The organism is Pseudomonas sp. SBT1-2 (assembly GCF_028640875.1).
Lineage (GTDB): Bacteria > Pseudomonadota > Gammaproteobacteria > Pseudomonadales > Pseudomonadaceae > Aquipseudomonas > Aquipseudomonas chlororaphis_I.
Genome location: NZ_JAQZAA010000083.1, coordinates 1 through 57671, shown reverse-complemented (window position 1 = coordinate 57671; position 57671 = coordinate 1). Strand labels below are relative to the sequence as shown.

Sequence of the window (57671 nt, the reverse complement as noted above, 5' to 3'; positions counted from 1 at the left end):
TCCTTCGCCCATTCCTCGCTGCCCAACAGCACCAGGGACGCGCCATCGGTCAACGGCGTGGAGTTGCCCGCGGTCAGGGTGGCTTTGTCGCCGCGCTCGAACACCGGCTTCAACGACACCAGCTTTTCCAGGGTCAGGTCCGGGCGCAGATTGTTGTCGCGGGTCAGGCCGAGGAAGGGGGTCATCAGATCGTCGTGCCAGCCCTCGGCATAGGCGGCGGCCATTTTCTGATGGCTCTCCAGCGCCAGTTGATCCTGCTCGTCGCGGGGGATGTTCCAGGTTTGCGCCATCAGCTCGCAGTGCTGGCCCATGGACAAGCCGGTACGCGGCTCGCCGTTGCGCGGCAGCTCCGGCTTGAGATGCCGGGGGCGCAGTTGCAGGAAGGTCTTGAGTTTGTCGCCCAGGGTCTTGCCGCGGTTGGCCTGCAGCAAGATCTTGCGCAGCCCTTCGTTGACCCCGATCGGCGCGTCCGAAGTGGTATCGACGCCGCCGGCGATACCGCAGTCGATCTGCCCCAGGGCGATCTTGTTGGCCACCAGCAACGCCGCTTCCAGGCCGGTGCCGCAGGCTTGCTGGATATCGTAGGCCGGGGTGGTCGGCGACAGCCGCGAGCCGAGCACGCATTCGCGGGTCAGGTTGAAATCCCGGGAATGCTTGAGCACCGCGCCAGCGGCCACCTCGCCCAGGCGCAGGCCGTGCAGGTTGTAGCGTTCGATCAGGCCTTCCAGGGCCGCGGTCAGCATGGCCTGGTTGCTCGCAGTGGCGTAAGGACCATTGGAACGGGCAAAGGGGATGCGGTTGCCGCCGATAATCGCAACACGACGCAGCTGAGTCATGGAAAGCTCCCTATTCTGTGAGTGGCACAACCGACAAGCGTAGGTTGTATATCGAACGACCGAAGGCCCTTCGTGGTCCACACCTTTGAACCCCAGCAATCAGGCTGTTTGAAAACGTAGCGAGCGAAGGCAAGACAAGGCAAAAACAGGCGAGGAACGGCCGGGGTCGCGGACGACTTTAGGGGCCTAAATGAGCATTCCGAGCCTGTTTTTAACGCAGGATTGCGCGCGAAGCCCGCAGTAGTTTTCAGACAGCCTGAACGGAGAGTGTTCCATGTCAGATCGCTACATCGACTTCGCCAACTCGTCCATCGGCCACCGCCTGGTCGGGGCCCTTGGCCTGCCGTCGCCGGTGCGTCTGGAGCGCTGGCAGGCCGGCCGCATGCGTCCGGTCGAGGGGGCGCTGCTGATCGGCGGCGGCCCGCTCACCCAGCAGGTCGGCGTCATCGCCCCGCGGCTGACCGAGAGCATCTACAGCTACGGCACCGATCCGACCCTCGCCACGGCCTGGATTCCCGGCCACGGCCCCAGGCTCAAGGCCGTGGTATTCGACGCCAGCGATATCCTGCAGACCGACCAGCTCAAGCAGTTGCGCGAATTTTTCCAGCCGCTGATGAAGAACCTCGAGCCCAGCGCGCACCTGGTGATTCTCGGCCGCGCCCCGGAAACCCTCGGCGATCCGTTCGCCGCCAGCGCCCAGCGCGCCCTGGAGGGCTTCAGCCGTTCGCTGGCCAAGGAGCTGCGCAGCGGCGCCACCCTGCAATTGCTGTACGTCGGTGAGGGCGCCGAAAGCCAGCTGGAAGGCGCGCTGCGGTTCTTTCTCTCGCCGAAAAGCGCTTACATCTCCGGCCAGGCGATCCGCCTGAACCCCTGCGCGCCCCAGGTCCAGGACTGGACCCGGCCCCTGGCCGGCGCGCGGGCCCTGGTCACCGGCGCGGCGCGCGGCATTGGCGCGGCGATCGCCGAGACCCTGGCCCGGGATGGCGCCCAGGTGGTGCTGCTGGACGTGCCCGCCGCCAAGACCGACCTCGAAGCCCTGGCCGCGCGCCTGGGCGGCCACGCGATCACCCTGGATATCTGCGCCGAAGACGCCGCGACCCGGCTGGTGGAACAGTTGCCGGACGGCATCGATATCGTGGTGCACAACGCCGGCATCACCCGCGACAAGACCCTGGCCAACATGACCCCGGAGTTCTGGGACGCGGTACTGGCGGTCAACCTCAACGCCCCGCAAGTGCTGACCCAGGCACTACTGGACAGCGGCACCCTGCGCGACAACGGCCGGGTGATTCTGCTGGCGTCCATCAGCGGCATCGCCGGCAATCGCGGGCAGACCAACTATGCGGCGAGCAAGGCCGGGCTGATCGGCCTGGCCCAGGCCTGGGCTCCGCTGCTGCAGGAGCGCGGCATCAGCATCAACGCCGTGGCCCCGGGTTTTATCGAAACCCAGATGACAGCGCACATTCCGTTCGCCCTGCGCGAAGCCGGGCGGCGCATGAGTTCGCTGGGGCAAGGCGGGCTGCCGCAGGACGTCGCCGAAGCCGTGGCCTGGCTCGGCCAGCCGGGTACCGGCGCGGTCACCGGGCAAGCGCTGCGCGTCTGTGGGCAAAGCGTATTGGGAGCGTGAACATGAGCCTGCAATGGAATGAGCTGGATACCCCGCCGAACCTGCCCGAGCTGTACTGGAAGGCCGCGACCCGCCGCAAGATCACCGGCACCGAGCTGCCTGAATATGGCCTGCGCCACCCGGTGAGCGTGCAGCCGGCGAAGCTTGCGGCCTATCGCCAGGTCTGCGGTTTTACCGAGAACGGCCTGCTGCCGCCGACCTATCCCCATGTGCTGGCGTTCGCCCTGCAGATGCAACTACTGACCGCCAAGGACTTTCCCTTTCCGCTGCTGGGGTTGATCCACCTGGCCAACCGCATTCGTGTGCTGCGGCCCATGGGCGGGGTCGGCAACTTGAGCATCGGCGTGCGTGTGGACAACTTGCAGCCCCATGCCAAAGGCGCGGTGTTCGATCTGTTGACCAGCGTCGACGACGCACTCGGACCTCTATGGGAAGCGCAAAGCCGGATGCTCTGCCGGGGCGTGCAACTGCCGGGTGAAGCCCCGGCCGAAGAGCCGCCGAGCGAGGCCAGCCTCAACGAGCTGACGCGCTGGCAAGCCCCCGCCGATATCGGCCGGCGTTACGCCCGGGTGTCCGGCGACTACAACCCGATTCACCTGAGCGCGGTGAGCGCCCGAATGTTCGGCTTCCCCCAGGCCATCGCCCACGGTCTGTGGAACAAGGCGCGGACCCTGGCGGCGTTGAGCGAGCATTTGCCGGCGGCCAATATCGAGATCGCCGTGGACTTCCGAAAGCCGGTGCGCCTGCCCAGCGAGGTGTGCCTGCTGGCAAGCGCCGCGGGGTCGAGCGGTGACCTGCGCCTGACCGGCGCGGGCGACCTGGAGCATATGAGCGGGCATTGGCAACCGTTGACCTGAGCCCGCCTCAACCGCGACGAATCAGGAACACCCCCGCCAGGATCAGCACCAGCCCGGCAATCTTGCCGAGGCTGATGGGCGCCTCGCGAAAACCCGCCCAGCCGAAATGGTCCAGCGCCAGGGCCATGCCCAACTGCCCGGCCAGCACCAGCGCCATGAACAACATGGCGCCGATCCGCGGGCCGGCGAAAGCCGCGGTGGCAATGAAAAACGCTCCCAGCAGACCGCCGCACCAGTGCCACCAGGTCAGGCTTTTCAAGGCACTCAGACCGGGCACTTCGCGCTGGGCCATGGCCAGGACCAGCAAGGCCACAGTACCGACAAAAAACGAGATCAGCGCCGCCGCCAGCACGCTGGAAACCTGCTTGGCCAATTGACCGTTGATTCCCGCTTGCAGGGGTAGGAAAGCACCGGCAATCACCGGCAGGCAAAGCAGCCACCAGACAGGGGCAGGCATAAAGTTTCTCCAAATAAAATCCAGGCTGCGGATTATAAGGCAAGTTGACGCCAAATCCGTGACGGCGTCGTCAGACAATTAATTGTATATATATAACTTTCGTTTAAGCGCCCTGAGACCTTGCAAATAAAAAAACACAACATATTGATTATAAAAGATTTACTAAAAACAATCCCGTTCACTACACCTTTGGTGTTAGTCCCTCCGCAGGAGCAAAAACAGCCGATATATAAGTTGTTAATACCAAGTTGAGAATGGTGAAAAAAAGCCCTTGGACCTTTTATAGCGACAACGGACGAAAACATCTCCAGCAACAGAACTGGGGAGTTATCGAAAACAACAAAACGTTGTAACAGGTGCAAGGAATCTCACTCATGAAAACTCAAGTCTGGTTGAAAACAAGCACAGCACTGGCCCTGATCCTGGCCCTCGGCCTGACCGGCTGCAGCAGCGGCGGTGGCGGTCACAAGAGCAGCTCCGGCAGCTCCTCGCCTGACAGCGCGGCGGGTACCGACAGTGGTTCCGGTGGCTCTGGCGGGTCCGGATCCGGCGACGGTTCGGGCGGCACAGGCGGAGCCGGTGGCGGCACCGCTGGCACAGGCGGTACTGGCGGAATCGGCGGTGGTACAGGTGGGACCGGCGGCGGAACCGCAGGGACAGGCGGCACGGGCGGGACGGGAGGCACGGGTGGCGGTACCGGTGGAGATGGCGGCACCGATCCGACCAACCCAACCAATCCGACCGACCCGACTACACCCACCACCATCCCGTTGGTCACTTCGACCCTGGTGTCCGACCTCGGCACCACCATCAGCGGCGTCGGCGACGGTGTCAGCACCCTCAGCAGCGCGCTGGCTCCACTTCCGGTAGTCGGTGGGGTCCTGCAAAGCGCGGTGAACACCTCCGGCAATGTGGTCGACACCGTAGGCGATGGCCTGACCAATGGCCTCGGCCAACTGGGCAGCGATCCACAGGCCTTGAGCAAGACCACGGCCATAGTCGGCAACGTGGTGTCGGACGTCGGCGATGGCGTCTCGGACATCAGCGGCAAACTGGCCACCAGCACCAGCAGCATTCCCCTGGTGGGCGGCGTGGTCACCCGGGTGGCGCCGGTACTCGACGGCGTCGGCAGCAAGGTCAGCATGCTCGGCGACACCCTCACCACCGTGACCAGTGGCGGCCCCCTGGGGACAGTGACAGACAAGGTGGGCAACAACCTGCTGGTACCGGTCGTCACCCTGACAGAAGGCCTGACCGGCAAGGTGGGCAGCGCGACCGGCCTGGGTACCCCGGTCGACGGGCTGGTCAGCCGGGTCGGCAGCGTGGTCGACAGCCTGGGTAACAAAATCACCACCACCGGCGGCGGCAACCCGCTGACCAATACCCTCGGTGGCGCCCTGAACAACATCGGTACCACCGCCACCACGGCCGGCGGCCTGGCTACCACCAGCGGCTCGGGCACAGGTGGCGGCATCGGCGGCGCAGGCCTGCTGGAAACCGTCGGCGGTGCGGTGGTCAACCTGGGTAACGGCTTGAATGCGGGCAACACCAACACCCTGGTCAGTGCCGCGGGTGTCAGCGGTGCCTCGGTCGGCAACGTGGTGGCCTCGGTGGGTGGCGCCCTGGGCGGCACCGGTGTCGCCAATGTCGGCGCCACTGCGCCACTGGCCGGTGTCGGCGCCACGGTCGGTGCAGCGTTGAACCCGGTCACCACTACCGTCACCAGCCTGACCCAACAAGTCGGCGCCACAACCGGAGTGGGCACCCCCGTCGCCGGTCTGCTCACCCAGGTAGGCGGCGCCGTCAGCACGGTAGGCACCAGCATCACCGCCAGCGCCCCCAACCCTGTGGTGAGCACCGTCGGCCAGACCGTCAACACCGTCGGCGCTACCGTCGCCACGGTCGGCACCCTGGTCAACGGCGGCACCACCAGCGGCAGCGGGACCACGGGCACCACCGGCGTGCTGGGCGGTGTGCTCGGTGGCTTGACCGGAACCCTGGGCGGCAGCCGATAAGCGTTTTGCACCTGGCCGATTCGACGGCCCTACCTACAGCGCCTACGCTTGGTTGGAGACGAGGGATTCGATTGAGTCTCTCGTCTTTTTCTTGTCTGGAGCATGACGGTTGCAGTACTTGATCAAGGCCAAGACCCTGACAAGCGCCGCCGACTGAAGTACCTCTCGCGTTGCTGCGACTTGACCATGGAGTGTCCTATGCGCGCTTTGGCTCCCTTGCTGTTAGTCTCGCTTTGCTCATACGTCCACGCCGAAAACCTTCCCAGCTTTCTCAATAGCAACGAAACCATCCGCAACCTGCCGGTGCCCAACCTGCCGGCCGACGCCTATCGCCCCACGACCCCGGCGCCCAAGCTGGCGCCACCCACGGAACCCCAGGCCCAGCCCCTGATGATGGGCACCACCGTCAACGTCAGCACCGTGCAGATCGAAGGAGGCACCCTCTATCCGCTGAACGAGCTGGCGGAGATCTACAAGCCGCTGATCGGCCATGAAAGCACCCTGGCGCAACTGATCGAAGCCACCCGGGAAATCACTCGCCGCTACCAGCAGGACGGCTACCTGTTGTCCTACGCGTTCCTGCCGCAACAGAACTTCGACCAGGGCACCGTGCGCGTGGTCCTGGTGGAGGGCTACATCAAGGACTATCAACTGCAGGGCGATATCGGCCCGGTCTCGGCCTACCTCGACAAACTGGTGGCAAAACTCAAGGCTGAACGGCCGCTGACCCGCAAGACCTTCGAGCACTACACCACCCTGATGAGCCGTATTCCCGGGGTTACCCTGCAAGCCCAGGTGCCGCCACCGGGCACCACCGACGGCGCGGCCTACCTGATTGCCCAGGCCAGCCGCAAACCCTTCACCAGCAGCCTCAGCACCACCGACGACAACCGCAATGGCCTGCAAGCCCTGCTGGCGGTCAGCAGCAACTCGCAGACCGCCATGGGCGAGCAGGTAACCCTCAGCGGCCTGTTCCCGCCGGGGGACGATCACGAGCATTACTACCGCCTGGACTACAACCAGTTTCTCAATGACGAAGGCACCCAGCTGAGCCTGTACGGCACGCGCTACCGCGCCGACCCGGGGACCAATGTGCAGCTCGACAATGGCCTCGAACTCAAGCCCCACCGAGAGAACGATCGCTACTCCATAGGCTTGAGCCACCCGGTCATCGCGTCGCCCAACGAACTGCTGATCCTGGGTTCGCGCCTTTACGCGGTCAACGACAAGACCCGCTATCAAGTGGTGGGTTATCCGCAGAGCGTCGAACTGAAAACCAACGTTCGCGCCCTGGCCTTCGAGGGCGACTGGCGCAAGGCCAACGCACGCCAACTGCGGATTCTCAGTGCCGGGGTGTACCAGGGGCTGGACGCCCTGGGCGCGAAGACCAACGACGACCTGTATGACCTGGACTTCTTCCGCGTGCGCCTGTCCGGCGTGCAGAGCGACAAGTTCTTCGACAACTGGCAAGGGGTGCTGTCGGCGGCCCTGTACTGGAGCCGCGACAACCTGCCCGACAGCGAGCGCGCGGTGTTCGGCGGGCAGAACTTCGGCCGCGGTTACCCCGACGACCAGGCGTCCGGCGACAAGGGCTGGGGCGCGGCCTACGAGGTGAACTACAGCTTCAATCGCGAAGACCGCTGGCTGCGAATCCTCCAGCCGTACGTGGTGCTGGATCGCTCGCGGACCTGGTTCAACGAACTGCCGGTCAAGGGCAACAGCCTGTCATCGGCCGCCGTCGGCCTGCGCTTTGGCGACGCCAAGTACTACAACATCTCCCTCGAAGCGGCCAAGCCGATGTCCGATGAAGCGCTGGACACCCACAACCGCCGCCCGCGCTACACCTTGAGTTTCAGCTACCAACTGTAGAAGTCCCTCAAGCCAAACGAACACGACCCGCTCGAAGGCGGGTCGTCTTGTCCAGGCGAGCATCAGAAGTCGTAGCGCACCTTGGCGGTGAAGGTGTCGGCAGAGAAGTCGGTCTTGGTCAGGTAGTTGTAGGAACCACCCAGGCTCGCTTCGTAGCTGTCGCGTACCGGCGAGGCACCGCTGGTGGTGAATGGTGTGCCCCCCAGGACAAAGGTCGAGGTGGTGTTGGCCTTGTCAGCGATGAAGTCGTGCCAGGCCATGACCCTGGCTTCCGGCTCCAGGCTGTCCTGGCCTAGATCGAACGCGGCGGCCAGGCGCGCGCCGATGCCCAGCTCGCCCACTTCGTAACGCTGGCTGGCGACATTCAATTCCACCGAGCTGCCTTTTTCCCGGTACGAATCGATCATCACGCAGGTTCAGGGATTGACCAGATGAATGTGCGGCTGCGGGAACAGCGTATTCAGGGTCTCCAGCAGGCGCACGTGGTAGATGGGTTTGCGGAACAGGTCCAGCACTTGCAGGCGCAACAGGTCGCTGACGTCGTCCATGTCGGCATGACCCGAGGTGACGATCACCGGCAGGTGCTGGCGGGAGGTGTGATCGCGCAGTCGCCGGATCAGCGACAGGCCACTCTCCTCCGGCATGCGCAGGTCGGTGATGACCAGCGCGATGTCGGGGTGTTGAGTGAAATGGGCCAGGGCGAGCTTGACCGAGGTCGCGGTGAAGCAGCAAAAGCCTTCACCTTCCAGCAGCTCGGCCAGCTCGAGCAGCGCGTCCTCTTCGTCGTCCACGAGAAGAAGCTGCTGGCGTGGAAACGAAGAAGAGCTCATGGGCAATACCTGAAAGTGACTGCGTACTGAGGGTATCGATGCCTCGATAAAGCCTTGAGGGTCCGTATTACGACTTATTCAGCTGGAGGTCCGCCTTCTAATGCCCCTTGCAGAGTCGTGAAGGTGCCGGTGATAGCCTCCGATATGCCAGGTACAAATACCGAAATGGCCACGGCCACCATGCCGGCGATAAGTGCGTACTCGATCCCTGACGCCCCCTCGTTGTTCTTGAGGAAACGCAGGAGCCGGGAGGTCTGAAGGGCGATCCATTGGGTGGCGAGAATGAAGAACATCTGGTTTCTCCTCAATGCACCGAGTGTTGCAGCGTTGCAACATGATTCCCCTGTGCCACCACAGCATTGTCAACAAACTTCCAGCCAACAACTGTAAGAACTGATTAATCATTAAGTATTAGTTCGTTCCCTTGGCGTCAAAAAACGCGGCATCGGACAGGGCGCGGAGGAGCCAAGTTATTTTCTCAACAGTAATGGCGTTTTGTTGCAGCTGTTCTACCTTCAAATAGCGAAATAGTTGCATGTTCATAGCTGCCTGATTGCGAAATTGGCTCGTTGGAATTTGCGAGTCGGTGATGCAGCGGGAAAGGGAGAGCCGTCATGAACAGTCGTATCACTATGGGGTTGGCTGGGGTGTTTCTGGTGGGGGCCCTCATTGCCGGTTACTGGGGTGTGGCATTGAGTCGTCGGCCCGCAGCGGAACCTGTAGCGCAGCCTTCCCCCACCACCGTGCAAACCGTCACCGCTTCCGTCGAAGATGCGACCCGCCAGCCCGTCGCGGTGCTGGTCCGCGACATCCCTCCGTTCGTTCCCATCAAGGCCGGCGATGTCACGCTGGAGCGGCTGCGTACCGCCCCCGCCGGCAGCCTCAAAAGTCTCGACCAGGTCATCGGACGCACCCCATGGCGGGCACTGTCGGCGGGGACCTGGCTGAGCGAGGAAAGCTTCGAAGCCGGTGGCAGCGTGGCCCGCATGATCCGTCCCGATGAGCGCGCCCTGGCGGTCGCGGTAGACGAAGTCATCGGCGCCAGCGGGCAACTGAGCCCTGGCGACTACGTCGATGTGCTGCTGTTCCTGCGCCAGGACAGCAACAACCTGCTGCCCTCGGCCCAGGTCGTGGTGCCGGCCCTGCGGGTACTTGGCATCGGCGAGCAATTGGGCCTGACCAACGATGGCAAGCCGGGCTCGCCGCCCGCCAGTGCCGAGGAAAAACTCAAGCAGGATCAGCGTCGCCTGAACGCGCGCAGCGTGTTGCTGGCCGTCCCGGAACCCTTGCTGAGCCGCTTGATGCTTGCGGCCCAAGCCGGCGTGCTGCGCCTGGCGGTACGCAGCGCCGACGAGAAACGCCTGGCGCATTACTGGGCGGGCGAAAAAAGCGCGTCGAAGCATCTGCAAAACGTCGACAGGTCCCTGGTCCAGTTCAACCAGCTGGCCCTGTCCTCCCCTTCTCCCTCCACCGCCAGAACCTTCGACGCCGCAGCGCGTCGCGCCCAGATAGAAGTCATACGCGGCATCGAAGCGAGCCAACAAACACCCTGATCATGCAAGGACACTTCTTCATGTCCAATGATTCCCAGCCCTTGTGCAAAGGCCTGATCCGGGCCCTGATGTCGAGCGGTGTGCCTGTCGAGGGCGACGTACCGCTGCGCAACCACGACCCGGACGGGTGCCGCCCGTACTCCCTGGAAAACCGCAACTTCAATCAACGCAGTGGGCTATCGCAATGAGTCAGAACCTGAGCCAGACCTTCCTCGCGATCACCCGCAACGGCACCGACCTGGAATGGCTGCAAGGCGCCCTGGCGCCACTCGGGCAGGTGGTCAGCGCAGGCAGCGGCAGCCTCGACGAGTTGCTGGCGCTGGTGGATGTGACGTGCGCCAGCCTGGTCTTCGTCGGCCTCGATCGTGAGCATGTGGTCACCCAGGCGGCGCTGATCGAGGGCGCGCTGGAGGCCAAGCCGATGCTGGCCATCGTCGCCCTGGGCGATGGCATGGACAACCAACTGGTACTCAACGCCATGCGCGCCGGGGCCCGCGACTTCGTGGCCTACGGCTCGCGCTCCAGCGAGGTGGCCGGCCTGGTACGGCGCCTGAGCAAACGCCTGCCCCAGGTCACGCCAAGCACCCAGCTCGGCGGCCTGACCGTGCTCTACGGCACCCAGAGCGATGCCGATGGCGCCCTGCTCGCCAGCCATCTGGCGCTGGTGGTGCAGAAGAGCGGCCAGCAGACCCTGTTGCTCGACCTCGGCCTGCCGCGTGGCGACAGCCTGGCGCTGCTGGGGCTGGAAAGCTCGTTCCACTTCGGCGATGCCTTGCGCCATCTGCGGCGCCTGGATGCGACCCTGATCGACAGTGCCTTCACCAGCACCGAAGCCGGGCTGCGGATCCTGGCCTACGCCGGCCATGACGAGCCGCTGGAGCGCACCAGCGCCGCCGAGCTGTACATGCTGCTCAGCGCCCTGCGCCAGCATTTCCAGCACATCGTGGTGAACCTCACCGGGCAACCGGACAGCGAAGCCCTGCGCACCTTCGTCGGCCATTGCGACAAGTTGCTCTGGTACACCGACCAGAGCGTGCTCAACTGCCGCCGCAACCTCGCGGTGCTCAACCTCTGGCGCGAAAAAGGCATGAAGCTGGAACACGCCCGCCTATTGGTCGACCGCTACCTGCGCGGGGTCGCGCCGGATGCGGAAACCCTGGGCAAGAGCTTTGCCCTGGAAGTGATCGCGGTCCTGGCCTACAGCCCCGAGGTGCGTCTCAACGCGAAAAACCAGGGCGTCACCCTGTTCGAACTGGCCCCCCGCGAAGGCCTCACCCAAGCCCTGAAGACCCTCGGCGAGCGCCTGGCCAGGCGCTCCCAAGGACTGCCCACGGCAAGGCCCGGCTGGTTCGAGCGCCTCAGGGGAAGTCGATGAGCACAGAAAAACTTTTTGGCGCCCAGCCCCACAGCCCCATCGGCAACACCGATCACGAAGGCCTGAAACTGGTGCTGCATCGCTACGTCATCGACGCCATCGAGGAGTCGGGAAAAAACCTGCTGGAAGGTTCGCGCCAGGCACTGGCACGCTTCATTACCGACAAGGTGGCCGAGTACATCTCCCGCCTGCACCTGGCGATTTCCCGCTATGAAATGGAGCGCCTGGCCGAAGAACTGGTGGACGAACTCACCGGTTTCGGCCCGCTGGAAGTGTTGCTGCGCGACCCGGCAGTGACCGAGATCCTGGTCAACGGCCCGCACCGGGTGTTCGTCGAGCGCGATGGAGTGCTGCACCAGAGCGACCTGCGCTTCATCGACGCGCACCATGTGAAGCGGGTCATGCAACGCATCCTCGCGCCCCTGGGCCGACGCCTCGACGAGTCCTCGCCCATGGTCGATGCCCGGCTGCCCGACGGCAGCCGGGTCAACGCCATCATCCCGCCGATCGCCCTCGACGGCCCTTGCCTGTCGATCCGCAAATTCCGCAAGGACATGCTCAAGAGCAGCGACCTGATGGCCATGCAGACCATCGACCAGGCCATCTTCGAATTCGTCCAGGAGGCCGTGGGCAAGCGCTGCAACATCCTGATCAGCGGCGGCACCGGCACCGGCAAGACCACCCTGCTGAATATTCTCAGCCAGTTGATCAACCCTCACGAACGCCTGGTGACCATCGAGGACGTGGCCGAACTGCAACTGGGCCATCCCCATGTGGTGCGCCTGGAAACCCGGCCGCCGAACGCCGAAGGGCACGGCGAGGTCAAGGCCAGCGACCTGATCCGCAACGCCCTGCGCATGCGCCCGGACCGGATCATCCTCGGCGAGATCCGTGGCGTCGAAGTGCTCGATGTGCTGACGGCGATGAACACCGGCCACGACGGTTCCATGAGCACCGTGCACGCCAACAATGCCCAGGATGCCCTGCTGCGCCTGGAAACCCTGGTGGGCCTGACCGGGCGCCAGGTGGCCGAACGCACCCTGCGGCAGATGATCTGCGCGGCCCTGGACGTGGTGATTCAACTGACGCGCCTGCCCGATGGCCGGCGCTGCGTCAGCGAGGTGGTGGAAGTGGTCGGCGTGCGCGAGAACATCTACGTCACCAACACCCTGTTCCGTCTGAACCGACGTAGCGGTTTCGGCTTTCTGCGCGAAGCGGCCAACCCCGCTGGCGACAAGCTGCGACGCGACGCCGACTTGCCCATCAACTGAGCCAGGGAGCGCCACCGCATGCTGGGTCCCGTGCTGCTTGCCCTCCTGTGCCTGACCCTGCTGGGGCTGTCGGGCTGGATGTTCTACAGCGGCCTGCGCCAGGCCCGCACCGCCCGGGTGCTCGACCGCCTGGCCCAGGGGCAACCGCAACCGAGCGTGGAAAAGACCTCCTGGAACCGGCTTGAAAGGGCCTTTCTGCGCGCCGGCCTCGGTCGTCCCACCGAGCGCCTGGGGCTATGGCTGGCGGTCTGGGCCGCGGGCTGCATGCTCGGGTATGGGCTGGGCAAGTGGCCGGGGTTGCTCGCCCTGCTCGTCACGCCGCCCCTGTTGCTGCGCCTGTACATCAGCTGGCTGTACCGGCGGCGCCTCAAGCGCATGATCGAACAACTGCCGCCATTGCTCGACCATGCCGTGCGCAGCCTCAAGTCGGGACGCACCCTGGCCGACGCGGTGCTGGGCGGCATCGCGGCCGCCGACAATCCGTTGCAGCACGCCATGGGCCGGGTCCAGCGCAACGTGTTGCTGGGGGTCAACCTGCCGGATGCGGTGGCCGACTTCGCCGAACTGTACGAGCGCGATGAACTGCGCCTGTTCGCCCTCGGGCTCAAGGTCAACCACCGCTATGGCGGCAATGCCAGCGAGCTGCTGGAAAACCTGATCAAGCTGATCCGCGAGCGCGACCAGGCCGCCCGGCAACTGCGCGCCATGACCGGCGAAACCCGTATCACGGCGATGGTCCTCGCGGCCCTGCCGGTGTCACTGGCCGGCTATTTCCTGATAGCCAACCCGACCTACCTGATGAGCATGTGGAACCAGAGTGGCGGCCAGATGATGCTGCTGGCCGCCTTCGGGTTGCAGGTCGTCGGTTGCGCGCTGCTCTGGCGCATGCTGCGGAGTGTTTGACATGACGGCCTTGCTGATCAGTGCGCTGCTGTTTCTCGCCGCCATGCTGCTGATGCTGAGCAGCTGGCTGGAGCAGCGCCGGCGCACGCGCCAGGTGACCGAACGCCTGCTGGGACACCTGGCGCGCGACAACCCACTCGGCAACTGGCTGCATGTGCTGGGCGACAGCAAGATCGGCCAGCATGCGGTCAGGCTCGACAACGAAACCCAGTTGCTGCTCAACCGCCTGGGCTGGCGCAGCGCGCGGCAACGCTCGCTGTTCGCCGCCTGCCAGATCGGCGTACCGATTCTCGCCCTGGGCCTGACCCTGGTGATCCAGGGAGTGTTTTTCCCGGCGGCGAAAAACCACTGGGTCGCCCCGGTGTTCGCCCTGAGCCTCGGCTACCTGTTGCCCAAGCGTCTGCTGGCCATGGCCGCCAGCAGGCGGCAGAAACAACTGGCGGTCGATATCTCCACCTTCATTCCCCTGCTGCGCATCCTGTTCGAATCGGGCATGGCGGTGGAACAGGCCCTGCGGGTGTTGAGCAAGGACGCGCAGAAACTGCTGCCGGCCCTGACCCAGGAGTTGCGCCTGGTGCTGGCCCGGGTGGATTCCGGCCTGGAACTGGGGGAAGAACTGAACAAGTCCGCACGACTGCTGGCCGTCGATGAGTTCACCGACACCTGCGTGATCCTTCAACAACTGATCCACCAGGGCGGTGGGGCGATGAAGTCGTTGCAGTCGCTCAAGCTGCTGCTCGATGACCGGCGCCTGACGCGCCTGCAGGAATACATCTCAACGATGTCGGCGAAAATGTCCGTGGTGATGATGCTGTTTCTCTTCCCGGCGTTACTGATCGTCCTGGCCGGACCTGGCGTCAGCGCCATTGCCCGGGCTTTCGCCCAATAGATAGAAGGAAGCAGCGGCTCACACTGAATGGCAAAAGCCGGTATGCAGGACGCAACAAACCCTCGGGGCTGCCGGGGTTTGCTGCGTGTTGGGAGGGATTAGTGCGCGGTCACGCGCTGGCGCAACCCCGAGTTGCTGGGTGCCAACGCCAACGCCAATTGGGTACGGTTGTGCATATGGGTCAGGCGCAGTACCTGGGACACATAGAGCTTCACAGTATTTTCCGTGATCCCCAGTTCACAGGCGATCTGGTAGTTGGTCTGCCCCTTGCCCACCAGGCGGGCCACATCCAGTTGCCGGGGCGACAGCTGGCTGAAGATCGCCGGAATTTCGACCTGCTCCACCTCGCCGCCGCCCTGGTCCGACGCCTGCGTCGTCGGTGGTGCGAGTGGCGCGCGACGCACTTTGTCCAGGTCCTGGTAAAGATCGTCGATGGATTCGGAAAGGAACTGCAGCTTCTGGTTCAGATGCCCCAGCTGCAGGTTTTTCTGCCGCTCCTGCAAGGTCGCTTCCTGGCGTTGCAGGCCGGCCAGCAGTTCATCGAGGTCGATGGGTTTCTGGTAGTAATCGGCGATGCCGGCGCGCAAGGCCTTGATCACATCCTGCTTGTCGGCCTGGCCGGTGAGCATGATGGCTTCGAAGACCCGATGCTTGCCGGCGATGCGCTGCAGTTCCTGCACCAACTGGATGCCATCGAGATCGGGCATGTGCAGGTCGCACAGCACCAGGCCGATTTCGGCATCTTCATTGAACTGCTGGATCGCCTGACGGCTGGACTCACAAGGGACACAGCGATAACCGCTGCCTTCAAGAAACTCGCAAAGCTCTTCGACTATCAGCGACTGGTCGTCGACCACGAGTACTTTGATGCCGGATATAAGCTTGTTCACGCGCAACTCCATGCCTGGCAAGCCCAAGACGAATGCTCCTGCCCTGCCGCGTCCACTTCGGGCAGGTACAGGATAAACGTAGACTACTTTCCGACTATGTACATAGAGATAGATGGCATGACGACTAGCGGATCCACAGCAGGGTCAGGGCCATGCCGACAAGGACAAAAGGGGCAAAGGCGTACTTTTGCCCCTGCCGCGGATCGAGGTGGCGCAACGACCTCGCCAGCGGTTGGTCGGCAGCGGGCAACAGCCGGGGCGCGAGCAGCCACCACAGGCCGCTGGCCAGCGCGGCACCGATGAAGGTACCCAGCAGGTGCAAGGGATCGGACGCCAGCCCCAGGGCCGCCAGGAGCTTCACGTCACCGCCGCCCATCCGTCCCAGCACATAGCCCGGCACGGTCAGCAGCAACGCCAGCAACAGCGCCTTGCCTCCGTCCACCGCATCGGCTCCCAGCCAGGTGTTGCCGGCCCACAGCAAGTAACCCAGCGCCAGCAGCGCGACCCCCAGGGTCAAGCCGTTGGCGAGATGACGCTGGCGGATATCCTGCACCGCACACAGCCCCAGCCAAGCCAAGAGAATCCAGTTCTGCATCGGTTAAAAAACATCCCTTCTGGCTGAATGATCCTATGCTGACATGACCCACTAGCAGTCAGGGTAGACGCCGCCGTGAAAGTGAACCTGCCGGGAAAACAAAAAGGTGCCGTGGCCATCGAGTTCGCCATGGTCTTCATCATTTTTTTCGCCGTGTTTTATGGCCTGGTCAGCTACAGCGTGCCGCTGTTGATGGTGCAGTCCTTCAACAAGGCGACTGCCGAAGCGGTGCGGCGCAGCGTCGCCCTGGACCCCGCCACGCCCGGTTATGACGCCGCCCTGATAGCACGTGCGAAGAACACCTTGCGCGAGCAACTGACCTGGATTCCGCAGGCCTTCAACTTCGACGCCAACAGCGCCAGCGATGCCACCGTGACTTACGCCGGCGGCCTGCTCACGGTGCGGGTCCACTACTCCACCGACAAGCTCAGGCAGGTCATCCCCTTCCTGGTGCTGCCGGGCATGGGCAGCGTGCCCGCCCTGCCGGCGAACCTCAGCGCTCAGTCGAGTCTGCAATTTTGAGCTCGGGCGACAAACTCCTCGGGCGTTTTCTCGGCCGCACCACGCCCCAGGCGCTTCCTCCCGCACCGCCCCTGGCCACGCCTGGGGTCGGCCTGCTGGTGCATCTGGACCACAACGCCCAGGTGCTGCAAATGACCGGCCCGCTGCGCCACGCCCTGGCCCAGCCGCCGGCCGCCGAGGGACCGGCGTCGCTGCTGGATTACCTGCTGGCGCACAGCGCGCTGAGCGTCGAAGGCACTCCTGGCGACTGGCAGGGACACGTGCTCGACCTGGACTTCCATGGTGCTGGCGGGCAAACCCTGCACCTGCGCGGCTGGGTGCAACCGTCCACCCAAGGCTGGCTCCTGCACCTGCTGGATATCGGCGACCTGCTGCTGGAGCGCCAGCAGGCGCAGCAACGCCAGGACTGCCAGCAGTTCGCGGCGCAGATCAGCGAGCAACTGCGCTTGTGCAGCCTCTTCCGCCTGCCCGAGGTGCTGCATGAGCAACTCCATGCCGTGGCCCAGCACTGGCATATCCCCTGCCTCGCCCTGGCGCTGCTCGACGACCAGGAACAGGGCTGGTACATCCATGGCCTGTATCAGGCCCCCGACGCACCGCAGCTGTGGCACAAGGGCCAGGTCCTGGGCACCGGGCTGGACAGCCTGAACGGCAATGCCCCGCAGTCGCTGACCTTCACCCAAGGCCTCGGCGACCATCCGCGCCTGCAACGTGCGTTCGGCAACAGCGAAGGCTTTGTCGTGCCCTTTCGCGACGATCACGGCGTCGCGGCCTGGCTGCTCTGCGGTTTCTACGCGGTACGCCAGCAGGCTCCGCAGTTGAACGAACGGGACTGGCTGCAATTGAGCGCCGCCCTGGCCGAGCCCTTGCTCGGTCGCTTGCGCGAACAACAGCACCATCACCAGCTGGAGCGCCTGGAGGCCTTGCAAGGTTTGCTCGGCACCGGTTGGTGGGAGCTGTATCCACAGGACAACGAGATCCAGCTGGCGCCGCAGCTGGCCCTCAACCTGTTGCTGGAACCCCAGACCCGGCGCCTGTCGCTGCAGGCCTGGCTGGCCCTGATCCACCCCGCCGATCGCCAGGAGCTGAGCAGCCGCCTGCAGGAGTTGCGACAGGGTAAACCCCTGCTGCTCTGCGTACGCATGCAGCGGGCCGACCCGCAGTTGCCGGCCATCTGGTACCGCCTGCAGGGGCAGGCCCTGGGTATTGGCCAGAACCAGCGTTTTGTCGGCTTCATGCTGGACATCAGCGACATCAAGAATCAGGAACAGCAGGCGGCCGCGGCCCACGCCCGGCTGGACAACCTGATCGCCCATTCGCCGGCGGTGATCTATGTCCAGCGCTATGTCGAGGGCGCGCTGCAGCCGACGTTTTTCAGCGACAGCCTGCAGCCGCTGCTCGGCTGGAGCCTGAACGACTGCAACGACGGCGCCCTGGCGGAACGGGTGCACGCCGACGACCGCGACCGCTACTTCGAGCGCAACCGGCAACTGCTGCGCGAAGGCGCGGTGCGCAGCCGCTACCGCCTGCTCGACAGCCGTGGCGAGTACCACTGGGTGCTCGACGAGGCCAGGCTGCTGCGCGACGACCTGGGCATGCCGGTCGAGGCCGTCGGCCTGTGGCTGGACGTCACCGACGCCACCCTGGCCGCCGAGCAGATCCGACTCAGCGAGGAGCGCTATCGGATCCTGGTGGAAGACTCCCCGGCGATGATCTGCCGCTACCTGCCCGACCTGACCCTGACCTTCGGCAACCGGCCCCTGGCGACCTACCTGGAATGCCCGCCCGAACAACTGGCCGGGGCCAACCTGGGTGACTGGCTGTCCGCCGAACAACACGCCGCCTTCGTGCAACGCATCCGCCAGCTGACCCCGGAATTTCCGGTCAGCACCGCGGAAATCAACCTGCAACTGCCGGGGCGCGAACACGCCTGGTGGGTCTGGTCCGACCGCGGGGTATTCGACGCGCAAGGGCGCCTGCGGGAGATCCAGGCCGTCGGCCGCGACAACACCGAAGTCCGTCGCTCCCAGCTGCAACTGATGCAAAGCGCGAAGATGGCCACCCTGGGTGAAATGGCCACCGGGCTGGCCCATGAAATCAACCAGCCGCTGAATGTCATGCGCATGGCCATCGTCAACGTGCTCAAGCGCCTGAACAACGGCGACGTGCAGCTCGACTACCTGCAGGACAAGCTCAAGCGCATCGATGCCCAGGTCCAGCGGGCCGGCCGGGTGGTGGACCATATGCGGGTGTTTGGCCGCAGCTCGGAAATCGAACAGCAACCTTTCGACCCGGCCCAGGCCGTGGAAGGCTGCCTGTCGCTGCTGGCCGACGGCATGCGCGGCAAGGGCGTGGAATTGCGTATCGCACCAATCGACTTCAAGGTGCAAGTCCGCGGCCATGTCGATCAGCTTGAGCAAGTCTTGATCAACCTGCTGGTCAATGCCCGGGACGCGCTGCTCGGCCGGCGCGAGCAGGATCCGGACCTGCGGCCCTGGATCGCGATACGCGCCGAGCATGACGCGCAGCGGGTGCGGCTGCTGGTCGAAGACAATGCCGGTGGCATCGACCCGCGCCTGCTGGGGCGCATCTTCGAACCCTTCTTTACCACCAAGCCGGTCGGCGTGGGCACCGGGCTCGGGCTCTCGGTGAGCTACGGCATAGTCGAGAACATGGGCGGGCGCCTGAGCGTCAGTAACACCGACGCAGGCGCCTGTTTCTGCATCGAACTGCCGCTGGTACAGAGCGATCAGAGCACCAGGTAAGCCCGGCCGGTCTGGCCGCAGGTGAGGTTGGCGCCAACCTCTACGTTCATCAGATCGATCCCAAGACTGGTCAGCAGCTTGTTCAGCAGCGGATCGAGCAGCGGACTCAATAAGCCGGTGATCAATGGCGTCAGGATAGTGCTGACGTCGCTGATCAGGCCCGCTACTCCCATGACAACCGATCCCAGCGGATTACCACCGAGCGGTTTGTAGGTGATCAGACTGATTCCTGCCAATGTACTGGCCAGGCTGGCAACCACATTAGTGGTGGGTTGTACCGTTTGAAAACTCGGCTCTAGCTTGACGTTCGCCGGTATCGGAAACGGGGCAGTATTGCTGGAGAAGACCAGGTCCTGGGTGCTAGGGACCACGCTGGTGGAAGTCATGATGGCGAGACCACCAGCGGCGTATGCGGTTCGGGCCGGGCCGCAGCTGCCGATACCGAGAATCTTGTGACAAGTCCAGACTCCCAGATCCACCAGTGGCAACGGTTTCACAGATGGCGAAGACGACGATGAAAAAGCACTGGCCGGGTCATCGATCTGGCCGACCTTGAGATTCGCCAGTGAAGTAGAGGTATGCGCCGTCAGGCTCTTGGTACCAGACCCCGACACCGGACAACTGTAATCAGTGACATAGGATTCCGCGCCTCCAGCCTCCAGGACAATGTCGATTTGCGGTGAAGGTAGCAGCTGCGGAGATAACTGCTGGCAACCGGCGCCCAGCAGGCATGACAGCGAATTGATGGTATCGACCAGATTAAGACTCAGCAGGCTGTTGACGGTCGGAGTAAGGGTTCCGACCAGACCAAGCACCGCATTGCTCAACCCGGATACGCTCGATAGTACCGGTAGGTTCACCGAGACCAAGACCCGCACCTGCGCCGTTCGTACATAAATCTGGTCCGGGCCGCGCGGACTGGCCTTGGCCAGTTCCGGATCACCGATAGCCGACAACCGGGGCGGCTCGATTACCTTGATCTTTGTCGTCACGTCCGCCAGCCCCAGTGCACTGATCGGCAATGTCGCCGCTACTGCACTCTTACTGCTGGCCAGTTCGACAAAGGCCTGCATCAGCTGAAACAGCTGTACGCTGGCATCCAGTCCGGTCGAGACCGTGCCGGTTTGAAGCTGCAAAATGTCCCCAAGCTTTACTGGATTACTGCCAGTCGCTGCCAACTGCAAACTGGCTAAAGCCGTTAACACATCAGCAGTGACACCGTTGGCCTGTACATCAGCAGTGGCACCGTTGGCCTGTACAACAGTGGCTGCCGCTTGAATCAGCTGACTCACGGTAGCGTCGGTTGCAACTAGTTGGTTGTAATCCCCGGCCGTCACATTGAGGTTGATTGCCAACTGATCCAGATACTTGAGCAGGTTGATATTGCTCTGCAATAGCCCGTTCCAGCCGGCTGCACTCAGGCTCACATTTCCGCCGAGCAAACCCGAGGCTACGGCGTTAAGGAGATTGGACTCGGCTGTATCTACGGTGAGCAACGTACTCCGGATGCTCAACTGAGCGACACTGGGCGTTGGTGCCGCAGCAACAGCCATGGCGCTAAGCCGTGTGTCGGTACTGAGGGGGATATCGGAAAACAGATTGGTTACACCGAGGGCAATGCTGGTGGGCACCCTCTCACTGACCACCACCCGGATGGCGCTGGCCTGGCTGGCATTGGGGCTGAAGGTGCGCAGGTTGTCGGCACCGGTCCGTAGTGAGCCGCAGGTGGCGGTCAGCGGCCTGTCGTCTCCCACCGCAAAGCCGTTGCGCGCCGCGCTTTCTTTCGCATACCTATCAGCGCTGCCCCCCGCCTGGCAATTACCGCCCCGCGCCACCGCCTCCAAGGCGGCGTTATCGGCCACTCGCTGCAACTCGCGCTGATCCAGGTACAGGCGCCCGCTGTCGACCACCACCAGCGTGCACAACACCGCCGTGCCCAACGCCAACGCCCCTATCAGACCAATAGCGCCACGCTGCCGAGCCGGTCCGGAAAACTGCGTGCGGGAAAACATGGAGCACTCCTTTGCCGGCGCACCGCCGGGCGCAACCTCCGCTGGGTGAAAGGAGTGTAGTCAAGGCTGCAACACAACGCTGGCGACCTGCCAGCGCTGTGTTTGGGAAGTGGCCGCGGTGGAATGCCGCGACTTACCTGGGCGGATAGTTCGCCAGGATCCGGCCGACGGTCTCCCTGATCGCCGTGCTGCGATCGGCGGGGTTCGGCGTGCTGCTGAGTATCTGCTCGTCGCTGCCGCGCCACACCAGCTTGCCGTCCTTGCCATCGAGCAGGTCGATCTGGATGGTGGCGACCTTGTAGGTGATGTTGCGGGTTTCGTTGTACATCGGCGCGCCCCAGTAGCCGTTCCACGGGCCACCCCAGCCGCCGCCGTAATTGGTGGTGACCTGCTGCTGGCGGTTCTCGACGATCAGGTAAGTCTGGACGTTGAGATCAGCCTTTTTGCCCGCCGCGGCCGGACGCAGGCCGCGCTGGTCCAGTTGGTCGCTGACCGCCTGGCGGATGCGCTGTTCGGTCAGGTCGCTCTTGATCCGCGGATCGTCGGGGCGGTATTGCAGGGCGGGTTCCTTGAAGCTCCAGCTGCGATAGGCAGCGAAGTCGCGACTGGCGTCGAAGTCATGGTTGACCTGGTTGGCGGCGCAGGCGCTGAGCAGCGCGGCCAGGGCCAGTAAAGCAAGAGGGCGGAACATGATGTGTCTCCAGAAGAGCAAATGCACCTGAAGGGATGTCGCTAGGTCTGTACGAAAGTTGGCGAGCGAAGCCTGTTTTCAACCCAGCCCATCGCGCAGCTTCGTACGGAGCCTAACTAGGAGGATACGCCGCCATGGCCTTTTCCACAGCCTCGCGCAACGCATCGGCGCGCTCGCTCAGGCTGCCCTGGCTCGAGGTTTCCGCGCTGGCGCTCCACACCGGCTGGCCACTGCCGCCGTCGAACAGGTTGACCCGCACCACCACGACTTCCACCTCGTAGGTACGCACCACCGGCACTGTGTTGTACATGCCGTAGCCGGGGCCGTAGCGGTTGTAGCCATAACCTCCGTAACCGTAGCCGTAGTCGTCCTGCACCTGGCGCAGGCGCTTTTCCAGGTGCAGGTCGGCGCTGACCCACAGGTCCGCCGGGCGGTTGTCGTGCAGCGGGCGCAGGCCGCGCTGGTCGAGGGCATTGCTGACCGCCTCGGCGACCTGCGCCGAATCGGCCCAGGCCGAGCCGTTGGGCAGGCGCCCGTCGCGCCAGGCCCAGCTGCGATAGCGGCCATAGTCGCGCTGGGGCGCCGGATAGGCGCTGCGGTCGAAGGTGCCGGCCGCCTGCGGGGGCGCCGGCGGCAACGGATTGGAACTGGCGACATAGGGATTGGGGCTCTGGCAGGCCGCCAGCCCCAGGGACATCACAAGCAAACCAGCGTGGCGTTTCATTTCGGGCTCCGCTCAGACCGGACGGCAAATCCAGTGCAGGTAACGCCCAAGCCCGGCAAAGCTTGGGTGACGACGATAGGCCAATTCCATTTCCAACAGATCCAGCAACTCGGCGCGGGCCTGGAATTCCACCGGCATGTAGTCGTGGAAAACCCGTACCCCGCTCTGGGTTTCGACCTGCCACACGCCGTCGAGTTGCGCCGCCAGCTCCCGTGGATCGAGGGGCTGTTGCGGGGTCAGGCTCTGCTTCTCGCCGGCCATGTCGTTCTTGCGCATCTTGCGAAAGTGGCCCTTGAGCAGGTTGCGATAGATCAGCGCATCGCGGTTGTAGAAGGCCAGCGACAGCCAGCCGTCCTGAGTGGTCAGTTGATGCAGCACCGGCAGGATCGCGTGGGGCTCGGCCAGCCATTCCAGCACCGCATGGCACAGCACCAGGTCGTAGGGTTCGGTGAGCTGGCCCAGCAGGTCCTGCCAGGGCGCCTGGATAAAGGTCGCCTGCTGGCCGGCCTCGGCGAAGCGCTGGCGGGCGCCTTCGAGCATCGGCTCGGCCGGTTCGGCCAGGGTCACCTGGTGGCCACGCTGGGCCAGCCACAACGACATGTGCCCCAGCCCGGCGCCGATATCCAGCACTCGCAGCGGCCGGTCCGGCAAGGCTTCGGCCAGGTCGGCCTGGAGCACCGCCAGGCGGATCGCGCCCTTGGCGCCGCCGTAGATCTTTTGGGCGAAACGGGTCGCCAGCTGGTCGAAATGACGATCGCTCATCAGCTGAACCGCCGTTCGCTGTCGGCCAGCTTGCTGCGCACCACCTGCTCCAGGTCCAGGCCCAGCTCGCTGCACAGCAGCAACAGGTACAGCACGATGTCACCGACTTCCTGGCCGGCGTGGGCCTGCTTGTCCGCCGGCAGTTGCCGCGACTGGTCTTCGCTCAGCCACTGGAAGATTTCCACCAGCTCGGCCATCTCCACGCTGGCGGCCATGGCGAGGTTCTTCGGGCTGTGAAATGGCCGCCAGTCATTGCGGTCGCGAATGGCGTGCAGGCGTTGGGTCAGTTCGTCTAGGTTCATCGGGGTCTCCTGAAGGCGTATAGCTTCGGGGGGATGGCGAATGAAGGCAAGGCCCGCACCATCCCCTCAATCGATAACGCTGAACTCGACCCGCGCCGTCTGCCCGCCTTCGTCCAGCACGCTCAGTTGATAAGGCCCCAAGCGTTCGAAGCTGGCGTTGATACTGTCCTGGTTGGCACTCTCGCCCAGCGGCTCGCCGTTGACGAACCACCAGCGCCGGCCGCTGCCGCCCAGGGCCGACAGCTTGAGCCGCAGCAGTTCCTGGCTGGCCGCCGGGCGACGCAACCGATCGCCCTCGCGCACGCCGACGATGGACAAAGGCGCCGCTGCCGCCAGCGCCGGCCCCGGGCAATCCGGGTCGTTGGCCGGCAGGCGCGCTTCACGCCGTTCGATGCGCGGCAGCCAGGGCTCCAGCGGCGCCGGCCACAGCGCGATATCCCGCGCCTGCGCCCCCGGGCACTTGGCGTCGACCCGCAGGCCCTTGGCATTGACCCAGACTTTTTCCAGCAGGCCGACACCCAAGGGTTGATCCGCCGCCTGCAAGGTCGGCGGCGTGGTGCCGTCCAGGGTCCAAGCGAAACGCTGGCGGCGGCAGTTCGGATCGCTGCGGCTCATGGGCTGGCCCAGCGGCCAACAGATCGCCGCCACCCCGACACTCATCGGCACCGGCTGTACCGGCGCGCCGATACCGCGCTGGCTGTCGCGGTTGATCAGCACATCGTGCACTTGCAGCATCAAGGGCGCCGCCGAGGCCAGGCCGAACTGGCCCGGCACCGGGGTGCCGTCCGGGCGGCCGATCCAGATGCCGATCAGGTAGCGCGGCCCGACGCCGATCGCCCAGGCGTCGCGAAAGCCATAACTGGTGCCGGTCTTCCAGGCCAGCACCGGGCGCTGCACCAGTTCGGCCCGCGGGTCGCGGTCCGGGCGCGCCTGGCCGCTGAGAATGCGCCGCACGATCCACGCCGAACCGGGGGACAGCAAGGGCCGCTCGCGCAACTCATCGTCCGGTTGCAGGCGGAGGCTGGCGCTCTTGCCGCCACGGGCGAAGGCGCTGTAGCCGCTGACCAGGTCCTCCAGGCGGCTGCCGGCGCCGCCGAGAATCAGCGCCAGGTTCGGTTCCGCCAGCGCCGGCAGGGTCAGGGGCATGCCGCCGATGCGCATCTCGGCGGCAAACCGTTTCGGTCCGTAGGCTTCCAACAGTTGCACCGCGGGCAGGTTCAGCGAAGTGGCCAGGGCCGTGCTGGCCGACACCGCGCCGCTGAAGCCCATGGAAAAGTTGCCCGGCCGGTAGTCGCCATAACGCCGCGGCACGTCTTGCAGCAGCGATTCGGAATGGATCAACCCGGCATCCAGCGCCATGCCATAGAGGAAGGGCTTGAGGGTCGAACCCGGCGAGCGCATGGCGCTGATCATGTCCACATGGCCGAAGCGCCGCGCATCGTTGATATCCACCGAACCCAGGTAGGCGCGCACGGCCATGCTCTGCGCCTCGACCACCAGGATCGCCGCCGAGGTGTGTTCCGGCAGGCGTGCGCGCCAGCCCAGCAGCAGGTCTTCCAGGCGGCGTTGCAGGTTGGCGTCCAGGGTGGTGCGGATCAGCGGCGGGCTGTCCGGACGGTTCAGCCGGCGCGCCAGCAAGGGCGCCAGGCTCGGCTCCAACCGTGGCGCCAGCAACAGGGGTTCCTGCAACGCTTCATCCACCGCCGACTGCGGCCAGACCTGGAACTGCGCCAGGCGCTGCAGCACCTTGTCCCGGGCCGCCTGTGCCCGCGCGGCATGCCGGTCCGGGCGCAGCCGGCTCGGCGCCTGGGGCAGCACCGCCAGCAGCGCGGCCTCGGCGTGGGTCAGGTGCTGCGGCGACTTGCCCAGGTAAGCCCAGCTGGCCGCGGCCACCCCTTGCAGGGTGCCGCCGAATGGCGCGCGGTTGAGGTAGAGCGTGAGGATCTGCTGCTTGCTCAGGTGCCATTCCAGCTGCGCGGTGCGCCACAGCTGGCGCAGCTTGCCGTGCCAGGTTCGCGAGTGCGGATCGAGCAAGCGCGCCACCTGCATCGACAGGGTGCTGCCGCCGGACAACACCCGCCCGCCGGTGAGGTTCTGCCAGGCAGCGCGCACCAGCGCCATCGGGTTGACCCCGGGATGGCTGTAGAACCAGCGGTCTTCGTAGGTCAGCAGCGCGTCCAGGTAATAGGGCGAGACTTCATCGGTGCGCACCGGATAACGCCAGACCCCATTGGCATCGGCGAAGCGCCACAGTGGCGTGCCATCCTCGGCCAGCACCACCCGCGCCAGGTCATCCTTGGGCAGCGGCAGCGGCCAGATGCGGTCGGCCAGCCAGAGCCCGGCCCACAGCAGCAACAGGCCGCCCAGCACCATCCGCAGGACTCGCCAGCCACGGCGGCCGCCCGGTTGCGCCGATGGCAAGCCGGGCGACTTTGCCTGGCCGGATATTCGCCACCAGAAACTGCGCAGGCGCGATACAACTAATCGAAAAATCAAACCCGCGAACCTCTATGCTTGGAACGGAACTCGCCAGCGCGATTGATGGCCAAAGGCTCAGGTCTGGCAAGCACGCCAACTTTTTCATCAGGATGCACGCATGCAGGTAGAAAGCTTTTTTGAATGGCTCGGCCAGGCGCTGGGCTCGGTCATACGGTTTATCGTCGATGGCCTCAGCGGTCTGTTCAACGCCCTGACGAACGCCGGCGGCAACTTTATCGACGGCCTGTCGCGGGCGCTGGGCATGGACACTTCGATCATCAGCATCATCACCCTGATCGTCGGGCTGATGCTGCTGTACTCGGCGGTCCGCGCCTTCATGCGCGCCTCGATCGTCATGGGCATCATCTGGCTGCTGCTGGGGCTGTGGCTGCTGAGCTGGGTGGTGCACTGACCGCCCGACAGTTGATCGCCGGCAAGCTCGCGCCTGGCGGGGCGAGCTTGCCGCAATCCCCTTCTCAACGCCCCTTGATCACCATCTCCGGCAGGGTTTCACCCACGGCCTGCCAGTTCGGCCGGTACATCGACTCCACTTGCGGCGGCGGCACACGATAGGTGCCGGGCGTGACCGCGCGTGCCAGGTACAGCAGGTGCGTGACGCTGTCGTAGCCGTCCAGGTTCAGCGCCGCCACGTAGCGGTCATCGCGGAACTCCTGGTGCTTGAGGCTGGCGTTCTGCATCGACTCACGCCATTCCTTGACCTGGCTGCTGGCGTTTTCCAGGCTGGCAGCGCTCTGCGCCAGGTTCTGGTTTTCCAGTTCCAGGCCGGCCGGCAGCAGGTCCACCACCAGCGCATCCGGCACCCGCTGCTTGGCGCTGACAGCCAGATGCACCAGCACCAGGTCGCCACTGCCCAGGGCCCGCAGGTCCAGCGGCTGGCCGTTCATTCCCAGGTATTCGCGACGAATGCTCAGGTTCTCGCCACCGGCCGGCGGCGCATGCTGTGGATAACCGGAAATGGTCAGTTGCTGGTACACCGGCTCGCTGCCTTGATTGCGCACCGACAACGGCGACGCGAGCAATGCGCCTTGCAGTTTCAGGCCCGGCTGGCCGTTGTTCAGCTCGCGACTTTCGGCGCCACTGCTCAGTTGCGCAGTCCAGTTGGCTTCCGGCTTGCCCAGCAGGCCACGGCCGGCGAGGAACAGCGAGTTGCGCTCTTGGGTCGACAGGTACGGGCTGGCCGCCAGTTGGTCGGACAGCTCGAACAGCCGTTCCTCGCGCTTGCCCTCGGCCAGGTCGTTCTCTTCCAGCAGCGCCAGGATCAGCGCCTGATCCCGTAGCGGGCTGCCATAGTCGGCCAGCCAGTCCTTGCTGTTGCGCGAGGCCGCAAGGCCGGCGGTCAAGGCCTGCTCGGCCCGTGGCTGGTCGCCCATTTTCTGCAGGGCGATGGCCAGTTGCACCAGCGGCAGGCCGGAGCGGGCATCGGTGCGCCGTTCGAACAGGCTGCGCAGCGCGCCCAGCGGCGCCTGTTGACTGCGCGCCAATACCAGCCCGGCGTAGGCCTGCACGGCAAAGCGCGTGTGCTCGGCATTTTCGCTGTAGTTGACCTCGATCAGGTTGCGCTCCTGCAGGTAACGCAGCAGGCGTTCGTTGGCCTTCTTCAGCGCCTCGGCCGGCACCGCGAAGCCCTGGTCGCGGGCCCGCAGCAGGAAGTCGGTGACGTAGGCGGTCAGCCAGTATTCCTCTTCGCCGTCTGCGCCCCACAGGCCGAAGCTGCCGTTATAGCGCTGCATGCCCAGCAGGCGTTCGATGCCCAGCTCGATCTTGCGCTTGCGCTCGGCATCCGGCTCGCCTTCCAGGCCCAGGCGTTTCAGGCTGACGGCATCGGCGTACAGCGCCGGGTACAGGCCGCTGGTGGTCTGCTCCAGGCAACCGTAGGGGTAGGCCTTGAGTGCGCGGATCTGCTCGCCGAGGTTCAACGGCGGCCGGCTCGACAGGCTCAGCAGCGCTTCGCGCCCGGCCGGTTCGAACGCCGCCAGCTCGCCTTCCGGCAGGCTCCACGGCTGATCCTTGAGCACCGCGCGGTAATGCCTGAGCAACGCCGGATAGGCCGGTCGCACCCCCAGGGTCCATTCGCGGCTGAACGGCGGCAGGCTCTCGCCGGGAAGATCCAGGCCATTGACCAGCACCTTGACCTTGCCCTGGCCGAAGCCGCCCAGCGCCCGCACCGGGATACGCAGCGTGGTGCGCTGGCCCTGGGTCAGTTGCACGCTCCGGTGGGTCTCGTTGACCAGCGCCAGCTGCCCTTCGGCGCTCAGTTGCACATCGAGTTTCTGCGCCTTGCCCGAGAGGTTGGACAGGTCCAGCGCCAGGGTAGTCTGGTCGCCGCCGGCGAGGAAACGCGGCGCCGACAGCTCGGCGATCAGCGGCGCGGCGATCACCGTCTTGCCTTCGGCCATGCCGTAGCGCTCGTCGGTCCAGGCCTGGGCCATCAGGCGCAGCTCGCCGTTGAAGTCGGGGATATCGACGCTGACTTCGCCTTCACCCTGTTCGTTGAGGGTCACCGGCGCGCTTTGCAGGGCGACGATGGTGACGCTGGTGTCCGGACGCTTGCCGCCCTTGGCCAGCGCCGCGTCACCACCGAAGGCCAGGCTGGCCAGGCGGCCCTGGCCGGCCTCGATCAACTGCCCGTAGATATCCAGCTGGTCGGCGCCATAGGCCTTGCGCCCGAACAGGCTGGAGTACGGGTCTGGGGTCGGGTATTCGGTGATGTTGAGGATGCCCACGTCCACCGCCGCCAGCAGCACATGAGCCTCTTTCGGCACACTGCCATCGGCGTTCTTCGCCTGGATCTTCACCTTGAGCGGTTGCTTGGGGCGCATTTTTTCCGGCGCAGTCAGGGTCAGGCCGAGCTTGCGCTGGGTGCGATCCAGCGGCAGGTGCAATACGCCCACCGCGCGTTTGGGGGTGATGTTGGCCTTGCGCTCGCCGGGGCGGATGACCAGCGCACTGACGTACAGGTCGTGGCGCGCCCACTTCGGATCGAGCTTGATCGCATAGCTCTTGCCCTCGGCCGGCACGTCGATTTCCTGCCACCACAGCGGACCGTCACTGGACTCCACCAGCAGGTAACCCTTGCCGGCGGCCGGCGGGGTCACCGTGACGTTGGCGGTGTCGCCGTCGCCATACAGCGGTTTGTCCAGCGCCAGCTTGACCTGGTCGGGGCGCACCGCGCCGCCTTCGGCGTTGTCCTGGGAGCGGTAGCCGGCCCAGAAACGCAGGCTGCTGACCAGCCCGGTCTGCGGATCCTCGACCTCGACGCGATAAGGGCCCCACTCCACGGGGAAGCTGACCTTCGCGGTATCGCCAGCCTTGATGCTCAGGGTCTGTTCGTCCTGGGTGAGGAATTTCTCGTTGAAGTGATAACTCCAGCCATCGCTTTCCGAATAGTTCCAGTAGTAGTCGCGGCGCTCGCGCACCAGGCGCACCTTGAGGTTGTCCGCAGCCAGCTTCTGGCCTTCATTGTTGGCCACCAGCAGTTCGAATTCGACCGGGCCATCGCCGTCGGTTTCCGTGCCGTCGAACAGCGCCCGCAGCCCCGGCAACCGGTCCGCCGGCCACACCGGCAGCACCACCCGCCGGGTGATCGGGCGACCGCCCGATTCCTGCAGGCTGCCCTGGACGATCAGTTGCAGCGGCGAACGGGCCCCGGCCCATTTGCTTTCCAGGGCGATCACTTCTTCGCCGTTTTCATCCAGCGTCGACTCCTCGATCTCCAGGTCCTGGCTCAGCTCTTCTTCGGTGATCGAGCCGAACTGGTAGCCCGGCAAGGCCTTGACCGCCTCGCGCAGCGGCCGCACGTAAAGCTGGCCGCTCAGGCGATTGCCGGCGGCCGGGGCGCCATACAGGTAACGACCGTTGACGCTGATCTCGACGGCCTCGTCCGGCTTGAGCGGTGTGTCGCTGCCCTTGAGTTCCAGCGCCAGGCGCTCGGGCAGGAAATCTTCCACGAGAAATTCGTACAGCTGCGGCTTGCCGTCGCCGAGGTCGAACACCAGCTGCCAGCGCCCGGTCGGCGCTTCGCCGGCCAGTTGCAGTTGGTACTGATACAGCCCCGAGGCATCGGCGTCCCAAACGAACTTGCGGCTGACCTGCTCATCCGGCCGGCGTACTTCGACGCTTACCGGCTGCGGCTTGACCGCATTGCCATCCTTGTCCCGCAGCAGCGCGTTGAGCAGCACGGTTTCGCCGGGGCGATACAGGTCGCGGGGGCCGAACACGAAGAACTGCAACGGATGGGGCTGTGGGCCGCCGATATTGAATTCGGCCAGGTCCAGGGCGGAGCCGTTCAAGCGCAGCAGGCTGGTCTGCTCGCCCTGGTGGGCCAGCAGCACTTCGGCTTTCTTCGGCAGCGGCAGCTCGGCATGGCCACCCTTCTCGGTCTTGCCCTGGCCGAGCACGCGGCCTTCGCCGTCCAGCAGTTCCAGGCTGACGCCGTCCAGCGCCTTGCCGCCTTCCAGGGCCTGGGTAAAGACATCCAGGTGGTTCTGGTAACGGTGCACCGACAGGCCGATGTCGCTGAGGGTGAACAGGGTCGCCGGTTGCGAATAGTTGTAGGTGCCCGAGGCGCGCATCACCGCCAGGTACACGCCCGGCTGTTGCAGCGGCTTGAGCCCGGCGATCGGCAGCAGCAGGGTTTCCCGGGTATTGCGCGCCGGGTTGAGGTCGAAGCGGCCGCCATACACCAGGTCGGCCATCGGCAGCAGTTCGCGGGACTCGTAACTGTGCAGGCTGTTATTGCGCCCCCACTGGGCGAGGAACACCGGCAGCGACTCAGGCTTGATGCGGAAGAATTCGACATCGACCTTGTCGACGTTCAGCGCGATCACCGGCAGGCCCTCGGCGAGACGGGTCGGCAACAGGGTGCCGCGGCTGGCGAAACCAACCGTGGCTTGCAGGTCGCGGGTTTCCAGGCGGCTGACGTATTCGGCGGCCAGGGTCGCGTCGTTCACTCCGCGCAGCCCGGCGTCGACGGTCAGCACCAGTTTGCGCTGCGGCTCCAGGTGGCGCAGGCGCAGTTCCATGAAGTTGTCCGACAGCTCCCAGGCGCCGTCGACCTTGCCGCTCTTGCTGTCCACCAGATGCAGCTTGTCGGCGAACTTCTGCTGCGGGTCCAGGGGCACCGAGAAACTCACCGACAGCGTGCTGGCCCCGTCGAGCTGCACCTCGGACACGTCCACCACGCTCAACTCGCGACCGGCGTAGCGTTGCTTGAGGACAGCGACATCCTGCACGGGCCGAGCCTTGGCCGCGGGCACCGCCGCTGTCGGAGCCGAAGTGGTCGCCGCCTTGTCGGAGGTCGAGGAATCGCAAGCGCTCAGCAAGGCCAGCGCACAGGCCAGGAACAATCCTTTGTTAAGCATGGGGCACTCATTGGCAGGAGTATCGAAGGGTTGAACTATATCTCACCGCCGTCTGGCTGGCTGTGGCGCAGCGCACATTGATCGATAGAGGGCCCATCACCCGCAGCTTCTTTGTAGGAGCGAAGCTTGCTCGCGATCAGCCGCGAAGCGGCGCTTGCGCTGCCTGAGCAGACCCGGAAGAACATGAGTGAACATGCCGACGCCAATCGCGAGCAAGCTTCGCTCCTACAGGATTTGCGGCGTGATTGGGGTGGCATGGCCGGCCGGGCAAGCAGCTACAATGCCGGCTCTCGCAAGGAGCCTGCATGTCCAGCCTGATTTCTGCCTGGCGCCACCGTCCGACCCATGGTCGGGTGTGGGCGCTGGCCGCGCCGATGATTCTTTCCAATATTTCCGTGCCGCTGGTGGCGCTGGTCGACAGCACCGTCATCGGCCATCTGCCCCACGCCCACCAGCTCGGCGCGGTGGCGGTCGGCGCCAGCCTCTATACCTTCCTGGCCTGGGCCATGGGTTTTCTGCGCATGGGCGCCACCGGCTTTGCCGCCCAGGCCGCCGGGCGCGCCGACGGTGCGGCGCTGCGGCAGATCCTGGTGCAAGGCCTGCTGCTGGCCATGGGGCTGGCCTTGCTGCTGGGCGCCATAGGCGTGCCGCTGAGCGGCGCGGCCTTGCAGTTGATGCAGCCTTCGGCCGAGCTGGACGAAATGACCCGGACCTTCTTCCATACCCGCCTGCTCGGGCTGCCGGCGGCGCTGGCCAGCATGGCCCTGGTCGGCTGGTTCCTCGGCACCCAGAACGCCCGCGCGCCGCTGGCGATCCTGCTGAGCACCAACCTGATCAACATCGCCCTCAACCTGTGGTTCGTGCTGGGCCTGGACTGGGGCGTGGCCGGCTCGGCCAGGGCCTCGGTGATCGCCGAGTGGACCGGCGCGCTGATCGGCCTGGCCATGACCCGCCCGGCCCTGCGCGCCTATCCGGGGCGGATTGCCTGGGCGGCGTTGCAGCGCTGGGCCAGCTGGCGACCGCTGCTGGCGGTCAACCGTGACATCTTCATTCGCAGCCTGGCCCTGCAATCGGTGTTCTTCCTGATCACCGTGCAAGGCGCGCGCCTGGGGGACGCCACCGTGGCCGCCAACGCCCTGTTGCTCAACGGCCTGCTGCTGACCGCCCACGCCCTGGACGGCCTGGCCCATGCGGTGGAGGCCCTGTGCGGCCACGCCATCGGCGCCCGCGATCGCCTGGCTCTGCGCCGTTCGCTGGTGGTGGCCGGCGGCTGGTCGCTGCTGGCCAGCCTCGGCTTTGCCGTGCTGTTCCTGTGCGCCGGGCACCTGTTCATCGAGATGCAGACCGATATCGCCGAAGTGCGCCAGACCGCCTTCATCTACCTGCCTTACCTCGCCGCCCTGCCGCTGATCGCGGTCTGGAGCTACCTGCTGGACGGCCTGTTCATCGGCGCCACCCGCGCCCGGGAAATGCGCAACGGCATGCTGCTCAGTGTGCTCATCACCCTGCCCTGCGCCTGGGCCTTGCAGGGCCTGGGCAACCACGGCCTGTGGCTGACCTTCCTGCTGTTCATGCTGGTGCGCAGCCTGACCCTGCTGGCCTTCGCCCTGGGGCTGCGCCGGCACGACGGCTGGTTCGCTCCGGCCCGCTGAGCCTTCCGGCGAGCATAAAAAAACCACCGCAAGCGGTGGTTTTTTTCGAACGGTCGACCTATCAGGAAGACAGGTACGACGAGCGGGTCAGGCCCAGACGCAGGGCGTCGAGGAACTGGGTACGCTCGCTGGCGCTGATCTTCGCGCTGGCCACCTTGTCGCGGTAGTGCGTCATCAGCTCTTCCGGCGACAAGTGCACGTAGCGCAGCATGTCTTCGATGGTGTCGTGGGTCTCGATGCCGGCGTGGTACACGGTGCCGTTCGGGTTCTGGTAGATGTTCACCGAGTCGGTATCGCCGAACAGGTTGTGCATGTCGCCGAGGATCTCCTGGTAGGCACCGACCAGGAACACGCCCAGCAGATAGTCCTCACCCTCTTTCAAACCATGCACCGGCAGGCTGGTCTCGATGCTCTGCTCGTCGACGTACTGGTTGATCTTGCCGTCGGAGTCGCAGGTCAGGTCTTGCAGCACCGCGCGGCGCAGCGGCTCTTCGTCCAGGCGATGCAGCGGGATGATCGGCAGGACCTGGTCGATGGCCCAGGTGTCCGGCAGGCTCTGGAACACCGAGAAGTTGCAGATGTACTTGTCGGCCAGCTTGTCGTTGAGTTCGTCCAGCACCTGGCGGTGCGAGCGCTGGCGCGCCTTCAGCGAGTTGTGCAGGCGCCGGCACACGGCGAAGTAGCACTGCTCGGCCAGGGCTTTTTCGGCCAGGGTCAGCTTGCCGTCGGCGTACTGGGCGGCCACGTCGCTCATGTAGTGGGTGGCGCGCCAGTAGGTTTCGGTGACCATCTCGATGTCGGTCGGGCCCAGCAGGTCGACCAGCCATTGCACGGTTTCCGGCAGGCTTTCCTTGTTCTCGATCAGCGGCACGTCGTCGTTGTGTTTCTCGACGTCGGTCACCTGCACCACCAGCATGGCGTGGTGCGCGGTCAGCGAACGACCGCTCTCGGAGAAGATGTGCGGATGCGGCAGGCTTTGCGCGTCGCAGAATTCCTTGAGCATGCCGACCACGACACCGGCGTAGTCGTCCATGTCGTAGTTGATCGAACTGGCGTTGCGCGAGTGAGTACCGTCGTAGTCCACGCCCAGGCCGCCGCCGACGTCGATGTGATCCACCGGCAGGCCGAGGTTGCGCAGCTCGCCGTAGTAACGGATGGCTTCCTTGAAACCGTGCTGGTAGTCCGCCAGGTTGGCGATCTGCGAACCCATGTGGAAGTGCAGCAGGCGGATGCCCTGGTCCAGGCCGGCGCTGCGGAAACGCTCGACCACCGACAGCAGCTGCGCCGCCGACAGGCCGAACTTGGATTTCTCGCCGCCGGTGTCGGCCCACTTGCTCGATGCCAGGGACGACAGGCGCACACGCAGGCCGACCTGCGGCTTGACCTTGAGCGTGGCGGCCTCTTCGATCACCAGGGCGACTTCGGACTCCTTCTCGATCACGATGAACACGTTGTGGCCCAGCTTCTGGCCCATCAGCGCCAGGCGGATGAACTCACGGTCCTTGTAACCGTTGCAGACGATGGTCCCGCCTTTCGGCGCCAGCGCCAGCACCGCCAGCAGCTCGGGCTTGGAGCCGGCTTCCAGGCCGATGGAGACGTTCTGGGTGGCGATGATGTTCTCGATCACCGCTTCCTGCTGGTTGACCTTGATCGGGTACAGCGCGGTGTACTTGCTCTGGTATTCCAGGCGCTCGATGTTGGCGTCGAAGGCACCGGTCAGCTGGCGCACGCGGTCCTGCAGGATATCCGGGAAGCGCACCAGCAGCGGCAGGGACAAGCCGCTCTTGCGCAGCTCCTCGACTTGTTCGAACAGGTCGATAGGCGAACTGTTCGGGCCGTTCGGACGAACTTCGACGCGACCGGCGTCATTGATCGCGAAATACCCGGCCCCCCAATGGCGAATCCCATAAACACTGCGGCTGTCCGCAACTGTCCATTGGCTGCCATCGTCTTTGCGTGTGCGTCGTACGGACATCGAAGTCCCCTATAAAGAAGTCATAGAGCGCCACCCCGGTCCGGGGCTGGCGCAGTCTAAAGAATGAAAATGACGATTAGCCTGCAACGAGGACGTAGACCTCGGTTACAGCGCTGAGTTTAGAAACCGGTCATGAACAGGCTCTGTGAAAACCATGAAGACGACGGCAAACCTGAATCGATCAGGGCTGCATCAAGTCGGGGGTGGTTTTCACAGAGGCTGCTAGCCGCCGGACTTCTTCGCCTTGAAACCGTGCTTGATCAGCTCTGCCAAGAGTAGCTCGACATGATCGCCCTGGATCTCGATGACGCCGTCTTTCAACGCGCCACCTGTGCCACAACGTTTCTTCAACGTGGTCGCCAGCTCCTTGAGCGCGTCTTCGGCCAACGGCACGCCGGTGATGGTGGTCACCGTCTTGCCGCCGCGGCCCTTGCTTTCGCGGCGCACGCGAGCAATGCCGTCGCCGGCAGGGATAACGGTTTGTTTGCAGATGCAGGCTGCCACCGGCTGGCTACAGTCCGGGCAATGTCGACCTGCGTCGGTGGAAAATACCAGGCCACCAAGGGCGGCGAAGGATGCGGCTTTTTTGGCCACCGGCAATCCTCTTGGGAGGACAAAGACTGGTCGAAGCACATGGCCTGTGCCATCGACCGCGAAGCCCCACTCAGGCAGGGGCAGCGCTACTGGACCGACCGCGCTTGTAAAGGCAGCGCCGGCTCAGCTTGAAAAAGGTCGCGCAGTGTAACGGCAAAAAGCCGACTTGCTAAGAGCCTAAGCGCGCCAATTTATACAACTTTAACGACGCCGCGCCAGATAGCGCTGCAAGGCCGCCAGGGAGTCCGGGCAATAGGGCTTTTCGGCGATTTCCCGCATCACTTCGTCGATCGAAATGAAGCGCGCTTCCAGCACCTCTTCCGGCTGCAGGCGCAAAGGCCCGTCCCAGACTGCCGAAAAGGCCGAACACCAGAGGCGATTGCCGGTGTCTTCGAAAAAGAAGTGGTCGTGGGCGGTCAACTCCACCCCGCTCACCCCCAGTTCTTCCTCCAGCTCACGGGCCGCCGACTCGGCGTAGCTCTCGGTGGCCAGCACCATGCCGCCCGCGGCCACGTCCCAGTAACCGGGATAGAGGGCCTTGCTCAGGGTGCGCCGATGCACGCACAGCTCACCGGCGGAATTGAACAGCAGGATATAGGTGCCGCGCCCGATCAGGCCACGCTCGCGCAACTCCGAGCGGGCCAGCGCGCCCAGCAACTGGTCTTCGCCATCGACCCAGGCGACTTGTTCGGCATCGGAGGCCGCGCGATGCGCGGCCTCATTGGAGGTAACCACCATGAATCAACCCTGGTTGAGCAATTGACGCAAGTCGATGACCGCCGCGTTGGCCCGGGAAATATAGTTGGCCATGACCAGCGAGTGGTTAGCCAGCACGCCAAAGCCGCTGCCGTTGAGAATCATCGGGCTCCACAGCGTTTCCTGGGACGCCTCCAGTTCACGGATGATCTGACGCACGCTGACGGTGGCGTTCTTCTTGGCCAGTACGTCGGCGAAGTCGACCTCGATGGCGCGCAGCAGGTGCGACAGGGCCCAGGCCTGGCCGCGCGCTTCGTAGAACACGTTGTCGATCTGCATCCAAGGGGTTTCCACCACCTCTTCGTCGACCTGCGGCGACTGGCCCGGCGCCGGGACTTCGGTTTTCAGCGCGGTGTTGAGCTTGACCCGGCCGACGCTGGCCGACAGGCGCTGGGACAGCGAACCCAGGCGGGTCCCGACGTCACCCAGCCAGTTGTTCAGGTTGTCGGCACGGGCATAGAACAGCGCGCTCTTCTGCTCCGGGTCGGACAGGCGTGCCTGGTAGCGGCTCAGGGAATTGATGCCTTCCTGGTACTCGGACTCGCTGGACGGCAGCACCCAGCTCTTGTTGTCGAAGTTGAAGCGTGGCTCGGCCTTGGCCAGGTCGGCGTCCTCGGCGGACTGCGACTGGGAGCGGGCGAAGTCCTTGCGCAAGGCGCGGGTCAGGTCGCGGACCTGCACCAGCACGCCGTATTCCCAGCTCGGCATGTTGTCCATCCACAGGCCCGGCGGGAAACGGTCGTTGGAGATATAGCCACCCGGCTTGTTCAGCAGGGTGCCGGCCACGGTCTTGAGGGTTTCCACCGTGGTGTAGCCCACGACCATCTGCTTGCCTTCCTTCTCGGCGGCAACCTGCGCGCCTTGCTGGACCGGGAACAGCGACGGTTCCTGGCTCCAGTACCAGCCCAGGGCACCGGCCACCAGCAGGTACAGGACCAGCAGGGTGCCCAGGGCGCGGCTGAACAGCAGGCCACCAAAGTAGCTGCGTGTCGCCGACTTGGGTTCGGCAGCACGATCCGGCGCGCTGCCCGCGCGGTTCTTCCAGTCCAGCATGGCTATATCCTTTCAATCACTTGGGTTCATCGGTTCGACCACAACCCTGCTCCATCGTGCCTCGAACCGAGCGGATTAAAAATCATCCACCGCGCAAGACGCCACATGCCGGGTGCATATCGAGCGGCCACTATAAATGAAGCACAGTTCAGAACCTATGCGACCAGTCGGTCGGGAACTGAATAAGGTCGCTTTGCAGATTGTTGACGTACGACACTCGTACAATCCATAAGAGGTGCTAGCATAGAGCCACCAGTCGATCTCAGCATGCACCCTAACTAGTAGTCAGGATATGACCGAGCCAGAAGACCCCAGCCGTGAGCGCCTCAAGCACCACTTTGCCCAGCGGGTAATTCACCAGGCTCGTCAGATCCTCGAGATATGGCAGCGCCTGCAGCGCAGCGAATGGTCGACCGCCGACATGTCCGAACTCAGCGAGGCCAACCTGCGCCTGCTGCGTTTCGCCGAACGCTTCGAGCAACCCGAACATACCCAACTGGCGCGCAGCATCAGCGATTCGCTGGAAGCGGTGGACGCCAACCGCGGGCGCCTGAGCAGCGGCCTGATCACCGACCTCAACCGCCTGATGCAACGCCTGTCGCGCACCGGCCTGCGCCATGGCGACCAGTTGGAACAGACCTTCCTGCCGCCCCTGCGCAAGCCGATCTACGTGATGCTGCAAGATCACGATCGCGGCGAGCGCCTGGCCAAGCAGCTGGAATTCTTCGGCCTTAGCGCCCAGTCCCTGGACAGCATCGCCGCGTTTCGCGCCTCGATGGTCGAGCGTCTGCCCGCGGCGATCGTCATCGACGTCGATTTCTGTGGCAACGGCATGGGCCTGCAACTGGCCGCCGAAGCCCAGGAAGGCCTGGAGCAGAAGCTGCCCCTGCTGTTCTTCAGCCTCCACGAAACCGACACCCCGACCCGCCTGGCCGCCGTGCGCGCCGGCGGCCAGGAGTTCCTCACCGGTACCCTGGAGGCTTCGAGCCTGCTGGAGAAGATCGAAATCCTCACCTGCGTCGCCCAGTATGAACCCTATAAAGTGCTGATCATCGACGACTCCCGCGCCCAGGCCCTGCACACCGAACGCCTGCTCAACAGCGCCGGGATCATCACCCGGACCCTGATCGAGCCGATCCAGGCGATGGCCGAACTGGCCGACTTCCAGCCGGACCTGATCATTCTCGACATGTACATGCCAGCCTGTACCGGCACCGAACTGGCCAAGGTAATCCGCCATAACGACCGTTATGTCAGCGTGCCGATCATCTACCTGTCGGCCGAAGACGACCTGGACAAGCAGCTGGACGCCATGAGCGAGGGCGGCGACGACTTCCTGACCAAGCCGATCAAGCCGCGCCACCTGATCACCACCGTGCGCAACCGCGCCGCCCGCGCGCGCAACCTCAAGGCGCGCATGGTGCGCGACAGCCTCACCGGGCTGTACAACCACACCCATATCCTGCAACTGCTGGAAGACTGCAGCTTCCGCGCGCGCCGCGAGAACAAGCCGCTGAGCTTCGCCATGCTCGACATCGACCACTTCAAGCGGGTCAACGACAGCCACGGCCACCCCATGGGCGACCGGGTGATCAAGAGCCTGGCGCTGTTTCTCAAGCAGCGCCTGCGCAAGACCGACTTCATCGGCCGCTACGGCGGCGAAGAGTTCGCCATCGTCATGCCCGACACCGACCTGGAAGCGGCCTGCAAGGTGCTGGATGAAATCCGCCAGCGCTTTGCCGAGATCCACTACCCGGCCCAGCCGCAGGACCTGTGGTGCACCTTCAGCGCCGGAGTGGTCGAGCTGCGGGAAGATTCCGACAGCCTGATGATGGCCAGCCAGGCCGACGAAGCGCTCTATCGCGCCAAGGACAGCGGACGAAATCGCGTCCAGGCGGCGCGCCATCAAAGCGCCACTTTTTCACCGGAATCCACCGATTCGGTCATAACCCTGTAATACAAACGCAATAAATTCAGGCACTTACCATTCAAGTCGTTGGTAGAACGCAATGCGCCTGAAGCTGCTGACCAATCTCAATACCCTGCTATTAGTTGCCGTTTGCCTGGCCCTGGGCGCCACGCTCTGGTGGTCGCAACGCGCCCTCGAACGCCCCTATCTATTGATGGAGCGCTACCTGGGGTTGTCCCAGCAGTTCCAGAACCAGGCGGCGCGCAACATCGTGGACTACCTGGCCAGCGGCGACGCCCTGCGCCTGAGCAGCGCCAGCCAGGCCATCGAAACCCTGCAGGCCCAACTCGACGAACTGCCCGCGGAACTGGCGCAAAGCCTGCGCCCGAGCCTGTCGGGCCTGGCCGAATTCAGCAAGACCGACCTGCTGGCCGCCGGCAAACTGGCCGGCGATCCACAGGCGCTGCTGCTACAGGCCGAGCGCGAGCTGGGGGCCAGCCTCGAACAATTGAGCCAATACGCCACCGGAGCCGCCAGCAACCCGAGCGCCGCGACCTACCTGCCGCTGCTGCTGAGCGCCTCCCAGCACCTGGGCAAGCTGTCCCTGGCCCGGGAAAAACTGGTGAGCAGCGGCCGCAGCGAGCTGGCCGCCGACGTCGAGCGCGAAGTGAGCAACATGCGCGTCCAGGCCGAGCAGCTGGACGTCCTGCCCTTGCTGGGTGTCGCGGCCAGCAACGAGTCGAATACCGATGACTTCGCCGCCATGATGGGCCTGGAGAACACCGAGAAAGCCGCCGCCGAAGACGCCGGCATCGGCCTCAAGCGCGAACTCAACAGCCTGCTCGGTCGTTACCCCGCCGAGCTGAACCGCACCCGCGAGCAGATCCAGAAACGCGCCGACCTCAGCGCCGCCACCCACCTGAAAATCACCGCCGTGCAGCAGGCCATCGCCGAGCTGGAGCCGGTGGTGCGCGCCCAACATGGGCAGATCCAGGGCGAAGTACGGCTGATGCAGGGCCTGATGATCGGCCTGATCCTGCTGATCGCCCTGCTTATCGATACCTTGCAGCGCCGGCTGGCGCGGGTCCTGACCAACCTGGCGCCGGCCCTGTCGACCTGGGCCGAAGGCGACTTCAGCCGCGACATCCAGCTGGGCCGGACCAACCGCGAACTGCACGATATCGAAGAGTCCCTGAACCGTCTGCGTGCCTACCTGGTGGACCTGGTGGGCACCATCCGGCAGAACGCCGAACAGGTCGCCGGCAGCAGCCGCGCCCTGGCGGACCTGAGCAGCGGCCTGCACGGCGGCGCCGAGCGCCAGGCCGGGGATACCGCGCAGATCCGTGACGCCCTGGGCGAGCTGGAAGCGACCATCCAGCAAGTCGCCGGCGATGCCAGCCAGGCCGCCGATGCCAGCCGCAGCGCCGGGCTGGCGGTGGAACAGGGGCAGAAAGTGATCGGCCTGAGCCTGACCGGGCTGCATGCCCTGGTCGGCGAAGTGCAGGGCAACGCGCAGATGATCGAACAGCTGGCCGAGGAATCGGCGACCATCGGCGGCGTGCTCACGGTGATCCGCTCCATTGCCGACCAGACCAACCTGCTGGCCCTGAACGCCGCCATCGAAGCCGCGCGGGCCGGGGAAATGGGTCGCGGCTTTGCCGTGGTCGCCGAGGAAGTGCGCTCCCTGGCGCAACGCACCGCTGGCGCCACCGCCGAGATCCAGACCCTGATCGCCGGCCTGCAGGCCGCCGCCCGGCAATCGGTGGAGGGCATGCGCGCCCAGGTCGAACATGCCGAAGCCACCGCCAGCCAGGCCCAGGCCGCCGACGGTGCGCTGGATGAAATCGTCGGGGCGATCCAGACCATCTCCGACACCGCCATCCGCATCGCCGATGTCACGGCCCAGCAAAGCGGCGCCGTCAGCGAAATCCGCGACCACAGCGAGCGCATCCATCAACTGGGTGGGGATAACTTGCAACGCATCGGCGAAGGTCGCGAACAGGGCGAGAACCTGCTGGCCCTGGGCGGCCAGCTGCACACGGCGGTGCAGGCGTTCCGCGTCTGACCCGAGCCCTATCGCGGGCAAGCCTCGCTCCTACAGACGACGCGAACCTGTAGGAGTGAGGCTTGCCCGCGATCAAGGGCAACCCAGACCACCCGCCAGCCTGCGAACCCCGCCGCTCTCCGCTATCATGCGCACACCTTCGATTCGCGAGATTGCCATGCGTCGCCTGCTTTGCCTGATGCTGTTCGTGCTTGCCCTGCCGGCGACCGCCGCCGGGCTGCTGGACAGCCGCCCCAGTTCGACCCTGGGTTCGATCAACAACAGCGCCGACTTCCTGCCAGTGCGCGAAGCGTTCCAGCTGAGCCTGCTGCAAAGTACGCCGCAGTCGATCAAGCTGCGTTTTGTCGCCACCGAGGGTTATTACCTCTATCGCCACCGCTTCCAGTTCCGCGCCGAGCCCGCCGACATCGCCCTGGGTGCCGCCCAACTGCCCAAGGGTGAACAGAAACACGACGAGTTTTTCGGCGACGTCGAGGTCTACCACGGCATTGTCGATGTCGAACTGCCGCGTACCGGCGCAGATCAACGGGCCTTCACCCTGGTCGTGACCTACCAGGGCTGCGCCGACAAGGGCCTGTGTTATCCACCGGAAACCGAGCGTTTGCAGATCGACGGCGCCGCCTCTTCTGCCAATGCCTCAAGTGCCGGCAGCCCCGCTACCGACAGTGGGAAAACCGGCTGGAGCTGGCGCGAACTGGCGCTGTTCTTCCTTGCCGGCATCGGCCTGACCTTTACTCCCTGCGTCCTGCCGATGCTGCCGATTCTGTCCGGCGTGGTCCTCAAGGGCCAGGTCGGCGGCTGGCGCGGCTTCAATCTGTCGCTGGCCTATGTGTTGCCGATGGCCGCCTGTTTCGCCCTGCTCGGCGCCTTGATGGGGCTGTTCGGCGCCCAGCTCAATTTGCAGGCGCGCCTGCAATCGGCCTGGGTGCTGGTGCCCTTTGCGTTGTTCTTCGTCGTATTCGCCCTGGCGATGTTCGATGTCTTCGAACTCAAGCTGCCGCGTTTTGTCAGCCAACGCCTGGAACGCATCGCCGGGCGCACCGAAGGCGGCTCGCTGTGGGGCGCGGCGGTTCTCGGCGTGGTGTCCAGCCTGCTGGTATCGCCCTGCGTTTCGGCGCCGCTGGCAGGCGCCCTGCTCTATATCAGCGCCAGCGGCGACGCCCTGGGCGGCGCCCTGAAACTGTTCGCCCTGGGCCTGGGCATGGGCGCGCCGCTGTTGCTGGTGGCCACCGGCGGCGCGGCCTGGCTGCCGAAAAGCGGGCCATGGCTGGTCTATGTGAAAAACGCCATTGGCGTGCTGTTGCTCGGCCTGGCGATCGGCCTGCTGAGCCGGGTCTTGCCGGGCCAGGTCAGCCTGTTGCTGATTGGTGCGTTGGCGGCCGGCGTCGGCCTGTTTCTCGGCGCCCTGGAATTTGTCTACAAGGCACCGCGCGCGCGCCTGGCGCAGCTGTGCGGGCTGTTCCTGCTGGTGTATGCCCTGGCCTGCTGGTACGGCGCATTCAGCGGCCAGACCGATCCGTTCAGCCCGCTCGCCCGTGCACCGGTCGCGACCACCAGCAACAGCCCTGAGAAAACCAGCGCCGGCCAGTGGCAGACCGTCACCACCCCCGGCGAGCTGGACCAGGCCCTGGCCGATGCCCGAAACGCGGGTGTCCCACTGCTCCTCGACTGGTACGCCGACTGGTGCATCAGTTGCAAAGTCATCGAACGCGAGGTGCTCGGCGACCGCCAGGTGGTCGAACGCCTGCAGGGCTATCGCCTGGTCCGCTTCGATATCACCGCCAGCAACCGCGAACAGCGCGCCCTGCTGGACCGCTACCACCTGTTCGGCCCGCCGGCGCTGATGTTCTTCGGCAAAGATGGCGTCGAACGTGCCGATGTGCGCGTGGTCGGCGAAATCAGCGCCGCGGACTTCGCCGAACGCATTGCCGCAGCGAATGACCGGAATTAGTCAGTTGGTCACATATTTCGCGTAAACATCGGTCATCGTGCTGCCTATTGCAGAGAACTGGACAGTCACAAAGGCTTTGCGGCATAGTCGCCGGGTTCTGAATAATGGCCCACAGATAAAACAAGGAACGGCAGATGGCGACCCTACTGGTGCTTCACGGACCCAATCTGAACCTGCTCGGCACCCGTGAACCGGGGGTCTACGGCGCAGTCACCCTGGCTGAGATCAACCAGGACCTGGAACGCCGGGCTCGCGAGGCCGGCCACCATTTGCTCTACCTGCAAAGCAACGCCGAGTATGAATTGATCGACCGTATCCATGCTGCCCGCGATGAAGGCGTGGACTTCATTCTGATCAATCCAGCAGCTTTTACGCATACAAGTGTCGCATTACGTGACGCGCTGCTGGCGGTGAGCATCCCATTCATCGAAGTGCATTTGTCTAACGTGCACAAACGCGAACCTTTCCGCCATCACTCCTACTTCTCCGACGTTGCGGTGGGAGTGATCTGCGGCCTTGGCGCCAGCGGTTACCGACTGGCCCTGGAGGCCGCACTAGAGCAGCTTGAACAACAAGCTAAACGCCCCTGACCGACCCTTGGGAGTTGATGATTCATGGATATCCGTAAAGTTAAGAAACTGATCGAACTGCTGGAAGAGTCCGGCATCGACGAGCTGGAGATCAAGGAAGGCGAAGAGTCCGTACGCATCAGCCGCCACAGCAAGACTCCAGCCCAGCAGTACTACGCACCGGCACCGATGGCTGCTCCGGCCGCCGCACCTGCCGCTGCCGCTCCGGCCGCCGCCGCTGCACCAGCAGCTCCAGCTGCCCCAGCGCTGAACGGCACCGTTGCCCGTTCGCCGATGGTCGGCACCTTCTACCGCAAATCCTCGCCAACCTCGCCAGCCTTCGTTGAAGTCGGCCAGAGCGTGAAGAAAGGCGACACCCTGTGCATCGTCGAAGCCATGAAGATGATGAACCACATCGAAGCTGAAACCAGCGGTGTGATCGAATCCATCCTCGTCGAAGACGGCCAGCCGGTTGAGTACGACCAACCGCTGTTCACCATCGTTTGAACCGCGGAGAGCCAACGATGTCTGCGAAGTTGGAAAAAGTTCTGATCGCCAACCGCGGTGAAATCGCCCTGCGGATCCTGCGTGCCTGCAAAGAGATGGGTATCAAGACCGTCGCCGTTTACTCCAAGGCCGACAAGGAACTGATGCACCTGGGTCTGGCAGACGAATCCGTCTGCATCGGCCCGGCCTCCGCCGCGCACTCCTACCTGCACATTCCGGCGATCATCGCGGCCGCCGAAGTGACTGGCGCCACCGCCATTCACCCAGGCTACGGCTTCCTCGCGGAAAACGCCGACTTCGCCGAGCAGGTCGAGAACTCCGGCTTCGCCTTCATCGGCCCGAAAGCCGAGACCATTCGCCTGATGGGCGACAAGGTATCGGCCAAGCACGCGATGATCGCTGCCGGTGTACCGACCGTTCCCGGTTCCGACGGCCCGCTGCCGGAAGACGAAGAAACCGCGTTGCGCATCGGCCGTGAAGTCGGCTACCCGGTGATCATCAAGGCCGCTGGCGGCGGCGGTGGTCGCGGCATGCGCGTGGTGCATAAAGAAGAAGACCTGATCTCCTCGGCCAAGCTGACCCGCTCCGAAGCGGGCGCGGCGTTCGGCAACCCGATGGTCTACCTGGAGAAGTTCCTGACCAACCCACGCCACGTGGAAGTCCAGGTACTGTCCGACGGCCAGGGCAACGCGATCCACCTGGGCGACCGCGACTGCTCCCTGCAGCGTCGTCACCAGAAGGTGCTTGAAGAAGCGCCGGCCCCGGGCATCGACGAAACCGCTCGCCAGGAAGTCTTCGCGCGCTGCGTCAAGGCGTGCATCGACATCGGCTACCGCGGTGCCGGTACCTTCGAGTTCCTGTACGAGAACGGTCGTTTCTACTTCATCGAGATGAACACTCGCGTGCAGGTAGAGCACCCGGTATCGGAAATGGTCACTGGCGTCGACATCGTCAAGGAGATGCTGAGCATCGCCGCTGGCAACAAGCTGTCGATCTCCCAGAAGGACGTAGTCATTCGTGGCCACGCCCTGGAATGCCGGATCAACGCCGAAGACCCGAAAACCTTCATGCCAAGCCCAGGCACGGTCAAGCATTTCCATGCTCCGGGCGGCAATGGCGTACGCGTCGACTCGCACCTGTACAGCGGTTACGCGGTTCCACCGAACTACGATTCGTTGATCGGCAAGCTGATCACTTACGGGGCAACCCGTGAAGAAGCCATGGCGCGCATGCGCAATGCGCTGGACGAAATCGTGGTCGACGGGATCAAGACCAACATTCCGCTGCACCGCGACCTGACTCGTGACGAAGGCTTCTGCAAAGGTGGTGTGAACATTCACTACCTGGAGCACAAGCTGGCCGGTCAACACTGATCGACACCGCACCAGACCGACAAGGCCGCTTTCGAGCGGCCTTGTCGTTTCTGCCCCCCCTGTAGGAGCGAGCTTGCTCGCGACAGGGCCATCAGCGACAACACGCATTTTCCTGGTGTTACGCGGCGCCCCTGCAGGCATCGCGAGCAAGCTCGCCCCTACAGAGAGGCGGTGTGGGCAAGTGGAAATGGCGCCTGGCGTGTCGTCTTCTGCGCCTCGCTCGCGTAAACTTGCGCGCTTCTCGCAGCCCGCTAGGCTGCACATTACATATTTCAAAGGTGCCCGCCATGCCTTGGCTGCAAGTCCGTCTCGCCATCAGCCCAGAACAAGCCGAAACCTACGAAGACGCTTTTCTCGAAGTCGGCGCCGTTTCGGTGACCTTCATGGACGCCGAGGATCAGCCGATCTTCGAACCGGAACTCAACACCACCCCGCTGTGGAATCACACTCACCTGCTGGCCCTGTTCGAAGGCGGCACCGAGGCTGCCAGCGTGCTGGCCCACCTTGAGCTGCTGACCGGCAGCCCGCTGCCTGAACACCACAGCGAAGTGATCGAAGACCAGGACTGGGAACGCAGCTGGATGGACAATTTCCAGCCGATGCGTTTCGGCCAGCGCCTGTGGATCGTCCCCAGCTGGCACGCCGCTCCCGAGCCGGACGCGGTCAACCTGCTGCTCGATCCGGGCCTGGCCTTCGGCACCGGCACGCACCCGACCACCGCGCTGTGCCTGGAATGGCTCGACGGCCAGGACCTGAAAGACTGCAACGTACTGGACTTCGGTTGCGGCTCGGGGATCCTGGCGATCGCCGCCCTGCTGCTGGGCGCCAAGCAGGCGGTGGGCACCGACATCGACGTGCAGGCCCTGGAAGCCTCCCGCGACAACGCCGGGCGTAACAACATCGCCGAAGCGCTGTTCCCGCTCTATCTGCCGGAAGACCTGCCGCAGGTCCAGGCGGACGTGCTGGTCGCCAATATCCTCGCCGGCCCGCTGGTTTCCCTGGCGCCGCAACTGTCCCGCCTGGTCAAGAGCGGCGGACGCCTGGCGCTGTCGGGCATCCTTGCCGAACAGGGTGAAGAAGTCGCGGCCGCCTACGCCCAGGACTTCGACCTGGATCCTATCGCCAACCTCGATGGCTGGGTACGCATCACCGGCCGTCGGCGCTAGAATGGCCGCCTGCATGAACCGGATCGCCGCATGACCGACAGTTTCGTCACCCAGTGCCCGCATTGCCAGACCAGCTTCCGCGTCAGCCACGCTCAGTTGAGCGTGGCCCGGGGCGTGGTGCGCTGCGGCTCGTGCCTGCAGGTGTTCAACGCCGCACGGCAGTTGCTTGAGCAACGCGCTGGCAAGGACGCTGTCGCTGCACCTTCCACACCGGCCACCCCTGCCGAACCACTGGCCCCGCCGCCACCGCGCGCCATCAGCCAGAAGCAGTGGAGCGCCACCGAACTCGACCTGGACAGCCTCGACCTGGACGAGGAGCTGGCCAAGCTCGAACAGCGGGAAATCCAGCCGACCAAGGCCTTCGGCCAGGAGCGCGCTTCCAGGGAGGACACCCTCAGCGCCCGCCGCGACCAGCCGGAAGCCGAAGAGGAACACTGGCCCGACAGCCTGTTCAGCCAGCCACCCGGCAGCAGCGACGACCTCGACGAAAAACCCGAGCAGCCCGCCGTCGACGCCGGCCGCTCCGGGCGCACCGAACCGTCGCTGTCCTTCAACCTGGACGATCTGGAAGACGAACCCAAGGCGCCCTCCCTGCTCCCGGACGACGACCTGGAGCCCGTGCCAGCGCACAGCTCCCTGAAGGCCGACGAGCCCGATGAGATCGAGCCGCCGGCCAGCCCGACGCCACGACGCAACAAGCGTGGCCGCGCCGAGCCCGAGGCGCCGGACGCCGTGCTGCTGGACCTGGAAGACGACCCGATCCAGCTGGACTGGCAAAAGCGCCGCTCGCCCTGGGGCCGCCGCCTGCTCTGGAGTTTGTTGATCCTGCTGGCCGCCGCCGGCCTGGCGGGCCAGTACATTGCCTATCACTTCGACGAGCTGGCGCGCCAGGACCAGTACCGCCCCTGGTTCCAGCAACTGTGCCCGGAACTGGGTTGCACCGTGCCCTCGAAGGTCGATATCGGCCGCATCAAAAGCAGCAACCTGGTGGTGCGCAGCCACCCGGACTTCAGCGGCGCGCTGGTAGTGGATGCGATCATCTACAATCGCGCGCCGTTCTCCCAACCCTTCCCGCTGCTGGAGCTGCGTTTCGCCGACCTCAACGGCCACCTGATCGCCAGTCGTCGCTTCAAGCCCGGCGAATACGTCAAGGGCGAACTCGAAGGCGTGTCGGAGATGCCGCCGCAGACGCCAATCCATATCGCGCTGGACATCCTCGATCCGGGCCCCAAGGCCGTCAACTACAGCCTAAGCTTTCACTCGCCCGAGTAAGACGGGCCATCCGTGCAAAGGCCGCACTGGATTGACGGCGGTTTTCTGACTGCTGCCCAGCGGACCAAACCGTTGGCGATAACAGAATAACTGTTCAGATTTTATCCAATTCAGCCTTTATCCGGTCATCGAGAGCGGGTATCATGCCAACCCTTTTTCGAACTCTCATGATCCGGCCCCACAACAGGGAAGTCCTATGTCGGCGGTACGCATCGGCCCATATACATTGCACAACGGCTTGATTCTCGCCCCCATGGCGGGAGTCACCGACCAGCCCTTTCGTCAGCTTTGCAAGCGGTTGGGTGCAGGCCTTGTAGTCTCGGAAATGGTCACCAGCGACATGAGTTTGTGGAACAGTCGCAAATCGCGTCTGCGCATGATCCACGAGGGTGATCCCGAGCCGCGCTCGGTACAGATCGCCGGTGGCGATGCACAGATGCTGGCGGATGCCGCCCGCGCCAACGTCGAGTTGGGCGCACAGATTATTGATATCAACATGGGTTGCCCGGCGAAGAAGGTCTGCAACAAGGCCGCCGGCTCCGCGTTACTGAAAGATGAAGATCTGGTGAACGAGATCCTGCAGGCCGTGGTGGCCGCAGTCGATGTGCCGGTCACCCTGAAGATCCGTACCGGCTGGGACCGGGCGAACAAGAACGGCCTGACGGTGGCGAAGATCGCCGAACAGGCAGGTATCACGGCATTGGCGGTCCATGGCCGGACCCGGGCCGACCTGTACACCGGTGTTGCCGAGTACGACACCATCGCTGCGATCAAGCAGGCGGTGTCGATCCCGGTCTTCGCCAACGGCGATATCGACTCGCCCGAAAAGGCCCGCTACGTCCTCGACGCTACCGGTGCCGACGGGCTGTTGATTGGCCGGGCCGCTCAGGGGCGGCCATGGATTTTTCGTGAAATCGAGCATTTTCTGCGTACCGGTCAAACCCTGCCGGCACCTGAGCTGTTCGAGGTGGAACGTATTCTGCTTGAGCATCTGGCCGCGCTGCATGCCTTCTATGGCGATGTCATGGGCGTACGCATTGCTCGCAAGCATGTGGGCTGGTATCTCGCAACCCTGCCGGGCGCCAGGGAGTTTCGCGCCCACTTCAATCGTTTGGAAGATACGGAAGCACAGTGCGCCAACGTTCGTGAGTTCTTTGCCGAGCGTTACAAGAGCCTGGTGACAGGGGACGGAGAGGGGGTGGCCGCATGACGATGATGACCGAGACTTTAGTGAGTGGAACAGCACCCGTGAGCGACAACGTGAATTTGAAACAGCACCTCAATACACCGAGCGAAGAAGGCCAGACCCTTCGCGGGAGTGTCGAGAAGGCGCTGCACAATTATTTCGCCCACCTTGAGGGCGCGGCCGTCACGGACGTGTACAACCTGGTGCTCTCCGAAGTCGAGGCTCCGTTGCTCGAAAGCGTGATGAACTACGTCAAGGGCAACCAGACCAAGGCCAGCGAGCTGCTCGGTCTGAACCGTGGCACCCTGCGCAAGAAACTCAAGCAGTACGATTTGCTGTAAGCATTCAATCAAACCAGAAAGGCGCCCGCGTAAAACCGGTCGCCTTTTTTGCTGACTCCTTTGCTTTTGATGGAAATTGAGATGACCGACCAGACTACCCGCCTGCCGATCCGCCGCGCCTTGATCAGTGTTTCCGACAAGACCGGGATCCTCGAATTCGCCAAGGAGCTGGAAGCCCTGGGCGTGGAGATCCTCTCCACCGGCGGGACCTTCAAACTGCTGCAGGACAACGGCGTGGCCGCAGTAGAAGTCGCGGATTACACCGGTTTCGCGGAAATGATGGACGGCCGGGTGAAGACCCTGCACCCGAAAATCCACGGCGGTATCCTCGGTCGTCGCGGTATCGACGACGCCATCATGAACGAGCACGGCATCAAGCCGATCGACCTGGTAGCGGTCAACCTCTACCCGTTCGAAGCCACCATCTCCAAGCCGGGCTGCGACCTGCCGACCGCCATCGAGAACATCGACATCGGCGGCCCGACCATGGTCCGCTCGGCGGCCAAGAACCACAAAGACGTGGCCATCGTGGTCAACGCCAGCGACTACGGCCAGGTGCTGGAAAGCCTGAAGGCCGGCGGCCTGACCTACGCCCAGCGTTTCGACCTGATGCTCAAGGCCTTCGAACACACCGCGGCCTATGACGGCATGATCGCCAACTACATGGGCACCGTGAACCAGGCGGCTGAAACCCTGACCACCGAAGGCCGCAGCGAATTCCCGCGCACCTTCAACAGCCAGTTCATCAAGGCCCAGGAAATGCGCTACGGCGAGAACCCGCACCAGAGTGCGGCGTTCTACGTGGAAGCCAAGCCTGCCGAAGTCGGCATCGCCACCGCTACCCAGCTGCAAGGCAAGGAACTGTCGTACAACAACGTGGCCGACACCGACGCCGCGCTGGAATGCGTGAAGAGCTTCGTCAAGCCGGCCTGCGTCATCGTCAAGCACGCCAACCCGTGCGGCGTGGCCGTGAGCCCGGACGCTGAAGGCGGTATCCGCCAGGCGTACGAGCTGGCCTACGCCACCGACACCGAATCGGCCTTCGGCGGCATCATCGCCTTCAACCGCGAACTGGACGCCGAGACCGCCAAGGCCATCGTCGAGCGTCAGTTCGTCGAAGTGATCATCGCCCCTTCGGTCAGCGAGGAAGCCCGCGCCATCGTTGCCGCCAAGGCCAACGTGCGCCTGCTGGCCTGCGGCCAATGGTCGGCGGACCGTGTTCCGGCCTGGGACTACAAGCGCGTCAACGGTGGCCTGCTGGTGCAGAGCCGCGACATCGGCATGATCGGCGCCGACGACCTGAAAGTGGTGACCAAGCGCGCCCCGACCGAACAGGAAATCCACGACCTGATCTTCGCCTGGAAAGTGGCCAAGTTCGTCAAGTCCAACGCCATCGTCTACGCCAAGAACCGTCAGACCATCGGCGTCGGCGCCGGCCAGATGAGCCGCGTGAACTCCGCCCGTATCGCCGCGATCAAGGCTGAACACGCCGGCCTGCAAGTGCAGGGCGCGGTCATGGCGTCCGATGCGTTCTTCCCGTTCCGCGACGGTATCGACAACGCGGCCAAGGTCGGCATCACCGCGGTGATCCAGCCAGGCGGCTCGATGCGCGACAACGAAGTGATCGCCGCCGCCGATGAGGCCGGCATCGCGATGGTGTTCACCGGTATGCGCCACTTCCGCCACTAAGAGCAGCCACAAGCTTCAAGCTGCAAGCGACAAGGCAGAGCCGACCGCAGTTGCTCTTGCCTTGCCCTTGCAGCCTTCCTAATTCAAAGCTGCACGCAGCACTTCAGAGCGATCCAGATTGCTCTTAACTTGCAGCTTGCGGCTTATAGCTTCCTCCGAAGGAGTCTGACTTGAACGTTTTGATCATTGGTAGCGGCGGTCGTGAACACGCCCTGGCCTGGAAAGTCGCTCAAGACCCACGGGTCGAGAAAGTCTTCGTTGCCCCGGGCAACGCCGGCACCGCCATCGAAGCCAAGTGCGAGAACGTGGCCATCGACGTATTGGCCCTCGAGCAACTGGCCGACTTCGCCGAGAAGAACGTTTCCCTGACCATCGTCGGTCCGGAAGTCCCGCTGGTCGCCGGCGTGGTCGACCTGTTCCGCTCCCGTGGCCTGGACTGCTTCGGTCCGACCGCTGGCGCGGCCCAACTGGAAGGTTCGAAAGCCTTCACCAAGGATTTCCTGGCTCGCCACAAGATCCCGACCGCCGACTACCAGAACTTCACCGAGATCGAGCCGGCCCTGGCTTATCTGCGGGAAAAAGGCGCGCCGATCGTAATCAAGGCCGACGGCCTGGCCGCCGGTAAGGGCGTGATCGTCGCCATGACCCTGGCCGAAGCCGAAGACGCCGTGCGCGACATGCTGGCCGGCAATGCCTTCGGCGACGCTGGTTCGCGTGTAGTGATCGAAGAGTTCCTCGACGGCGAGGAAGCCAGCTTCATCGTCATGGTCGACGGCAAGAACGTGCTGCCCATGGCCACCAGCCAGGACCACAAACGCGTCGGCGACGGCGACAGCGGCCCGAACACCGGCGGCATGGGTGCTTACTCCCCTGCTCCGGTAGTCACCGCCGACGTGCACCAGCGCGTGATGGACCAGGTGATCTGGCCGACCGTGCGCGGCATGGCCGACGAAGGCAACGTCTACACCGGTTTCCTGTACGCCGGTCTGATGATCGACAAGGCCGGCAACCCGAAGGTCATCGAGTTCAACTGCCGCTTCGGCGATCCGGAAACCCAGCCGGTGATGCTGCGCCTGCAGTCGAGCCTGGTGCTGCTGGTCGAAGCCGCCCTGGCCCAGGCGCTGGACAAGGTCGAAGCGCAATGGGATCCACGTCCGAGCCTGGGCATCGTCCTGGCCGCCGGCGGCTACCCTGGTGACTACGCCAAAGGCGCGGTGATCGAAGGCCTGGACGCGGCCGCCAAACTGGAAGGCAAAGTCTTCCACGCCGGTACCGCGCTCAAGGACGGTCAAGTGGTAACCTCCGGCGGCCGCGTGCTCTGCGCCACCGCCCTGGGCGACAGCGTAAGTGCCGCGCAGCAGCAGGCTTACCAACTGGCAGCTAAGATCGATTGGCAAGGCTGCTTCTACCGCAAAGACATCGGTTACCGGGCCATTGCCCGCGAGCGTGGCGAAAATCAGGAGTAATCCTGTCTTCCCGTCCGGCAGGCGCCCCAGGCCCTTGCCGGACGGCTCCAGCGCCGCGCATAGTTATAATCTGGCATCAACCTACGAAGGGATTTCGCCGTGCGCTGGCTCAGGACTGCCATAGGTTTCACCGTCACTCTGCTGACCCTGCTCTGCTTGATCCCGGCCCAGGCCGCACAAGGCAGTAACTGGGCCGTTTTGCTCGATGAACAGGCCGACCTGCAACTGAGCGATATCCGCTCCCCGCGCTACACCAATCAATTCAGCCCGATCGAACTGGAACGCATCACCGCCGCCGAACCCGGAGGCGCGTTATGGCTGCGTTTCAAACTGCAACCGGGCAAGCACGAACAACTGCTGCGGATCTTCGCGCCCGACCTGTCACGCCTGGACATGTATGTGCTGGACGGCGACAACCTGGTCGAGCAGCTGACCTCCGGCACCCAACAACCCCAGGCCGAACGGCCGTTGCCCAGCAGCGACTTCATGCTGCCGCTGCCACAGGAGCAGAAGACCCTCGATGTCTATCTGCGCCTGGTCTCCGACCATCAGCTGCGCCCTTACATCACCCTGCAACCGGCGGTCATGACCGCGGCCAATCAGGGCCAGAGCGTGCTCTACGGCCTGCTGTTCGGCTGCATGGGCATGCTGATGCTGCACAACCTGGTGCGCTACGCCTACACTCGTTCGCGCAGCAGCCTGTGGCTGGCATCCTGCGAAGCCCTGGTGATGCTCAGCCTGGCGCTGATGCTCAACCTGTTCGGCCCCTGGCTGCCGGACTGGCATGCGATACAGACCCCTGGTGCCTACCTCGCGCTGTTGCTGACCACCCCTTGCGGGCTGATGTTCGTCTATCGCTTTTTCGCCCCGCTGGGCCCGCATCCGCTGAACAAGCTGCTGCTGGTCGACATCCTGATGGTCGGCCTGTGCAGCCTGTTGCTGCTGTTCGTCGACTCGCTGCCGCTGAATCTCATCACCTACGGCCTGGTGGCCCTGGTCGGCCTGAGCATGCTGTTCATCGCCGGTTATCACTGGCACAAAGGCTACCGCCCGGCGCGCTACTTCGTGGCCGGCATGGGCATCTTCAACATCGGTGCGCTGATCGTGCTGCCGGCGCTGCTGGGGCTGACCATGGTCGCGCCCCAGGGGCTGATCGTCACCCTGCTGGTGACCATGTGCCTGAGCGGGTGGGCGATGAGCATCGCCCTGGGCGAGCGCCAGCGCAGCATCACCGAGGATGAGTTCAGCGTCAGCCGCGACCTCGCCGCCAGCAACGCCGAGGTCAATGCCAAGGCCGAGTTCCTGGCGAAGATCAGCCACGAGATCCGTACACCGATGAACGGCGTGCTGGGCATGACCGAACTGCTGCTGGGCACGCCGCTGTCGGTCAAGCAGCGCGACTACGTGCAGACCATCCACAGCGCCGGCAATGAGCTGCTGACCCTGATCAACGAGATCCTCGACATCTCCAAGCTCGAGTCCGGGCAGATCGAGCTGGACGATGTGCAATTCGACCTCAATGCGCTGATCGAAGACTGCCTGAGTATTTTCCGCGCCAAGGCCGAGCAGCAGAACGTCGAGCTGATCAGCTTCATCCAGCCGCAGGTGCCGCGCGTGATCAGCGGCGACCCGACCCGCTTGCGCCAGGCCATGCTCAGCCTGCTGGAAAACGCCCTGAAGAAGACCGACGAAGGCGAGGTCCTGGTGGTGGTCGCGCTGGACGAGCGCACCAGCAAACCGCGCCTGCGCATCGCCGTGCAGGACAGCGGCCAGCCGATGGAAGCCGAAGAGCGCGATGCCCTGCTGCACTCGGAACTGCACAGCAAGAACTTCCTCGCCAGCACCCGCCTGGGCGGCAATCTCGGCCTGGTCATCGCCCGCCAGCTGATCCTGCTGATGCATGGCGAGTTCGGGATCAAGACCAGCGCCAACCAGGGCAGCACCCTGTGGCTGACCCTGCCGCTGGACCCGGAACGCCTGGAGCACCCGACCTCCGACCTGGATGGCCCGCTGCAAGGGGCGCGGGTGCTGGTGGTGGACGACAACGACACCTGCCGCAAGGTCCTGGTGCAGCAATGCAGCGCCTGGGGCCTGAACGTCAGCGCCGTGCCTTCGGGCAAGGAAGCCCTGGCCCTGCTGCGCACCAAGGCGCACCTGCGCGACTACTTCGACGTGGTGCTGCTCGACCAGAACATGCCCGGCATGACCGGCATGCAACTGGCGGCCAAGATCAAGGAAGACCCGAGCCTGAACCACGACATCCTGCTGATCATGCTCACCGGCATCAGCAACGCGCCGAGCAAGGTCATCGCGCGTAACGCCGGGGTCAAGCGCATCCTCGCCAAGCCGGTGGCCGGCTATACCCTCAAGACCACCCTGGCCGACGAGCTGACCCAGCGCAACAAGGGCCAGTTCGTGCCGCATCAGCCCCATGCGCTGAGCGGGGTTCCGGTGCCGGTCAAGGTACCGAGCGACTTCCGCATCCTGGTGGCCGAGGACAACAGCATTTCCACCAAGGTGATTCGCGGCATGCTCGGCAAGCTCAACCTGCAGCCCGATACCGCGAGCAACGGCGAGGAAGCCCTGCAAGCGATGAAGGCCCAGCGCTACGACCTGGTGCTGATGGACTGCGAAATGCCGATCCTCGACGGCTTCTCCGCCACCCAGCAGCTGCGGGCCTGGGAAGTCGGCAACCAGCGCGTGCGCACGCCGGTGGTGGCACTGACCGCGCACATCCTCACCGAACACAAGGAACGCGCGCGGCAGGCCGGCATGGACGGGCATATGGCCAAGCCGGTGGAACTGTCGCAACTGCGCGAGCTGATCGAGCACTGGGTGACGCAGCGCGACCTGCAGAACCGCACCACGGCGCAACCGTCCTGAGCCGACAGCACGGCAAACGCCTGTTAAACTCCGCTCGCCCTCCCTCGCTGTGAGTTTGCGCCATGCTCCATGTGCTGTTCAGCGTGTACCTGAAGATGCTGGTGCTCTACAGCCCCTTCTTCGTCCTGTCCTGCTTCATCAGCCTGACTCGTGGCTACTCCAACAAGGAACGTCGGCGCCTGGCGTGGAACGTCGCCCTGGCGACCCTGGCCTCCAGCGTGCTGCTGTACCTGTTCGGACGGGTGATCTTCAGCATGTTCGGCATCACTGTGGATGCCTTCCGCATCGGCGCGGGCAGCGTGCTGTTCATCTCGGCGCTGGGCATGGCCCAGGGCAAGTCGGCGATCCAGACCGACAACGTGCAGCAGGACGTGACCATCGTGCCGCTGACCATCCCCCTGACCGTCGGCCCCGGCACCATCGGCGCCCTGCTGGTGATGGGCGTCGGCCAGCCGCACTGGGACGACAAACTCACCGCGATTCTCAGCATCGCCCTGGCCAGCTTCACCGTCGGCGTGGTGCTCTACCTGTCCAACCGCATCGAACGGATCCTCGGCGAGCAAGGCTTGCAGATCGTCAGCCGACTGATGGGCCTGTTCGTCTGCGCGCTGGCGGCGCAGATCATCTTTACCGGGGTCAAGGGGTACCTGGGTTAGGGGCAGCTGCAAGCTTCAAGCTTTAAGCGGCAAGAACGAGCGGGCTCACTGGGAACAGTGAGCCTGTGCTGTTTCTGGGGTAGGGATTTTTAAGCGTCCAGGCGCCACTGCAAGGCATCCAGGGCATCGCAGCCGTCTTGCAGCAACAGGTGGGCGGCGTTGACGAAGTGAATCAGATCCTGATCGCCCACACCTTTGACACTCAGGCAATTGAGGCTGTGCATCAGATCCCGCGAGGCCTTGATGCGCTGCACCGCACCGCCATGCAGATCGATTGCAGGCGCATTGCGGTCAAGGTGGAAAATCGGGGTGGGGGTGAGATTGCTTTGTAGGGGGATGAAATCCGTCACGGGTATATCTCCATAGGTTGCTGAAGAACAACCACCCTGAGCGGCTAAACAAAAGGGTGGCAGCTGTACGAGGGTTAGCCGACCGGGTGCAGCCTATGAGAAACCCGGCACACCCGAAGGTGTCCCGCGCACAGCTGCCATAGAAGGTGCCATGCAGCAAAAAGCGCCAGCATGTTAATGGATGGCGCTTAAGCATTCATAGAGATGCTTTCCGACCGGCTAAGATCGGCCGCCGATGCGTCGGCGACCGGGCAACTATGGCTTCGCAAAAAATCAGCGGCAACCGTCAAAGTGTTGCCATTACCTTCCGCAGAACCAGACTTGCCGCACCGACCGGGGGCGACCCTACCTCCTGTAGCCGCTGCCGAGCCCTAGCGAGGCTGCGATAGGACCGAAGGTCCTCCTGCGGTTTCGAGATCCCTGCGCCCGCTGCGCGGTCGATCGCAGCCTCGCTAGGGCTCGGCAGCGGCTACAGGGTTTAGCGCCGACCGGCAGGTCGCGCCCGGCTTTGGCTTTGGCTTTGGCTTTTGATCTTGATCCACCCGCCCCATCGGGAGGCCGAGCGGAGGTGTTCATCAGGGGGATGGCGCGCAGCGCCCCTCGACGCAGTCGAGGACATCGTATGGAGGTCGAAGCGAAGCCGACCGGAGTCGA

At 64.5% G+C, this 57671-nt stretch carries 47 protein-coding genes and 1 pseudogene (1 of these 48 running past the window's edge); 29 read left to right on the top strand and 19 right to left on the bottom strand.

Annotation, left to right across the window (positions count from 1 at the left end; all coding sequences use genetic code 11):
* Positions 1–836: the 5' portion of an acetyl-CoA C-acetyltransferase gene (locus PVZ78_RS16870; RefSeq protein ID WP_273828979.1), read on the bottom strand. Its footprint begins 442 nt before the window's first position; only the first 836 of its 1278 coding nucleotides appear in the window; its start codon is at positions 834–836; the stop codon falls past the left edge of the window.
* Between the two features lie 274 nt (positions 837–1110).
* On the opposite strand from PVZ78_RS16870, the gene PVZ78_RS16865 reads away from it, so the two are divergent.
* The gene (locus PVZ78_RS16865; protein ID WP_016703796.1) at positions 1111–2463 is read left to right on the top strand and encodes a 3-oxoacyl-ACP reductase; all 1353 of its coding nucleotides are present in this window, start codon (positions 1111–1113) and stop codon (positions 2461–2463) included.
* Between the two features lie 2 nt (positions 2464–2465).
* Positions 2466–3320 (top strand): MaoC family dehydratase, encoded by an 855-nt coding sequence (locus PVZ78_RS16860; protein WP_273828978.1) that lies wholly within the window; start codon positions 2466–2468, stop codon positions 3318–3320.
* Positions 3321–3327: 7 nt separating this feature from the next.
* On the opposite strand, the gene PVZ78_RS16855 is transcribed toward PVZ78_RS16860, so the two are convergent.
* Positions 3328–3777 carry a DMT family transporter gene (locus tag PVZ78_RS16855; protein WP_016703794.1) on the bottom strand — a complete coding sequence of 150 codons (450 nt, stop codon included), beginning with the start codon at positions 3775–3777 and terminating at the stop codon, positions 3328–3330.
* Positions 3778–4151: 374 nt separating this feature from the next.
* Between PVZ78_RS16855 and PVZ78_RS16850 the strand changes: the two genes are divergently transcribed.
* Positions 4152–5792: a collagen-like triple helix repeat-containing protein gene (locus PVZ78_RS16850; protein ID WP_273828977.1), complete on the top strand. Its 1641-nt coding sequence runs from the start codon at positions 4152–4154 to the stop codon at positions 5790–5792.
* Between the two features lie 198 nt (positions 5793–5990).
* Positions 5991–7661 (top strand): ShlB/FhaC/HecB family hemolysin secretion/activation protein, encoded by a 1671-nt coding sequence (locus tag PVZ78_RS16845; RefSeq protein ID WP_028681574.1) that lies wholly within the window; start codon positions 5991–5993, stop codon positions 7659–7661.
* 62 nt (positions 7662–7723) lie between these two features.
* Here the strand turns inward: PVZ78_RS16845 and PVZ78_RS16840 are convergent.
* From PVZ78_RS16840 to PVZ78_RS16830, 3 genes and pseudogenes are all read right to left on the bottom strand, one after another.
* A pseudogene (locus tag PVZ78_RS16840) lies at positions 7724–8071 on the bottom strand (autotransporter outer membrane beta-barrel domain-containing protein); the annotation flags it as partial.
* A gap of 6 nt (positions 8072–8077) precedes the next feature.
* Positions 8078–8491 carry a response regulator gene (locus PVZ78_RS16835; RefSeq protein ID WP_273828976.1) on the bottom strand — a complete coding sequence of 138 codons (414 nt, stop codon included), beginning with the start codon at positions 8489–8491 and terminating at the stop codon, positions 8078–8080.
* A gap of 74 nt (positions 8492–8565) precedes the next feature.
* The gene (locus PVZ78_RS16830; protein WP_037005634.1) at positions 8566–8784 is read right to left on the bottom strand and encodes a Flp family type IVb pilin; all 219 of its coding nucleotides are present in this window, start codon (positions 8782–8784) and stop codon (positions 8566–8568) included.
* A gap of 321 nt (positions 8785–9105) precedes the next feature.
* On the opposite strand from PVZ78_RS16830, the gene cpaB reads away from it, so the two are divergent.
* From cpaB to PVZ78_RS16800, 6 genes are read left to right on the top strand one after another with little or no spacing between them, the layout of a single operon-like run.
* Positions 9106–10044, top strand: a complete 939-nt coding sequence (gene cpaB, locus PVZ78_RS16825; RefSeq protein WP_273828975.1) for a Flp pilus assembly protein CpaB — start codon at positions 9106–9108, stop codon at positions 10042–10044.
* Between the two features lie 20 nt (positions 10045–10064).
* On the top strand, positions 10065–10232 hold the full coding sequence (locus tag PVZ78_RS16820) for a hypothetical protein (protein ID WP_016703789.1): 168 nt from the start codon (positions 10065–10067) through the stop codon (positions 10230–10232).
* A complete protein-coding gene (locus PVZ78_RS16815) occupies positions 10229–11419 on the top strand; it encodes an AAA family ATPase (protein ID WP_273828974.1) in 1191 nt (396 codons plus the stop codon). The genes PVZ78_RS16820 and PVZ78_RS16815 overlap by 4 nt, the downstream gene beginning before the upstream one ends.
* On the top strand, positions 11416–12690 hold the full coding sequence (locus PVZ78_RS16810; protein ID WP_273828973.1) for a CpaF family protein: 1275 nt from the start codon (positions 11416–11418) through the stop codon (positions 12688–12690). Before PVZ78_RS16815 ends, PVZ78_RS16810 begins: the two co-directional genes overlap by 4 nt.
* 18 nt (positions 12691–12708) lie before the next feature.
* On the top strand, positions 12709–13593 hold the full coding sequence (locus tag PVZ78_RS16805) for a type II secretion system F family protein (protein ID WP_273828972.1): 885 nt from the start codon (positions 12709–12711) through the stop codon (positions 13591–13593).
* A gap of 1 nt (position 13594) precedes the next feature.
* Positions 13595–14482 (top strand): type II secretion system F family protein, encoded by an 888-nt coding sequence (locus PVZ78_RS16800; RefSeq protein ID WP_009046791.1) that lies wholly within the window; start codon positions 13595–13597, stop codon positions 14480–14482.
* A 98-nt stretch (positions 14483–14580) separates the two neighbouring features.
* On the opposite strand, the gene PVZ78_RS16795 is transcribed toward PVZ78_RS16800, so the two are convergent.
* Positions 14581–15372: a response regulator transcription factor gene (locus tag PVZ78_RS16795; RefSeq protein ID WP_009046790.1), complete on the bottom strand. Its 792-nt coding sequence runs from the start codon at positions 15370–15372 to the stop codon at positions 14581–14583.
* Positions 15373–15496: 124 nt separating this feature from the next.
* Positions 15497–15967, bottom strand: coding sequence for a prepilin peptidase (locus PVZ78_RS16790; RefSeq protein WP_038630516.1), 471 nt, complete (start codon positions 15965–15967; stop codon positions 15497–15499).
* Between the two features lie 75 nt (positions 15968–16042).
* Here PVZ78_RS16790 and PVZ78_RS16785 point away from each other — a divergent pair, with 75 nt between their 5' ends.
* Positions 16043–16489, top strand: coding sequence for a TadE/TadG family type IV pilus assembly protein (locus PVZ78_RS16785; protein WP_124298426.1), 447 nt, complete (start codon positions 16043–16045; stop codon positions 16487–16489).
* Complete coding sequence (locus tag PVZ78_RS16780) at positions 16486–19254, top strand: PAS domain-containing sensor histidine kinase (protein ID WP_273828971.1); 2769 nt, start codon at positions 16486–16488, stop codon at positions 19252–19254. The genes PVZ78_RS16785 and PVZ78_RS16780 overlap by 4 nt, the downstream gene beginning before the upstream one ends.
* Here the strand turns inward: PVZ78_RS16780 and PVZ78_RS16775 are convergent.
* The 6 genes from PVZ78_RS16775 to pbpC all read right to left on the bottom strand — a co-directional run bounded on the left by PVZ78_RS16775 (position 19239) and on the right by pbpC (position 26118).
* Positions 19239–21266 (bottom strand): TadG family pilus assembly protein, encoded by a 2028-nt coding sequence (locus tag PVZ78_RS16775; protein ID WP_273828970.1) that lies wholly within the window; start codon positions 21264–21266, stop codon positions 19239–19241. The genes PVZ78_RS16780 and PVZ78_RS16775 overlap by 16 nt on opposite strands.
* A gap of 133 nt (positions 21267–21399) precedes the next feature.
* Positions 21400–21957, bottom strand: coding sequence for a DUF4136 domain-containing protein (locus PVZ78_RS16770; protein ID WP_007928685.1), 558 nt, complete (start codon positions 21955–21957; stop codon positions 21400–21402).
* A gap of 112 nt (positions 21958–22069) precedes the next feature.
* A complete protein-coding gene (locus PVZ78_RS16765; protein WP_009046784.1) occupies positions 22070–22681 on the bottom strand; it encodes a DUF4136 domain-containing protein in 612 nt (203 codons plus the stop codon).
* A 12-nt stretch (positions 22682–22693) separates the two neighbouring features.
* A complete protein-coding gene (locus PVZ78_RS16760; RefSeq protein WP_038630512.1) occupies positions 22694–23443 on the bottom strand; it encodes a methyltransferase in 750 nt (249 codons plus the stop codon).
* Positions 23443–23745, bottom strand: coding sequence for a MazG-like family protein (locus PVZ78_RS16755; protein WP_273828969.1), 303 nt, complete (start codon positions 23743–23745; stop codon positions 23443–23445). Before PVZ78_RS16755 ends, PVZ78_RS16760 begins: the two co-directional genes overlap by 1 nt.
* 66 nt (positions 23746–23811) lie before the next feature.
* Positions 23812–26118, bottom strand: a complete 2307-nt coding sequence (pbpC, locus tag PVZ78_RS16750; protein WP_273828984.1) for a peptidoglycan glycosyltransferase PbpC — start codon at positions 26116–26118, stop codon at positions 23812–23814.
* 223 nt (positions 26119–26341) lie between these two features.
* Here pbpC and PVZ78_RS16745 point away from each other — a divergent pair, with 223 nt between their 5' ends.
* Positions 26342–26635 (top strand): hypothetical protein, encoded by a 294-nt coding sequence (locus PVZ78_RS16745; RefSeq protein WP_007921634.1) that lies wholly within the window; start codon positions 26342–26344, stop codon positions 26633–26635.
* A 64-nt stretch (positions 26636–26699) separates the two neighbouring features.
* Here the strand turns inward: PVZ78_RS16745 and PVZ78_RS16740 are convergent, their stop codons facing one another.
* Entirely contained in the window at positions 26700–31604 is a 4905-nt protein-coding gene (locus PVZ78_RS16740; protein WP_273828968.1) for an alpha-2-macroglobulin family protein, read from the bottom strand.
* Positions 31605–31730: 126 nt separating this feature from the next.
* Here PVZ78_RS16740 and PVZ78_RS16735 point away from each other — a divergent pair, with 126 nt between their 5' ends.
* Both PVZ78_RS16735 and PVZ78_RS16730 read left to right on the top strand, forming a co-directional pair.
* Positions 31731–31922: a hypothetical protein gene (locus PVZ78_RS16735; protein ID WP_138984938.1), complete on the top strand. Its 192-nt coding sequence runs from the start codon at positions 31731–31733 to the stop codon at positions 31920–31922.
* Entirely contained in the window at positions 31910–33256 is a 1347-nt protein-coding gene (locus tag PVZ78_RS16730; protein ID WP_053268124.1) for an MATE family efflux transporter, read from the top strand. Before PVZ78_RS16735 ends, PVZ78_RS16730 begins: the two co-directional genes overlap by 13 nt.
* 61 nt (positions 33257–33317) lie before the next feature.
* Here the strand turns inward: PVZ78_RS16730 and speA are convergent, their stop codons facing one another.
* The 4 genes from speA to PVZ78_RS16710 form a co-directional block, all read right to left on the bottom strand.
* Positions 33318–35231 carry an arginine decarboxylase gene (gene speA / locus PVZ78_RS16725; protein WP_009046779.1) on the bottom strand — a complete coding sequence of 638 codons (1914 nt, stop codon included), beginning with the start codon at positions 35229–35231 and terminating at the stop codon, positions 33318–33320.
* 222 nt (positions 35232–35453) lie between these two features.
* A complete protein-coding gene (locus PVZ78_RS16720) occupies positions 35454–35825 on the bottom strand; it encodes a translation initiation factor Sui1 (RefSeq protein ID WP_007921638.1) in 372 nt (123 codons plus the stop codon).
* Positions 35826–36026: 201 nt separating this feature from the next.
* Positions 36027–36563 (bottom strand): NUDIX hydrolase, encoded by a 537-nt coding sequence (locus tag PVZ78_RS16715; RefSeq protein WP_009046778.1) that lies wholly within the window; start codon positions 36561–36563, stop codon positions 36027–36029.
* Between the two features lie 3 nt (positions 36564–36566).
* Positions 36567–37634: a DUF2333 family protein gene (locus PVZ78_RS16710; RefSeq protein WP_110176076.1), complete on the bottom strand. Its 1068-nt coding sequence runs from the start codon at positions 37632–37634 to the stop codon at positions 36567–36569.
* Between the two features lie 292 nt (positions 37635–37926).
* On the opposite strand from PVZ78_RS16710, the gene PVZ78_RS16705 reads away from it, so the two are divergent.
* From PVZ78_RS16705 to PVZ78_RS16640, 14 genes are all read left to right on the top strand, one after another.
* Positions 37927–39591: a response regulator gene (locus PVZ78_RS16705; RefSeq protein WP_009041984.1), complete on the top strand. Its 1665-nt coding sequence runs from the start codon at positions 37927–37929 to the stop codon at positions 39589–39591.
* 1468 nt (positions 39592–41059) lie between these two features.
* Entirely contained in the window at positions 41060–41608 is a 549-nt protein-coding gene (locus PVZ78_RS31825) for a methyl-accepting chemotaxis protein (protein ID WP_404940395.1), read from the top strand.
* A gap of 157 nt (positions 41609–41765) precedes the next feature.
* Positions 41766–43559: a protein-disulfide reductase DsbD gene (locus PVZ78_RS16695; RefSeq protein WP_038630507.1), complete on the top strand. Its 1794-nt coding sequence runs from the start codon at positions 41766–41768 to the stop codon at positions 43557–43559.
* A 134-nt stretch (positions 43560–43693) separates the two neighbouring features.
* Positions 43694–44149, top strand: a complete 456-nt coding sequence (gene aroQ, locus PVZ78_RS16690) for a type II 3-dehydroquinate dehydratase (RefSeq protein WP_007921644.1) — start codon at positions 43694–43696, stop codon at positions 44147–44149.
* Between the two features lie 24 nt (positions 44150–44173).
* Positions 44174–44635 carry an acetyl-CoA carboxylase biotin carboxyl carrier protein gene (gene accB / locus PVZ78_RS16685; RefSeq protein ID WP_009046774.1) on the top strand — a complete coding sequence of 154 codons (462 nt, stop codon included), beginning with the start codon at positions 44174–44176 and terminating at the stop codon, positions 44633–44635.
* A 17-nt stretch (positions 44636–44652) separates the two neighbouring features.
* Positions 44653–46008 (top strand): acetyl-CoA carboxylase biotin carboxylase subunit, encoded by a 1356-nt coding sequence (gene accC, locus PVZ78_RS16680; RefSeq protein WP_007921646.1) that lies wholly within the window; start codon positions 44653–44655, stop codon positions 46006–46008.
* Positions 46009–46295: 287 nt separating this feature from the next.
* The gene (prmA, locus tag PVZ78_RS16675) at positions 46296–47174 is read left to right on the top strand and encodes a 50S ribosomal protein L11 methyltransferase (RefSeq protein ID WP_273828967.1); all 879 of its coding nucleotides are present in this window, start codon (positions 46296–46298) and stop codon (positions 47172–47174) included.
* Positions 47175–47204: 30 nt separating this feature from the next.
* Positions 47205–48446, top strand: coding sequence for a DUF3426 domain-containing protein (locus PVZ78_RS16670; protein ID WP_273828966.1), 1242 nt, complete (start codon positions 47205–47207; stop codon positions 48444–48446).
* A 196-nt stretch (positions 48447–48642) separates the two neighbouring features.
* A complete protein-coding gene (gene dusB, locus PVZ78_RS16665) occupies positions 48643–49656 on the top strand; it encodes a tRNA dihydrouridine synthase DusB (RefSeq protein ID WP_007921649.1) in 1014 nt (337 codons plus the stop codon).
* Positions 49653–49973 (top strand): DNA-binding transcriptional regulator Fis, encoded by a 321-nt coding sequence (gene fis, locus PVZ78_RS16660; protein ID WP_007921650.1) that lies wholly within the window; start codon positions 49653–49655, stop codon positions 49971–49973. The genes dusB and fis overlap by 4 nt, the downstream gene beginning before the upstream one ends.
* A gap of 81 nt (positions 49974–50054) precedes the next feature.
* The gene (gene purH / locus PVZ78_RS16655; protein ID WP_009046770.1) at positions 50055–51662 is read left to right on the top strand and encodes a bifunctional phosphoribosylaminoimidazolecarboxamide formyltransferase/IMP cyclohydrolase; all 1608 of its coding nucleotides are present in this window, start codon (positions 50055–50057) and stop codon (positions 51660–51662) included.
* Positions 51663–51832: 170 nt separating this feature from the next.
* Entirely contained in the window at positions 51833–53128 is a 1296-nt protein-coding gene (purD, locus tag PVZ78_RS16650) for a phosphoribosylamine--glycine ligase (RefSeq protein ID WP_016703772.1), read from the top strand.
* 99 nt (positions 53129–53227) lie between these two features.
* Positions 53228–56011: a hybrid sensor histidine kinase/response regulator gene (locus PVZ78_RS16645; RefSeq protein ID WP_053268122.1), complete on the top strand. Its 2784-nt coding sequence runs from the start codon at positions 53228–53230 to the stop codon at positions 56009–56011.
* A 62-nt stretch (positions 56012–56073) separates the two neighbouring features.
* The gene (locus PVZ78_RS16640; protein WP_273828965.1) at positions 56074–56667 is read left to right on the top strand and encodes a MarC family protein; all 594 of its coding nucleotides are present in this window, start codon (positions 56074–56076) and stop codon (positions 56665–56667) included.
* Between the two features lie 89 nt (positions 56668–56756).
* Here the strand turns inward: PVZ78_RS16640 and PVZ78_RS16635 are convergent, their stop codons facing one another.
* On the bottom strand, positions 56757–57017 hold the full coding sequence (locus tag PVZ78_RS16635) for a hypothetical protein (RefSeq protein WP_081362799.1): 261 nt from the start codon (positions 57015–57017) through the stop codon (positions 56757–56759).
* Positions 57018–57671 lie beyond the last annotated feature (654 nt).

Excerpts from the sequence above, each read along its gene's own strand:
- PVZ78_RS16865 (WP_016703796.1), top strand. The coding sequence starts at position 1,111 with ATGTCAGATCGCTACATCGACTTCGCCAACTCGTCCATCGGCCACCGC.
- PVZ78_RS16860 (WP_273828978.1), top strand. The coding sequence starts at position 2,466 with ATGAGCCTGCAATGGAATGAGCTGGATACCCCGCCGAACCTGCCCGAG.
- PVZ78_RS16855 (WP_016703794.1), bottom strand. The coding sequence starts at position 3,777 with ATGCCTGCCCCTGTCTGGTGGCTGCTTTGCCTGCCGGTGATTGCCGGT.
- PVZ78_RS16850 (WP_273828977.1), top strand. The coding sequence starts at position 4,152 with ATGAAAACTCAAGTCTGGTTGAAAACAAGCACAGCACTGGCCCTGATC.
- PVZ78_RS16845 (WP_028681574.1), top strand. The coding sequence starts at position 5,991 with ATGCGCGCTTTGGCTCCCTTGCTGTTAGTCTCGCTTTGCTCATACGTC.
- PVZ78_RS16835 (WP_273828976.1), bottom strand. The coding sequence starts at position 8,491 with ATGAGCTCTTCTTCGTTTCCACGCCAGCAGCTTCTTCTCGTGGACGAC.
- PVZ78_RS16830 (WP_037005634.1), bottom strand. The coding sequence starts at position 8,784 with ATGTTCTTCATTCTCGCCACCCAATGGATCGCCCTTCAGACCTCCCGG.
- cpaB (WP_273828975.1), top strand. The coding sequence starts at position 9,106 with ATGAACAGTCGTATCACTATGGGGTTGGCTGGGGTGTTTCTGGTGGGG.
- PVZ78_RS16820 (WP_016703789.1), top strand. The coding sequence starts at position 10,065 with ATGTCCAATGATTCCCAGCCCTTGTGCAAAGGCCTGATCCGGGCCCTG.
- PVZ78_RS16815 (WP_273828974.1), top strand. The coding sequence starts at position 10,229 with ATGAGTCAGAACCTGAGCCAGACCTTCCTCGCGATCACCCGCAACGGC.
- PVZ78_RS16810 (WP_273828973.1), top strand. The coding sequence starts at position 11,416 with ATGAGCACAGAAAAACTTTTTGGCGCCCAGCCCCACAGCCCCATCGGC.
- PVZ78_RS16805 (WP_273828972.1), top strand. The coding sequence starts at position 12,709 with ATGCTGGGTCCCGTGCTGCTTGCCCTCCTGTGCCTGACCCTGCTGGGG.
- PVZ78_RS16800 (WP_009046791.1), top strand. The coding sequence starts at position 13,595 with ATGACGGCCTTGCTGATCAGTGCGCTGCTGTTTCTCGCCGCCATGCTG.
- PVZ78_RS16790 (WP_038630516.1), bottom strand. The coding sequence starts at position 15,967 with ATGCAGAACTGGATTCTCTTGGCTTGGCTGGGGCTGTGTGCGGTGCAG.
- PVZ78_RS16775 (WP_273828970.1), bottom strand. The coding sequence starts at position 21,266 with ATGTTTTCCCGCACGCAGTTTTCCGGACCGGCTCGGCAGCGTGGCGCT.
- PVZ78_RS16770 (WP_007928685.1), bottom strand. The coding sequence starts at position 21,957 with ATGTTCCGCCCTCTTGCTTTACTGGCCCTGGCCGCGCTGCTCAGCGCC.
- PVZ78_RS16765 (WP_009046784.1), bottom strand. The coding sequence starts at position 22,681 with ATGAAACGCCACGCTGGTTTGCTTGTGATGTCCCTGGGGCTGGCGGCC.
- PVZ78_RS16760 (WP_038630512.1), bottom strand. The coding sequence starts at position 23,443 with ATGAGCGATCGTCATTTCGACCAGCTGGCGACCCGTTTCGCCCAAAAG.
- PVZ78_RS16755 (WP_273828969.1), bottom strand. The coding sequence starts at position 23,745 with ATGAACCTAGACGAACTGACCCAACGCCTGCACGCCATTCGCGACCGC.
- pbpC (WP_273828984.1), bottom strand. The coding sequence starts at position 26,118 with ATGGTGCTGGGCGGCCTGTTGCTGCTGTGGGCCGGGCTCTGGCTGGCC.
- PVZ78_RS16745 (WP_007921634.1), top strand. The coding sequence starts at position 26,342 with ATGCAGGTAGAAAGCTTTTTTGAATGGCTCGGCCAGGCGCTGGGCTCG.
- PVZ78_RS16740 (WP_273828968.1), bottom strand. The coding sequence starts at position 31,604 with ATGCTTAACAAAGGATTGTTCCTGGCCTGTGCGCTGGCCTTGCTGAGC.
- PVZ78_RS16730 (WP_053268124.1), top strand. The coding sequence starts at position 31,910 with ATGTCCAGCCTGATTTCTGCCTGGCGCCACCGTCCGACCCATGGTCGG.
- speA (WP_009046779.1), bottom strand. The coding sequence starts at position 35,231 with ATGTCCGTACGACGCACACGCAAAGACGATGGCAGCCAATGGACAGTT.
- PVZ78_RS16715 (WP_009046778.1), bottom strand. The coding sequence starts at position 36,563 with ATGGTGGTTACCTCCAATGAGGCCGCGCATCGCGCGGCCTCCGATGCC.
- PVZ78_RS16710 (WP_110176076.1), bottom strand. The coding sequence starts at position 37,634 with ATGCTGGACTGGAAGAACCGCGCGGGCAGCGCGCCGGATCGTGCTGCC.
- PVZ78_RS16705 (WP_009041984.1), top strand. The coding sequence starts at position 37,927 with ATGACCGAGCCAGAAGACCCCAGCCGTGAGCGCCTCAAGCACCACTTT.
- PVZ78_RS31825 (WP_404940395.1), top strand. The coding sequence starts at position 41,060 with ATGATCGAACAGCTGGCCGAGGAATCGGCGACCATCGGCGGCGTGCTC.
- PVZ78_RS16695 (WP_038630507.1), top strand. The coding sequence starts at position 41,766 with ATGCGTCGCCTGCTTTGCCTGATGCTGTTCGTGCTTGCCCTGCCGGCG.
- aroQ (WP_007921644.1), top strand. The coding sequence starts at position 43,694 with ATGGCGACCCTACTGGTGCTTCACGGACCCAATCTGAACCTGCTCGGC.
- accB (WP_009046774.1), top strand. The coding sequence starts at position 44,174 with ATGGATATCCGTAAAGTTAAGAAACTGATCGAACTGCTGGAAGAGTCC.
- accC (WP_007921646.1), top strand. The coding sequence starts at position 44,653 with ATGTCTGCGAAGTTGGAAAAAGTTCTGATCGCCAACCGCGGTGAAATC.
- prmA (WP_273828967.1), top strand. The coding sequence starts at position 46,296 with ATGCCTTGGCTGCAAGTCCGTCTCGCCATCAGCCCAGAACAAGCCGAA.
- PVZ78_RS16670 (WP_273828966.1), top strand. The coding sequence starts at position 47,205 with ATGACCGACAGTTTCGTCACCCAGTGCCCGCATTGCCAGACCAGCTTC.
- dusB (WP_007921649.1), top strand. The coding sequence starts at position 48,643 with ATGTCGGCGGTACGCATCGGCCCATATACATTGCACAACGGCTTGATT.
- fis (WP_007921650.1), top strand. The coding sequence starts at position 49,653 with ATGACGATGATGACCGAGACTTTAGTGAGTGGAACAGCACCCGTGAGC.
- purH (WP_009046770.1), top strand. The coding sequence starts at position 50,055 with ATGACCGACCAGACTACCCGCCTGCCGATCCGCCGCGCCTTGATCAGT.
- PVZ78_RS16640 (WP_273828965.1), top strand. The coding sequence starts at position 56,074 with ATGCTCCATGTGCTGTTCAGCGTGTACCTGAAGATGCTGGTGCTCTAC.